Genomic DNA, 55,495 nt, shown 5'->3' with positions numbered 1-55,495 from the left:
AGCCCTTTTTCTTTGTGGGTTTGCGCTTTGCCTGCGCAGCGGCTGCAGTCGCACTTTGTTCGCCAAAGGTGTTAAGGGGCTTGAGTTTTGAGGAGCTAAAGGCAGGTATCGCGATCGGTGTTTGTATATTTCTAGGATATAGTCTACAGACATTGGGATTGCAGACGATTCCCAGTAGTAAATCGGCTTTTTTGACTGCGCTCTATGTGCCATTGGTGCCTTTGTTGCAATGGTTGTTTTTAAAGCGACGTCCGACTCGGCTGCATGCCTTGGGCATTATGCTTGCGTTTATGGGTTTAGCTTGTCTTGCTGGCCCTGATGGTTTGGAAGGTACGCTACTTGGGCGAGGGGAGTTATTCACGATTTTAGGTGCGCTCGCTATCGCCGCTGAAATTATTTTAATTAGTTGCTATGCCGGTAAAATTAATTTAATTCGTGTCACGGTGCTGCAGTTGTTGGTTACCTCAATCATTGCTTTTACTGTGTCCGCCGGGGTGGGTGAGCAGGTGCCTGATTTTTCGTGGGGCTTGATGGCGATTGTATTATTGATGGGCTTTGCTAGTGCAGTGATACAAACGACCATGAATTGGGCGCAAAAGCATGTTTCAGCCACTCGGGCAACCTTGATTTATGCTGCTGAGCCGGTATGGGGTGGGGTTTTCGGTAGACTCTATGGTGAACGTCTACCGTTTTTGTCCATTATCGGTGCCGGCTTGATCGTGCTTGGCGTGATTGTGAGTGAATTGCGTTTGAATGGTTTGAAACGCAAGGCTAAGCGTGGCGGTAGAGGCTTACGCTAATTACTCACCATACTGCGCCCAAGGCACGGCTACTTTGACCTCACCGAACTCGGCAAAGTGTAGAAAGTTCTGAATTGATAGTTCACGCATGGCGTTGCGCGTCTCTACCGTCGCACTGGCTACGTGCGGAGTGATCACTACATTGTCTAAGGCAAAGAGGGCCTCTGGTACCTGCGGCTCATTAACAAAAACATCCAGCCCAGCGCCAGCGATGGTTTTGTTTTGTAATGCCTTGACTAAGGCGGCTTCATCAACTACCGCACCGCGCGCAATATTAATTAAATAGGATTGTGGTCCGAGCGCTTCTAATACTTGCTGATTGACAATTTTCTCAGTCTCAGCAGTGGCTGGGGTGGCGACGATTAAATAATCGACAGCTTTAGCGAGTTCAATGGGCGAGGCGATATAGTGATAGTCCTCGGCCAGATCTTGGCGAGGGTTGCGATTATGATAATAAATCTGCATGCGGAAACCCTTGGCGCGCGCTGCGATTTCTAAACCAATGCGACCCATGCCTAAAATACCTAGGCGCTTGCCCGTCACGCTGACGCCTAGCGGATAGGGACCGTCACTCAGCCAGCGACCTGCGCGCACATAGCGATCGGATACGCTAACTTGACGAGCCACATCTAGCATCAGGGCCATGGCTAAATCAGCCACACAGTCATTTAAGACATCGGGCGTGTAGCCGAGGCGGATTTGGCGACGGCGGATATAGTCTTCATCATAGGGATCGTAACCGACACCGAAGCTACTAATGACCTGTAAATTAGGCAGCGCCTCAAGAAATTCGAGGCTCAATGGCTTAGTGGCCGAGCCGTACAGTGCCGTGACCCGTGCTAAGGTCTCAGGGCTTAGCGTAGAAGCCTCATCTAAATTTTTAATCTCGATAATCTCATAGTGCGCATTGAGCCTTGCTTTATCCTCGGCTGCGATATTTAATAAACTTAATAAAATCGGCTTCACGTGAAAAACTCCTGCTTAATTCTCTGGCTGCTTGATGGTGAATTTAAGAAATTTACAAGCGGTGCGAATAGGATAAGATAGCAGATATAAGCTCACAAAGGGAAGTCCCATGCGATACCACTCGGGGAAATCATTTAAAAGCCACGAGGCTTCTTGGTGTAGTCGTGGGTGCCATCTTTCAATCAGTTTACTGTTATTGAGGCCGAATTTAAAGCAGGCTTGGGTGCGATTGACACCCTGATGCCAAGCTGTGTGTTGACTCATCCATTGGTTGAATATATCAAAGTGCAGCTGCGCCCCGATAAAACGCTCTGCAAGCGCATAAAAGAATTGCTGATTCTCCTCCTGGCTAAGATACATCAGCACACCCTCAATGATAAAAAGAAAATCACCCTGTGGATAGTGTGCCAGTAACTCGTCCATCCATGCTGTTTCCAATAAACTGGCACGGATAAGCTGCTCATTAGGTCCAGGTGGTAATAGCTGGCGTCTAAAGTCAATCACCTCCGGCAAGTCTAATTGAATAAATACTGCTTTATCAGCGATGGGGCCTAGTCGTTGTTTACGTGTATCCAGACCACAACCGATAATCACCACGATTGGTTGTGCATGGCTTTCAATAAACTCATGGCTGATCGTATCAAAATGCTTGCTGCGTATTGCGACACCTACCGCTGTGGTGCTGATATTGTCAAAAATTGAAAAATCATAATCAATCTGCGCCACTAATTTGAGGGCAAATTCATCATAAAGAATAGGGTGAGTCTGCTGTGACTCAAGGGCACGAGCGTATAAGGTGAGCATGATAGTATCTGCGACCCTATTTTTTAAATTAAAAAGTACCTTTGTCATTGCGCCTCCTTATGCCATGTGGCTCTATGTGCACTGCGGATGACTGTACTTTGCTCGATTGATGTTGTTATTTAAAGAGAAAGCTAGCGGAGAAATCATTTGGGTGATTGCTGCTTAGTCATGTATTTTTTTTGATTATAGCAAAACCGCTTGAGCTAAAGTTGCTTTGAAAGTCATTTTCCACCTTAATTAAGCTAAGGCTAAATTCGTGATTGGGACTGAGATTGATTATTAAATAGCTTAGATGGTGCTGAAATAAAATCAGCTACAATGTTCAAAATTGACGCGGTGCGATGAATCAATCGGGCTGAGAGATAGATTTTTTAAGGAAGCTAGGTTTATGGTGGCTAAAGTAAGTGCCAGTGAAAGAAGTTGGGTGGCGAATAAATCCACCTTTGTCAGTGTCTTAGTAAATATACTGCTGACGATACTGCAAATAATCTTCGGTTTAATCACCTCTTCATATTCTTTGATTGCAGATGCTTTGCATAGCTTATCCGATCTTGTGTCGGATGTCGTGGTATTAGTCGCAAACCGCTTTGCTAAGCAAAAGCCAAATGCTAAGCACCCATTCGGACATTTTCGCTTTGAAACCATTGCCGTGCTGATCATTGCGGTACTGCTATTTGTGGTTGGGGCGCAGATTATTATGACCAGTGTGGAGCGAATGCAAAGTGGGGTGGTGCTCGAAATTAATGCGGGTCTTGCTTTTTTTATTGCTTTGGTGGCTATTGTAGCTAAGGAGCTTTTATACCGTTATATGGCACACGAAGCAAAGCGGGTTGAATCAGCCATGCTGATGGCTAATGCGCTACACGCCCGTTCGGATTCCATTTCATCATTGGTTGTAGCCATTGGTCTAGCGGCGCATTTTTTCGGTATTATGCATGCGGATTTGGTGGCGTCGCTAATTGTCGGCTCAATGATTGCTATTATGGGACTGAGAATGGGCTGGAGTGCCTTAATGGACTTGGCCGACCGTTCCGTGGATAAGGAGACCTTGGATAAGATTAGCAATGCGATTCGTGAAACGCCCGGTGTGGTTGATTTTCATGATCTTAAAACGCGTAAAGCAGGGGATTTTATCCTTGTTGAGCTGCATCTTGATTTGCCAGGGACAATGACCATTGCCGAGGGGCATGATATTTCTGATAGGATTGAGGCACGGATTAAAAACGAGGTGCCTTTGGTAATGAGTGTGTTGACACACTTTGACCCAATACATTTTCCTGAGCCGGCAGCACCTGCAATGGCTAAAGAAACGGGCACGTATTAAGACCTTTGCGTCTTCTCAAGAGCGAAGCTGGGAAGTGGTTTTTTTGTGAACTAGCCATATGACTTCCCTAAGCTTGCAATATGTGCTACAGTTATGCACTTATTCAAGTCTGCTAAGCCTTGTGAGTGATTTGGTTTTACGTTTAAAGCAATCACTTGCTGCTTAAAAAGTGTTTGAGTTTTTATCGCTGTTTTTATGAATGTTGTTAAAACGCACATTTAAACAATAAAAATTAAAAATTCTTTAAAAAAGACTTGCAATATCTGTTTAATAGTTGCATAATACTATTTTACTTAGTTCAGTTCCCCCATAGCTCAGTCGGTAGAGCGACGGACTGTTAATCCGCAGGTCACTGGTTCAAGTCCAGTTGGGGGAGCCAAAGATTTTATAAATAAAACAATGAGTTATGACGGGCTCACTGTTTTAAGATACTAGCTTTAAATTAGCACTATGTCGTAAATATGACGTAGTGCTTTTTTTGTGCTCGCCGCTAGAAACGTTACCAGCGTACTCCGCTAAATGACTTGTTGCTAAGTGGGCGTACTTCATTACCATTTCTAAAGTTTCCCATCCACCAAGCTCTTTAAGAACCATTAGCGGCGTTCCCGCTTGAGCATGCCAGCTTGCCCATGTATGCCGCAAATCGTGAAACGTAAATGAATCGATATTTGCTTTACGTAAAGCTGCATTAAAAATGCGCCGGTCTATGTCATTCGATGGAACATCATTAACACGACCAAAGCAATACTCTTTATGAATGCCTTTCCTATGTAAAAGAACTTTCATTGCTACTTGGTTAAGAGGTATTGATCTGGCGTATTCTGATTTAGTATCAGGTGCTTCAATCCAAGCTGTTGCTCTATTTAAATCTACGTTTGACCAGCGTAAATTTAAAACTTCACTCGCTCGGCATCCGGTATATAAAGCAAACTCAGATATAGCGTGCATCCATGGATTGTGTATACAGTCGAGTAGCCGATTTGCTTCAGATGCTGTTATCCATCTAATATTTCTCTTACGCTCTTTAAAGTTTTTCGTGCGTAATCTACTATCAACCCAGCCTAGTTCATACGCTACGTTGTAGATTCGGCGTATTGTCGCAATATAGCGATTCTTTGTTGCGTTGCTAGTTACGCATTTCTTACCGTAGCGGTCGAAATGTGTCGGTAGATTGTCTAGTATCTCTGCTTGTGTTAAAGAACAAATAGTGCGACCTCCGAAAACATCGCGCCAGTACTTTACATGCCTGAGTTTCGTTGCGTAATCTGCTTGTTCTGCTGATAATTCAAGCATTTTGACCGCAGCTTGTTCAAACGTGTACTTCTGTTTAACACCTAAGCGCTCAATTTCCCACAATTCGTTTTTAAGTTTGTCGTGGTACTCTTGCGCCTTGGCTTTATCTGTCGTACCAGTAGAGCGTCTAATTCGTTTGCCGCTTGGCGTTGTGACATCAACGTACCAGTATTCAGATCCTTTTTGTTTGTAGATTGACATAATGATTGCTCCTGTTCGTCACTTGCCAACCTCATACACGTCATATTATGCTGTATCTTATAGAGGTTGTCGATATTTTCGCGTTTGATGCGCCAATGTCCTTTTTTTGTCGGATTGATTTGATAAGCTTTTAGTTTGTGTCTGTTGTCGTAAATAGTTCTATAACTAAAGCCGGTAATTTCGGCGACTTCTTTGATTGTTAAGTCACGTTCCATTTATCCCTCCGTCGTTATTCCCATCGCATGACCGTGCTTGGCAGCGGACTCACTAGAACCATAAGCAAAGCCCATCTCAAGCCAGTAAATGTCATCCGCATCGCCAGTCCACGGCTTGAGATTGTAGTAATCGATATGCATTGGGTCAGGGTAATAGTAATTAGTGCCAATCTCCGGAGCTTCGGTCAGGCATTCGTCAAGCTCCACGCCGTTACAGTAGCGCGGCTTTGGTTTGATGCGGTAATCTGACTTAATTACAAACGGCTTCCACTCACCATCGCTGTTTTTGTACTCGATATCCTCATCGGTACCAAGTAGCAACATAAGATATGAGCGAGGGTCATTTATTACCTCTGGCTTGTCCTGTAATTTCCCATCGTAGAACCACTTTTCTGGCAGTTTATCCTCATCAAAAAGATCTTCATATTCTCCTGCTTTTAGGCTTACTCTCTCTTCGTTATACTCCAAATCTTGAGACAAATACAGAAATGGGTAAAACATATCTGTTGCTTGGTTGTCTCCGCTACACCAAGTGTATCCATGCTTAAATACAAATTCCTGAATTGCCTCTGAGTGTTCAGGATTTTCAACTTTAATTTTGAATGGTTTTAACATTTTTCCTACTCCTCTTTATGCATGACTGAAGGGGGTTCTGGTAATGGTTGCCAATGGGATACATCATGCAAGTACCCTCCTAAACCAAAAGGATTTAGCACTTTAACAAGAAATAAAGGTCTGCCAGTATCTGGATCATTTATATAGTTGCTTTTTAGGGTTGACACCATTATTCTTTGACTGTCATATTTTGTAGTCGGGTTGTATGTTAAAACCAGCTCTCCAAACTCAGGAAGCCTGTCCTTTACGCTTATCCATTTAGTCATTCCTCAATCTCCGGAATGGGCATCCAGTGCGTAGCCTCATACAAATTGCCGTCTACTCGTTTGAAAAGAGGGTTACCAGTTTTTGTGTAATTAATGTAGGCTTCCTGTAAGTAAGCAAGCCAATATTTCCTATATTCATAAGGACTATGAACAAGCACGATCGTATCGAACTTTGGCAACTCATCCTTAACGCTAATCCAACCGCTAGCATCTTGCTTTACCTCTATTGTGTTTTCTAAATTCTTTTTGAAATCATTCATAAATTGAATGGCTCTATCATCTAGAAATGATTCTTTAAAATTGATTTTTGATAAAAAATGTGTCCATTCTTCGTATAAGTTGCTCACTCTAATATTTTTACTCAACTCTCAATCTCCGGAATGGGTAGCCAATGTGTCGGGTTTTCAATATCAAAGCCGTGATGATCAATCCAATCACCGCCAACAAAACAACCCACATGACAATCGCCGGATTCTGTGTAAACAATAACGTCATCAGACCATGGATTACGCTCTCCCATAGCCTCTGGCAACCGCTCATCAACGCTAATCGGCACGAGTTGAGCGCAAGCCTCACGCTCCTGCTTGATAAGCTCAATCAGCTCTTCTTTGGAAAAGTCCTCTAGTTTTCTGATGTTCATGTTTAGCTCCTATGTTCAGGGTACTCATCATAAAAAGCATCTTCTGGCCATTTGCCATCGTCAAAGCTTTCACGCCATGCGTCCTCGTCACTGACGTTTTCTCCGTGTTTACTGGCTAGTGATAACAAAATGCTATACCAGCTATCGAAATCTAAATCCATCATTTATTTCTCCTAAATAAGTAAAAATAGGCTATCTGGCTAGCCCTTGCTGAATCACTATTCAAGCGCCGTTATCCACAAAGGAGGAGGATACGATTGTGTGTTTTATGTTAGCGACATGAATGTCGGTAACATGGTGTTTAGTACCTAACGTTATGACGAGACCAGTTAAACGCTTCTTTAAGCACTTTTAATCGGCTGTCGTTCTCGTAAGCCCATGACTTACGCAAACTTTTGTAGTTATGAATGATGTTCATGATAAATTTCATATTGAGCCCCGAAAATTAAAACGGCATATCGCTTTCTAGCTCATCAACCGAGCTGGCTGTTGCTCTACCTTTAGCCTGTGCGTAGCTGTTAGTAGCAGTCTCACCTTTGGTTTGGCTTCCCCAGTTGTTAGACTGCTGATTATCATCACGCCCACCTAGCATTTGCAGTTTCTCGCCGATAACCTTGGTTACGTAACGGTCAATGCCGTCACGATCGGTATACTTCTCTGTTTTAATGCGTCCCTCGATGTAAACAAGAGAGCCTTTAGCTAAATACTGATTACAAACCTCAGCCAAGCGGTCAAAGAACGTAACTTTAAACCACTCAGTCTCCTTACCTTGCTTTGATTTATAGGTTGTCGCTACGCTAAAGTTTGATACTGACATGCCCGATTGGGTAGTGCGTTCCTCTGGGTCAGCGCCTAAGCGACCAATAATTAAGATTTTGTTTAAATTAGCCATGTTTCGTCTTCCTCACGCGAGTGGGGGTGTTTCCCACATTATTTCGCTCCCTAAGCATTGAGTCTGCAATCAAGTACGCCGTTTTGGATAGGTCAGAGGCATAACTATAATCGTCCTTTGCGATAATGCCCTGCATCGCTTTGGCTGCAAAATAATCACGTAGCGTCATGCCATCTTGTTCGCTCGCTAAGATCTGATGGTCACCTGCGGCTCCCTGTGAAACGCTTAATGGTCGTGGGAACGCCTGTCCTCCTGTGGGTCTCTTAACTTTCTCGCTCATATCAGTTCCTTGTGTAAATTTATGTGTAATTTGACTCTCACAAAAAAGCCCCTGAGTAGGGGCTATTGTTTGATTATTCGCTTTCGACCATCTCGGCATCTTCTGCTCTGATACGCGCCAAAGCGTTTTGATACGCTTTTTTAATCTCAGGCGCTAACTCATCGGTAGCAAACTCTTTGCACTCGTCATACAGAGGCTTTAACTGCTCTGCAGTCTCTACGCTGTCCAGTTTGATGATAAGTAGCTCGGCCGGCGATGGCTTACTATCTGCCGGTGCTTGCTGTTCTTTGGCTTGTGACTTAGGCTCTTGCTTAGTCTTATTCAAGTGTGCTAGTACTCTTTCACGCACTGATTTGGTTTCTTTTTCTGCGACCTCCTCAACCTCGCCCATATCTTTCTCTGGCGGCATGTCGCGGACTTCTTCAGTCGTACGCAAACCTTTAAGTACGTCAGGAAACATGTCACGTAGCGCATAGCCTCTGGCACGCATTTGCAGCATGCGCTTAGGGTATTGAGTCCAAGGGCCTTGTTTGCCCAAGAGTCCGGCTTTCTTTGCATCTTCCATACTAAATGTCGCAACATACTCATGAATTGAGCCATCTGCACTGCGGCGCTTGACTGTGCAAACAGCGGTCAGATCGTCCGCCTCACCGACATACTCTTCTTTGATGCTCACAAACTCGGGGGCGTTTTTAACAAGTGCCAACATCGCATCACCCCAAATTGACGGTCTGCCGTTAATCGTTGCAATGTTCTGCATTGCCTGCATTGGCGCTAAACCTAGCTCAGCACCCCATTGAATAGCGACAAGAATGTTGCCAGGGTTGCGCTGATAGTCTTTCGGCACGATAGTAGACTGTGCCAAGATTTCTGCTAATTGCATAGCTTCGCCTAAATTGGTGGGCGTTAATCCACCAGTCGTAATTTGTAGTTCCATGTTTCCTCTCCTAGTTAGATGCGTAATATGCGCGCTCCTGTGCGCACGGTTTGATAGTGTTTAATGTGTTCAGCGTCAGGCGCTAAGCTTTCATAAGCCGATTTCCAATCGGTGACGATACTGTCTTTATTACTCTTATACGTGCCAAGTTTCTCAGCACCGTGCATGATGATCTCGCCGTCTTGCAGGGCAGGGATTAGCTTGTCTCGCAGCTCTTTTTCTTCCTCTTCCAAAGAATTCTTTAAAAGTCGAATTTCTTTTAAGGAGTTAATTAAGTCGAGTTCATCACTTGTTACTTGGATTTCAGCTCCGTTACTCTTAGCCCATTTAAGCTTTGCTTCATACTCATTAGTAGGCTCTGGTGGCATATCGGCTACGATGTGCTTTTGCCACCACTCAACAGCTTGACTCACCAAGTCATCAAAGACAGTTTTGTCAAAACCAACTGTAAATACTTTTTGGCGTTGACCGCCGAAAAGCACAGCGATATCAGCGACTGGTAACTGTGTGATACCCATGTACCACATCACTTGTAGCCAGTAATTTGTCGGCACAACCTCTGAGCCCTCATCGCCCCAGTCATCGCTATTCATCGCGAATGCGTTAGCGGTTTTGACCTCTAAAACCTTGTTAGCGCCTTTTACTCGCTCACCGTCAAAGCGCGCTCGTGCACCATCGTCCAGTACGACACGGTCAACGTTTGCGACAATGCAATCATGCTTAGGGTGCGTCATCTGCTGATTGATGCGCTGAATCTTTACGCCTTGTTGCTCTGCGTAGTCTTTGGCGATAACGTCTTCCAAGATGGTTCCCCATTTCATGCGCTCTTCTTGCTCGGGCGTTAGGTTTTCTTCTAAACGACCGGTCTTATCTAAATACAGCCCAAATGAACTTTTCCACGGATTAAGGCCGAGTAGGGCGCTGATGTCGCTACCCCCGATACCTTTACGTCTTTGTGCTAAAAACTCCTCTCTATTCATAATAAACTCCAAAGAACCAAAGCAAACCACCAGACAACCGGAAATAGCACCATGCTCACGCACCCGATAATTTCCCAAATTAATTCTGATCTACTCATATCTACACCCAGTCAAAATCCATTTCTAGCACTGCCTCGGCATCACTAATATCGATCCAAAGCGCTTTAAATTCGGGACTGTCCACTTCTAATGTGTCCAGCTTTTCGCACGCTGTTTCGTACTCAATAAGCAGATCGTGCCTAGCCTCTTGGTACTCGCAATCATCAGCTCTACAGTGGTGACAACTAGGGCTGTCACCAGTGCCGTAGTAGTCACGGACTAGTGTTGAGTGTTCGCACTCAGCGCATGATGACGGCGCGAAATTTAGGATACTGATTAACTTGTTCATGTTCTTTCCTCTCTCTTATTCACTACACGTGAGCTGACTCTCAAAGATCCCTTACTATCCTTTTTCTGTTACCAGACAAGAATCAGCTCACGTCTAACGTTTTTCGTTAGCACAAGCAAAGTCGGGTTTTAATGCGTTCTCCTAGTTTCGGGCATTAAAAAAGCCCTGAAAGTAGGGCTTGTTGGTGTGTTCCATTTTGGAATTGAACTTAGGTGAGAGATTGCTCGGCTATAATCACTATGCCAAGGCTACTAACCTTGGTTGCGGTCTAGTAAACCGCTAAAGGTGACTAAAGCTGCTAAGGCGTTCGTGAGGCGAACCACCGAAGCGCTTAGAAGCCGACAAGGCTAGTTACCTCGACAGGCTAGGCCTGTGAGCAATGACGAACCTTGTGCGGAGAAAGGACTCTAGAGGCTTATCCGCAAGCGCCAGCAAGGGCGCTATACAAATACACAACGGATTAATGTCCGTGCCGGCATGGACTTTTTTCGGATGCTTACTGCGATGAAAAAGACCCATGTAAAGGTGAACGTTAATATTGATATCGCAAAGATTGTTTACGCAATCGCGATATTGATTCTCGTTGTGACCTACTAGAATCAGGCGGGGTGCCTAGAACACTCCGCCTTTTTCTACGCCGCAATCTCTCACCTAAGTTCAATCAACACCTTTAAACGCTCTCCAAGAAAACGCTTAAAGCTATTTGCTACGCTGTTCCCAGATACTGGCACGTAGCAGCTTAAGTACTCCGGTTCCAAGCTAACTCCCGTTTCCTGCTCCGATTCTTCCTTGTTAGAGGCGTCGTCCTCGGCTCCATCTTTATACCGAGATGTTCGGTTTGCTAAAGCATTTTCGCTTTTGTTGTATTAACTTTAGCAAGAGATAAAGCATAAGTCAAGCATATGCGAAAGTTGATTATGTAATAATGTGTAACGTTGATTTTTGATTAATAGGCTTATTTGTGAAAAAAGGTTTTTTTAGAATAGTTTTTGTTTTAAGCTTTATTTTTGCTATTGCTGGCGGTTTTTTGATATATGAACCCGTTTCAAATATTCATTACAAAATTCAAATGCATAAAAAAGGGGGCGAAATTTTTAATCTTGTAGAGGACTATAAGAAACAACGTGAGCCAAGTCAGAATAGTCGAGACCCTAACGCGTCAGGAGACGAGTGGCGTGATGTTGTCTTAAAAAAGATAAGGGAAAAAGGGTATAGTGATGAAGCCATCTATTTTTATTTGTATGGCCACAATGATCTTAAGGCGAAAATTGAAAGCTTAGCAAAAGCTGACGTGGGATCTAGCTATTATGCAAAGAAAAAAGAGGTTTTTAATTATTTTGGTATAAAGGAACCTGGCAAGGGTGACTATTATTATGACGGCGCTAAAGACATAAGTTATTCGGAAGCGTTGTTTTATATTTTCTCGTTTATTATTGTTCCGGTCGCCTTGCTGTGGATAATGTTTTATACGATCGTATGGATTGCAGCAGGATTTAGGAAAAGCAGTTAGGCGACGCCAAACCTTGTCAATAATCCAATAATATGTAAAGGAAACACTTATGAAAAAACTAATCGCTGCATTTATGCTTTGTTTGGTCACACTATCTGTTATCTCGCCGGCACATGCCCACAGTGGACGCACTGATAGAAACGGCTGTCATAATGACAACAAGAATGGGGGAAGGCATTGTCATTAGGGGTGTAAACAGCCTCGGAAAGCTGTTAGTTCGTAAATTGTTAAATTTCTAGATTTAAAAATTCATAGAAGCCTTTAAATAAGAGTAATTTACCCTTACTTTTGATGCGTTTTATCTCAAAGTATATTTGTTCGCAATATAGGTTTCTTATTAATTGAGGTTTTAGGGTATGAGTGAGCAACGTATATTTCATCTTTATCGATATCAGATTAATCCGAATCAGCGCATTCAAGAGAAGTTACCTTTAGAGGAAGGTCAACACACTGTTGATGAGGTCATTGCTCGAAAGAACGAGTACTTCATGGAAGCATTTAATTATCTTGCTCATCAAGCCACTCTAGGTGAGATTGATGGCACGCAAGATAAATATAGGTTAAAAAAAATATATCCTAAAGATGAATTTAATAAGCAAAACTCATTCTTTATTTTCTGGCTAGCAAAACCAAAGTCGATTAAAATAGATACAGAGGATTTTACGACGCAAAGAGATGTTACTTGGCCACGGAGTTATGTCTTAATTTGGAATGATCCCGAAAAGCAACTTATCGCAGTAGAGCATCGAACTCAAGTAGCAGCATCTACCACAACCCTTATTAATGAGCTTGAAAAAAGGTTAAATGAGATTTTGCGTCAGCATAATCTAAATACACATATAAATCCTATTTTTAACCAAGAGAGCTTTTGGAGTTTAGTTGAAGATAAAAAAGTTGAAAAGATTGAGTTTCACTTAGTGACTCCGAACATGGCAAATATTTCACATTCTTTAAGTGAAGACCTAAAGAAACTTGCCAAAAGAACTAATGCTTCTACTTCTAACCTAGGACTGTCAGCTGAAAGTTTTCAAGAGTTAAATATTTCGAAAGATAATCCACAATTAAAAGATATGGTTGATTACAGCAGTAAAGGGGGTGGCTATATTAAAATGAAAGTCAAAGGGTTGAGAAGGACGATTGATACCAAAAATAACGTTACTTCAGTTGCGCTTGATGATTTGACAATTATTGGAAACGACATTGAAGCAGTTCAAGAGACACTAGATAAGTTTTTATGAGCATCGTAAATAATCTTTTAAAATCTATGGCAATTGCAACAATGTTGTATTTTGTCCAATGTTTGCTAGGTTTAGATTACCTAGGTGATTTTTTGCGCTCAAATCTAGTTACTATTTTAATCACTGTTTTGGCTATCAATACGGCTACTATGGCGGTTATTTTAGCTAAAATGTTTGAAATAAGCCGTGAGCATAATACGGCTGTAGATCAAGCTTTTAAGAATACTAAAAAGGAGCTCTTACTCTCAATTAGAGAGCAAATAGGTGCTGTAATCGCGGCCATGATGTTATCGATGCTTACATCTGAGAAACTCCCGTTTGTCCACTTTAGTACACATATCCATATAGGTTTAGAGATTTTATTAATCAGCGTTTTTATTTATGGGCTTTATCTTTTGTATGACACTGCCAAGTCAGTATTAAGCTTTTACGATTAAGTTTTGAGTTAATGATAGCTAGCTCATAACCATAGTATTTTTGTATAGATTTATTAGGTAGGAGCTATCGATAAAAAACCGTTGGGCGGGTCGACATAAGACAAGTTAAGCTGTTTGACGAAGCCCTTTTGTCGGAATTTTAAGCTCATTACTAAAGAATAATATTTCGTCGCCAAGTTTTTTTTCTTGAGCTGTATAAGTAAGTATATGGTTTTGTGTTCGATAGCCTTGGTAAATCTTTCTAATTTCTGGGGCATTATCATAAGACACTAGCCAAGGATATTTAATATTATCTAAGGTTTTTTTTATATCAATATGATCTTGATGGTTATAAAAGTTTCGATATAGCCCTTGACCCTTTTCATAATAAGGAGGGTCTAGATAAATAAGCGAGTTTTTAGACGGAAGAATATCCTCACAACGCTGTAATAGATCCTTTGCGTCTTCTGAATACACATGAATTCTGTCTTTAAATAGCTTTATTCTTTCAAAACGGGGGATAAGGCTTATTTTATTAAAGCGAGCATCTAATTTCCAACTCCCTGCTTGGGCTTTGCCACCAATAACACCGCCTTTTAAGATGCCTGAACGATTACAACGATTCATGAAGAAAGTGGCGAAACCTTTTTCTAGGGTGTCGTTATTATCAACGTCCTCCATGATGGCTTTGTAGTGATACCAGTTATCCATTGTGATATCCACTTCACGAATTTTAGCTATTAAGTCGTCTGTATATTGAACGCTAGCTTTCCAGAAAGCAGCTATTGCTGGGTCCAAATCATTAATATGGATATCTGATACAGTTCCATTAAATAGCAACTCTAACGCAACCCCGGCACCACCAGCATATACTTCTAGGTAGTGTCCGCCACGAAGCCCATTGGTCTTAATTAAAGACTCAATGAAGGGGGTGAACTTACCTTTGCCGCCAGGGTAACGAAGAGGGGTGTAAAATCTGCTCATGTTTGGATTTTAGTGTATTTAATTTCGTTTGGCCAGAGCTAGTTAAAATAATTTTGTTCGATAAAAGTTTTTGTGAAGCCTTTAGAAGATGTGAGTACATACTCCATGGCTTCTTGCATATTATTAATGTATGTTTCAGAAAGATTTGGCTTCGTTTTCAAGTAATAAAGGAATGGATTATATTGTCCATTTATATTGATGAGTTTTTTTATTTCAACATGATTATAAAAATCTTTAAATTTTCTTCTTAACTTACCTTGTTTTTGCTGGTTTGAGCTAGAAGTGTTATTGTTTTGATAGTTGATTATTTTTTGGTTAAATTCCTCTTCGCTTAAGTGTCCAACAATGTCTAATGTGTTGCTAATTTCTTGGGCGGCCCTTGAAAAAATGGCTTTGGTTGTTCCCTTAGGGTTTTCTCGCCAATAATCATCACCTTCATCTAAGTTATTTAAAATCAAGTAAAGGAGTTGATCGGGCGCTAATTGAGTAGGTAAAAAAAGAAAATTCTTGAATTTTTTTCCACCTCTTTGATCACCATCTAAAACAATTACAGATTCATTATAGAAGGTTGGTATTTTTTTTGAAGCAAGATCCTTGTAGTTGGAGCATCCTAGTGAAATTCCTTGCATTATCCTTATATGTTTATTTAGTTTGGATCTGTAGAGAATTTTTTTATGGAAATCAATAGCCTCTTGATCTTCAAAATAAAAATCAATTTTAGGAATATTTAGTGCGCTAGAATCGTTTGCTGTTTTTACGAATAAGTCACATTCAATTTGATTCCAATTCCAATCTGTTTTAATTTCAATGTCGCCGTAAGAGTCGGTTAAATAAAGAGTACTATTAACTTTGCCAAGCTTAAGTACATTGTTTATCATGATCGGTGAGTGGCTTGTCATTACAACTTGAAGATTATACTTAGTAGCATATTCATTTAAAACTTTAATAAACTCTTCCTGCGCGCCTGGATATAAGCCAGCATCAGCTTCATCTATCAACAGAGTACCGCCGTGGTAATCCATGTACTCTTCTTTTAGTTTTTTAAAAGAAAGCAATGCTAAAACTATTTGTCCTACATTGTCCTCACCGGCTGAAACTGAGTCTTGGTCATATTCATCGCCGTGTGCTACAGTTGAGAAAATAGAACCCTTTGTAGGAGTTACCTTCTTAGCAGGTCTGTGCATTTTTAGAAGAATTCTATTAGTTAAGAAGCGGAACTCTTTATTGTTTTCTTCCTGTTCTAGATATTCAAAAACAGCTTCATTGTATTGCTTTCTTAATGCTATAGGCATTAACCGACCAAGCCCGAGATGTATCACTGGATGTGTGAAGTTTCTGCTAAATAAAATCTTTCCATTTTCATCCAATTGCCTGACTATCGGCCTAGAGTTTTTCCTATCTGAACTATCACTTAACTCCAGTCTTGCTTTTACTGTTTTGTTTTGATAAGCATCAAAAACTTCAAAATTAAGATTCATCGACCCAGGCTTATCCGTTTTAGGAGAGAATCGAAAGTGATCTGAGAAAACCGATTTAAATTGTTTACCAGAAATTGTAGTGTAAGAAAGTTCTTCGTTTTTTTTATAATCTTTTTCAAAATTGAAGACTTGAGCTATTATTCCTAAAATCGTTGATTTAGCGGTACTATTTTTTCCGCAAATCAATGTAATTCTATCTGCTAATTTTATCTCTAGATTTTTTAATCGTCTAAATTTTTCTATATTGATAGTAGTTATTTTTGTTGCCATAATAATCACCTAGATACTTTTTACATAACATAAATTTTCGTTACATAATCCACAAACAAAAGAGCTTTACGGCTCGGTTTTTTATACTTCTCAAATATCTTTTAGGTTCAATTACATCGAATGTATAAATTGCGATGCACAATCATTACTGATTGCTGAACGACAAGACCTTGGTAGGCGTTTACGTGGCCATAACCGCTTGAAGTGGGTGTTGCTTTACCATCTTTGCCTAGTATTACGTAACCTTTATCTCCGCAAACTTCACTGGCTTTTTTATAACAGAGTGTTGGACTAATAGCAGCGCCACTACAATCAATAGCAATCATTTCTTTGCCATCGGGGGCGTACATTTTAGTAGCAGAAGCACAGCCATATAAAAAAAATGCCGACAAAACGGCAGGCATAAGTTTAAGTAAGTTCAATGTTATGTCTCCTCATTTAATACTTCCTCAACGACCACCACGCCCTGACGCGGCCGCAGATGTTTAGGTCGTGAACTTCCTTATAAGAAACTTCAATAGGCTTGTAAACGTCACGATTATCACTCACAATCAGTAGCTTGCCGTCTGGTTGAGCCACTAGCCGCTTAGTGAGTAGCACATCATTAAAGTTAATGACATAAATACCTTCGGCTTCGAACGCTTTGGCTGTCACATCAACAAAGAGAATGTCGCCATCTAGGATGGTTGGGGCCATGCTGTCACCGACGTTGTTAATAATTTTTATGCGATCTTGAGCATTACGGCCAAGAGCGCTAATAGCCCAATCCTCCAATACATCGAGCTTGTGCAATACGGGCATCTCATAATCAACACTTCGACCCTTGCCGGCAGAGGATTCGACTTCTAAATAATCCAGTCGGATGTAACCAGCAGGCGCCAATGATGATTCTGGGCTATCCGCAATCGGGAAGCTTACGCTAGGCGTGTCTAGTGACATTGGCGTTAAATTTAGCGCATCTTCAATCTTGCGAGCTGATCTCTCGCTCATATTTCTAGCATATGGACTATCAGAGTCAGCAAGCCATTGCCCGATTTGCGAAAGTGATATCCCAGTCCGCTCACTAAAAACAGTCTGAGAACCACCGCATTGCCGGTCAATTAAGTCGCGCAGATTCTTGTTTCTAATTTCTCTAATGTCATTCATATTCGCATTTTATCCTTTGCTAATTTCGCATAAGCTTGTATTTTGCTAAAACAAATGCTAAAATCAAGGTGTTTTAAACGGAGGTTATATGCGAAATACAGAACTAACAAAACTCAAACAATACGCAAGCGAGCGTCCGGGTTTTATGACTCAACTGTCTGAACACCTTTCAATTTCACCTAGCTACCTATCACAAATGGTCTCTGGCCTTCGTGCAATGAGGCCAGCTTATGCCACCGCAGTAGAAGAGTTTACGGGTGGGGCTGTGTCTCGAATCGACTGTCGACCTAAAGACGGTTTCGATATCTGGCCAGAGCTTAAAAAAGATAGTTCTAATCAAGAGTCCAAAGAGACCGTTTAGCACAACAAAAGCCACATCTTTTTTTAGCTTCTTTTGTAGTGGAAAGTAGAGGAAACAATCATGTCAGTAGTTGCACAACAACAGCTAACGCTAGATTTCACGCCGGGATTGACTGAGCGACACGAGACTATGCTTGATTGTGTACGTGAGTGCGCTCTTACGCATCGAAACCCGCTTAAAACTATCGCGGCTGATATGGACTTAAGTCCAACCGAGCTATCACGCAAGATATCTACCAACCCAGAAGACCCAAGACGATTTAGTCTTTGCGATCTTGAACGATTTATCGCTGCTACTGGCGACACTAGACCTATTTATTGGTTGATAGAAAAGTTTTTGCAAGACGGTGAAGCAAAGCAAAAACAAGCAATCGCAGCGCTAGCTAATGCGATGCCGGAAATATTAGCCCTATTCAAACAAGCATCAGGGCAGTAGAGCTATGACTAGTAATTTAGGTAGGCCAGTTTCTTTTTACCCATCATTAGCCAGGGTTTTTGATGATATCAGTACAGCATTATTGATTTGCCAGTTTATGTATTGGCGAAAGAAAGTGGGTGGTCGTGAAATTTACAAAACACAAGAAGAAATAGAAGTCGAAACTGGAATAAAAGCTGGTGCGCAACGAAGAATTTTTAAGAATTTACAAAAAGATGGTTTTGTGCAAATCGTCAAAAAAGGCATGCCCGCGAAGAATTATTACAAGTGGAATTGGGAACAAATAGATAGCTTTATAAATGAGTTTTTATGCGCTGAAAAATCAGGTAACACAGCGAATAAAAAAGAAGTAGAAAAAGAAGAAAAAGACGCCCATCAGTCCTGCCGAAACGATAGCACCAGTCCTACCGAATCAGTAGAACAAGACGTATCGAAACAGCAGAACAAGACGTATCGAAACAGTACCACTAGTTCTATCGAATCAACAGCACTTGTGCTACCGAATCAACAGCACCCTTGCTACCGAAACGGTAGGACTACGTCAGAGATTACACAAGAGATTACTACAGAGACTACCACACATAAGCAACCCGACATCGCACAGCCCATTGCAAAAAAAGATGATCGAAGTGATGTAGTTGATGATGTTGAAAAATCATTCAATAAATTTTGGGCTGCTGGAATGGTGAAAATCAATAAAAAAACATCATTCGCGAGATACAAGACAAGGCTCAAAGAATCGGGCATGAAGCCTAATGACTTTGCTGAAATGCTGACAAACGACGTTCAAGCGAGAATCAAAGCAGAGCAGCTAGGTTTTGACAAAATGCACCCAACTACCTACTTGAACGGCAATCGGTGGGATGACGAAATCGTATCAAACAAGAAGACAGTTTTTGACCCATTGGAGCATATGCGCAACCAAAACAGAAATAGAGACAACCGCAACGAGATTAGTGAAAACAGCGAATCAGTTTTAGACATACAAGCGAGGGTAATTCAATGACCGACCAAAACATGACATTAGTTAACTGGTTAGAACCACTCAAAGGAAAAGATATTAGCCCAATCATGCTGCTTTACAAGCGTTTAGATGGTTTGTATCCAAGCAAATGGCGCGCTAGCTTTCCAGATGCAGAGGCTATTGATAACTGGCAGGAGGCATGGGCTGAATCATTCGTAGAGGATAGCATCACGCCGCAAATGATTAAACGAGGGCTTGAGAACTGCCGAGACATGTACGACTGGCCACCAAGCTTGCCACAGTTTTTAAAAGCGTGCCGTGAGCCAAGCAAGCACGAATCAAGGCACCAAGACAGTAAGCCGCAGCTTACGCACGAATACATCCCTTGCGCACCCGAAGAAGCCGCGGTACATATCGCGAACATCAGGGCCCTCATTGAAAAAAATGGCGGAATCTTAAAAAACGTAACTGAGGAGCTGAGCAGTGGCACGCATTGAGCTAACGTTACCGTACCCCGTTTCAGCAAATCGCTATTGGCGCACAGCAGTCGTTAATGGTCGTGTGCGAACCTACCGCAGCAAAGATGCGAATGACTATCGACATGCGGCCCAATGGATTGCAAAAGAAAAACGAGTAAAACCACATGATGGTGATTATAAAATCATCTTGAGAGTTCACCCTAGGCTCACAGCGAGCAAAACAGCAAGTAAGGTATGTGTAGACCTAGATAACGCATTGAAAGTCGCTCTAGACGCTCTAGAGGGCGTTTTGTATCACAACGATAATCAGGTTAAGAAATTAAGTGTTAGTTATGGTCAGCCTGTCATTGGTGGAGCGTTAACCGTTATCGCGGAGAGGCTGGGGGCAGAATGAGCTATGTCAATGCGCGACTGGAGCAGTGGGCGGAGTATGTCACAAAAAGACATTTAGTCCCCATCGGCACAAAAAAACTAAGCTGCGACACCGTCAAGTTTTATAAACAAGAGGTAGAAGCAGAGCGTTTAACGTGGGTAAAGCGGACACATCGAGCCGTGCTGTCACTGGAGCCTGAGCTAAGAGACGTAGTCCAATTACGCTATCTTTTTGCGTGGAAGCTTCAAGCGATATGCGAATACTACGGCGTAGTTGAAAGCACGGTGAGTAGGCGCCTTGAAAAGGCTAGATACTTAATTGCTGATTATTTTGAAGAAGAGCGAGCAGAGGTGTAATTTGAACGGAAGCTTTACAACAAAGACGCAATACGCTAATATTCGGGTAGGTGCTCAAAACACCATCTCGAAGCGGAATCCGCACCCGTCAGTCTAGCGGTTTTTTTACGTCCATAGAATTTAAGCCTATGGCCGGGTGTGCGGCTAATAAAAGACCTGAAAGGGAAATATGCCCGCCGTCTTCGAGCGGTTTTGAGCACCTGGCCGCCTTCTCAAAAGAGGCATTTACTCAAAAAATCTCGAAGGAGTCCATTATGGATGCTCAAAATTTATCTATTTTTCAATTCAACCAATCACCTATTCGAATCGAAATCTTAAATAACGAACCTTTATTTTGTTTGACAGATGTTGCTAGCGTACTTGAGATTTCAAACGCAAACCCCAGTAGATTTAAGCTTTCAGAAGCTGGTGTACATAAAATGTATATCAGATCAAGCGGTCAGAAAAGAGAGCTAGTTTTCATAAACGAACCTAATCTCTACCGTGTTATTTTCCGTTCAAATAAACCACAAGCGATCAATTTTCAGAATTGGGTTTTTGATGAGGTCCTTCCCCAAATCCGCAAGACGGGAAAATACGAAACGCCAAGCGACCGCATGACAGACGAGCAGGTCGGTTACATTTACAACAGCGTGATGAGAATTTGCGGTGAGACGGGACAAACTTATCAAGCGCTCTTCGGAATGCTAAAGCGCGAGTTCCAAGTCGCTAGCTATAAACACATCAAAGCCGTGGACTTTCCGCACGCTTGCGAGGTGCTAGGCGTCCCTGTGCCTGTTTTTACATCCAGAGCACAACAGGCAATTGAGCATCAGGAACATTACGGTTACTTAAATGAGATCGACGCTTGGAATACGATCAATTTGTGGTTTCGGCTTAAAAATCTGTCAGAGTTTATGCAAGACCACATGTTGCCAGTGTTGAAGAAGTTAGATTCTGGTCTATGTGGTAGAGCTTACTCGTTGACTCATGATCCTATTATGACCCTGACGTTAACTGAAGATTGTTTATTGGATTTATCAAAACAGTTTCAGCAGTTAGATAACAAAGGAATGGATTGGAACGAAAGAGTCAGTAATATTAAGAACTGCACATTCAAGCGCTTGACTTGACGCAAGTTTTTACCTAAAATTGTCTAAAATGTGGAGTAAGTGCGGATAAGGCATTTGTTCCATGGCAATTTAACCCACCTAAACGGTGGGTTTTTACGTTTATAGCCTCGTTGATTGCTCAGCGGGGCTTTTTTGTTGGAGAAACAAACATGGCCAAGGGCAACGCTAAGGCCGCGCCGGCGGCTAAAAGATTAACGCTAAAGCAAGAATCTTTCTGTCTTGCGTACATCGAGACCGGTAACGCAAGTGAAGCTTACCGTATGAGCTATAGCGCAGAAAAGATGACGGCCGCAAGTGTGAGTGTTGCTGCAAGCAGACTTTTAGATAACGCTAAGATCGCGCTAAGGATTGCTGAGCTAAAAGCAGAGCACGCTAAGCGCCATGAGATCACTGTTGACGACTTAATCGCAGAGCTTGAGGAAGCGCGACAACTAGCAATTGATACATCACAATCTGGCTCAGCCGTGACAGCAACGATGGGCAAAGCCAAGCTGTTGGGCCTAGATAAGCAACTGGTCGAACACAGCGGTGAAGTCGACGTGAGCTTAAAAATCAACGTTGAGTTTGAGTAATCGGCGATGGAAATTGATATTAAGTTTCCACGCAAGTTTCAGTCGCTCTTTAAGCCGCAACGTTACAAGATTTACCACGGCGGCCGAGGCTCGGGGAAGTCGTGGAGTATTGCAAGAGCGCTACTGCTGCTAGCCGCTCAAAAGCCGCTTAGGGTGCTTTGCACTCGGGAGGTGCAAAAGTCGATCAAAGATTCAGTTCATCGGTTGCTTAGCGACCAGATCCAAGCGATGGGACTAGGTCAGTTTTACGAAGTGTTGGACACGGAAATTAGGGGGCGTAATGGCTCCCTTTTTTTATTCGCGGGCTTAGCAAGCCATACGGTCGAATCGATTAAGTCTTACGAGGCAGTGGACATAGTTTGGGTGGAAGAGGCGCAGACGGTTAGTAAAAAGTCGTGGGATATCTTAATACCGACAATCCGCGCGCCTGATTCTGAAATCTGGGTCACGTTTAACCCAGAGCTTGAGACGGACGAGACGTATCAGCGCTTTGTTGTTAATCCGCCGGCTAATGCGTTTGTTGTTGAAGTTAACTACTACGACAACCCGTGGTTTCCAGATGTGCTGGAGCAGGAGCGATTGGAGGCTAAGCGCACGAGACCTGCGCATGAGTATGCGTGGATTTGGGAAGGCAAGACCTTGCCAGCTGCGGAGGGTGCTATTTATCACAATGAAATAACTGAGTTACAAGCCAGCGGTCGATTTACGCACGTGCCGGCAAGCAGTACGCTTAAAACGCACACGGTGTGGGACCTTGGCTGGAACGACAAGATGACAATTATTTTGGCTCAGCGTTCTGCGTCAGCGATTTACATCGTGGACTACATCGAGGACAGCCACCGCACGGTATCTAGCTACGTTAAGCAGCTGAATGACATGGCCCACAACTGGGGCATCGACTTTTTGCCGCACGATGGAGCGCATAAAAATCTACAGACCGGAAAGAGCACGCAAGAGGTGCTAGATGAGCTTGGAAGAAGCACGCAGATTGTGCCTAATATGCGCATTGAGGAGGGCATTTCAGCCGCACGTGAGGTGTTTCCAAGGGTTTATATCGATAAGCGAGCAGAGCGCCTTGTTGATTGTTTGAAAAACTACCGGCGCGAAATCAACCGCAGGACTAATGAGCCAGGCGCACCACGGCATGACGAATATTCACATGGTGCAGATGCGTTTAGATACTTAGCCCTAGTCGCTGACCAGATGAGCAATGAAACATGGGGCGGCAAATTGGAATATCCGGAATACAACTATGCTTAAAGAATATACAGATGATGAGTTGCTAGCTATCACGCAGCGCGAGATCGAAAAAGCCACAGGCGGCGAGATGTTGCGCATAAGCGAAGAGCGAGAAAAGGCGCTGTATTACTATGACGGTGAAGCCAAGGGTGATCTTGCGCCACACGGCAACCCAGGTGCGTCTACATTCGTATCTAGCGATGTGTCGGATACAGTAGAGTGGATGTTGCCTAGCTTGATGAAAATATTTACGGCTGGCGATGACGCAGTAGAGTTTGCGCCACAAAACGAGGAAGATGGCGAAGCAGCGCAACAAGCGACTGCTTACGTTAATTACATTTTCTACCGTAAAAACCCAGGCTGGCTAGTGCTTTATACGTGGTTTAAAGACGCACTGTTACAGAAGAACGGATTTTTGAAGGTGTATTGGGATAACACACCAGAAGAGAGCATTCAGCAGTACGTTGGCGTTGATGAAGCCGGTATTGGCCTGTTAATTGAAGATGGCGCGGAAATTATAGGCGTTGAGCAAGTGGGCGAAGCACCTAGTTTAGACGTTGATGAGCAAGGTCAGCCGTTGCAGAATGTGGCGCTTTATAACGTAACCGCACGATTTGTTAAATCTAAAGGACAAGTACGGATTGATAATGTACCACCAGAGGAGTTTTTAATCGACCCTTCGGCGCGCAGCATTGATGATGCGGTTTTTGTTGGCCATCGTGTTGAGCGCACAATGAGCGAGCTACGAGATGCTGGCTACGATAACTTAGACAACATCGCAGACGATATTTTAGACGTATTCGATAACGAAGCGGTAACACGTGATGATGGATTTTTAATTGAGCACGACGAAAACGTAGAAAAGCGAGTAAAGCTTACGGAGTGCTATTTAAAAATCGACATGGACGGTACAGGCGTTGCTAAATGGCGCAAGATTGTACGTGCCGGCAATGCGATTTTAGAAAACGTAGAAGTCGACGCGCCTCCATTTGTCACGATTACACCAATTCCGGTGCCACATAAGTTTTTTGGGCTGTCGGTTGCTGACCAAGCGATGGCGATTCAGCGGGTTAAAACCAGTATTTGGCGCTCTAACTTAGAGGGCTTATATCGCACCATTAACGAGCGCACTTATGCGGTACAGGGCAATGTCAATATGGACGACTTGCTTACTAATCGTCCGGGTGGCGTTGTGCGAGTTAAGCACCCGAGCGATGTTGGCCCGTTACAAACGGGCAGACCTGATTTGGGGTCTGGTTTGGCCATGTTGGAGCAAGTCACAACTGCCGGTGAGAACCGTACTGGTTGGACACGATACAGCCAAGGCGTGGGGGCGGATAGTCTCAATAAGACAGCTACCGGTATCAATATCATTACTAACAAGTCAGAAATGCGTGTAGAGCTCATAGCAAGGGTCTTTGCTGAAACTGGCGTTAAAGACCTGTTTAGAGCGATTTTAAAGCTGGTGAGCATGTATCAAGACCGCGCAGAAGTCATTAAGCTAACGAACAAGTGGGTCACGATTGACCCGAGAGAGTGGCACAACCAGTTTGATTTTGTCATTAACGTTGGTCTAGGGTCAGGCAACCGTGACCAAGTCGCAGGCCAGTTAATGCAAATTTTAGAACTGCAAACGCAAGGTATGCAGTTAGGTCTTGCTGACCCGCAGAAGATTTATCACACAGGAGCTAAGTTGCTTGAAAATATGGGCTTTAAAAACCCTGAGAGCTTCTTTATTGACCCAAGTCAGCAGCAACCAGAGCAACAGGAGCAAGAGCAACCTGACCCTGAGCTGATTAAAGCGCAGACCGAAGCACAGATTAAGATGCAAGAAATGGAGCTTAAACGCTGGCAAGCTGAGCAAGACATTATCTTAAAGCGTGAGCGATTGATAGCTGAGATGAACCTAAAACGTCAAGAAATGGCGCTTAAGATGGGCGCCGCAGTCGAGCAAGACTTGTATCACCAATACGACCAACAGAACACAGGATTTATTGCAGATGACGGAACTAACGCCGGAGCAGGAAACGCTACTCAACAAGGAATTGACGAGGGGCAACCAAGCCCAGTTGATACTGAACAACCCTTTATGGTCGGAGACGTTCCAGTACATAACGGAGACGTACACCCAGCAATGGACGAACAGTACGGACAATAACGAGAGAGAACAAATATGGCAGAGCTTAAACCAATTAAACGAAGTTCAAAGACAGCTAGTAAGCGTGCTACAAACAGGCAAGATGGCGGAGCAGCAGCTAAGCCATTGGCAGAAGCTAAAGAGCAGCCTAAGGCGTGGGAAGAGGTAGCGCAGCTTGCCAATATTTACGAGCTAAACAACACAGATAGACGTGTAGTTGTCGTGTTCGCAGAGAGTGACGATGCGCCGGCTATTTATCGTGGCATTCACAGCAATGCTCGGGTATCACAAGGCAAGCCCGCATTGCTACTTGATAACGGCGAGACGCACGAGCTTTAAGCACATGTTTTATAACGGCCCCTTAATTGGGGTTTTTTTATTGGAGATCCGAAAATGGACTTAGACAACATCACCCAAAACGAGGGCATGGAGTCAGCAGAAGATGGCTTTGTATCGATACTGCAAGACGATGAACACGAACACGCCGATGATTACGCAGAGGATGCGCAGGACTTTGACGATGAGCTTAGCGCAGAGGATGGCGAAGAAGGCGAAGATGCGGACACCGAAGAAAGTGAAGAAGAGGAACTCTTTACGGTAAAAATAGACGGTGTAGAAAAGCAGGTCACGAAGTCGGAACTATTAGCCGGCTATCAAAAGACCGCAAGCAGCACCGAGCGCTTTACGCAAGCTACACAGTTACAAGCGCAAGCGCAACAAGCAATGCAACAGGCGATGGCGGAGCGTGAGCAAGCTATCAACGTCTTGCAACAGTACGAGACACGCTTAGAAGCGTTTATTGCTCAAGCACCAGACCCAAGCTTGATTGATACTAACCCTGGCGAATATTTACGTCAGCAAGCCGCGTACCAGAATTTGCAGCAGCAGTATCAGCAAGCACAACAGCAGCGTATGCAGCTCATGCAAGCGCAAGAGCAAGACATGTATCAACAACAAGCGGCGGTGCTTGAGGAAGAGTCTCAAAAGCTGGTTACGGAGATTCCGGCGTGGAAAGACGAGAAGACTGCCACAAAAGAAAAGAGTGAAATCAAAGATTATTTAAAAGGGCTTGGCTATACCGATGATGCGCTAGCACGAGTCCAAGACCATCGCGAAGTTTTATTAGTTCGCAAGGCAATGCTTTATGACCGCCTCACCGAGCAAGGCAGGACGGGCAAAGCAAAAGCACAGAACAAGCCACCCCGAGTAGAGCGACCGGGCGCAAGACGTGCTAATCAAAAAGGCGCAAAGGCGTATGACAGCTTAAAACGCACAGGAAGCGTTAACGCAGCTGCCGCAGTCTTTGCAGGCATGATTCAAGACGATTAAGCATAAGGAAAATTTAAAATGACAACATTTACCACACACCAAGCGGTAGTGAACCGCGAAGATTTGAGCGATGTAATTTATCGCATTTCACCAACTGATACTCCGTTTTTGTCGGCAATTGGTCGCTCCAAAGCAACTAATACGCTGCACGAGTGGACGACTGACGAGCTAGCAACGCCAGGCAAAAACGCAACCGTTGAGGGCGCACCGACCGCTACCGACACTGTCAATCCGGGTGTGCGTTGTACTAACCGTATTCAGTATTCACGTAAGGCACCGAGTATCTCAACGACTCAACAGGCTGCACGTTCAGCCGGCAATCTCTATCGCATGGCGACTCAGATGGCTAAAAAGTCGGCTGAGTTAAAGCTAGACATGGAATACGCATTACTTAACAACAAGACAGCGGTTGATGGTGATGGTTCAAGCACGCCGTCTGAGTTACGTGGTCTTGATGGTTGGATTGCGACTAACGTTAGCTTAGGCAATAGCGGCGTAGCGCCTGACCCTTACAACAACGTAGCTGCGGTTGATGGTACCGAGCGTGAGTTTACCGAAGATTTGCTTATTGACGTATTGCAGAAGTGCTACCAAGAGGGCGGTAAGCCTAATTTAATCTTGTTAGCGCCGCCGCAAAAACAAAAGTTTAGCACTTTTGGTGGTCGAGCTAATACGACGATTACTGACGCTGCAAGCGCTAAAACACTCATTAATGCGGTGGATATCTATGTGTCCGACTATGGTCGATTAAAGGTGGTACCAAGCCGCATTGTTGATACGAAAACCGCTTACGTGTTGGAGACTGAGAAGTTTAGTACTGCTTACTTGCAACCGTTCCAGCAGAAAGACCTTGCGTATACGGGCGGTGCGATTTCCAAAGAAATCACTGTACAGTATACGTTGCGAGTTGGAAATGAGAAATCAAGCGGTGTTATCCGTGACCTAGCGGCTTAACTTTAATCGGAGGAGCGCTCAGCAATGGGCGCTCTTTAGCTATGAGAACAAAGTTACATGACGGCGGCGGCGACATTGTTATCGTTGAGCGTGCGCAAGACGTAGGCGATATTCTGCGAGAGGCGAAAGCTAAGAGCAATGAGGGGCTACACGGCAGCAATGAGTTAAAGCACGCTATGACGATTCCTAACGTGATTTTAGAAGCTTACTGTAACAATAACGGCATCACGTTTAATGAGCTGATGAATAACGATGAACACATTAAGCGGATATTAAACGACCCCGCACTGAGTCATTTTAGAGTGTGGAAAGGTAGGGTTTAATGCCTGGGCTTTTAGATGATTTTAAATTGTCTGATGTTGGCGGTGGCTTATCAAGAACGGCTGTGATTGAGCCGTTAGGCTTTCCGGTGGATGCGGTAACTTATGGCTTAAATAGAGCGATTGATGGGATTAACTTCGCTAATCAATCCTTTGATTTGTTCAATGGTGAGTTGCCAAGCTTAGGACGTCCGGTATTAGGCTCTGATTGGATTGCTGACCAATTCCGCAAAGTTGGGTGGCAGGATAATCTGGGAAGCTCGGGTGATATTATCGGAGGCTTGTCCAGCTTGGCTTTACCTTTCGGTGCAACAAAAGCGAAAAGTCTGTTTGGCTTCTCTAAAGACTTGTTTGAACGCTATCAAAGGCGCAGTAATTTAAGTTCTAAAGATATTAAAAACATACGAAAAGGGCTACTTGATATAAGTAATGGTGAGAACAATAAATATGTTCGACTTAAAGACGCCATGACTCCACAGCAATTTGATTCTCTTGTGACACAAAGAAAAGCGATGGATGCATCTTATCCGTTTAAAAACAACTTTATCATAGATTTAGACCATATTTATGACGCTAGGGTGTTACGTGATGGTTACAACATCGATGATGTGATGAAACAGGTTAAAAGTGCAACCAGTCGTAAGTCAGAGGTATTTGTTGATCCTGCTAGGAAACAAAACAACCTAATAAATCCTTACGGACGTGATGATGGGTATGGGAATGTGGTTAAGGATCGAATAGGTATTGATTTAAGAGGTGTTCCGCAATATCGGACGGTAATTCCTAAGGGTGACACAGTCATGCCGACTAAAAAACGAAAGCCCCGCTAATGCAGGGCTCCCCACCTAGATCAAGGTCACGTCCCCAAATGACGCCCTCGCCTTACCATAGGTTAACTAAAGTTTAATTCTTTATTAGAGAAAAGTAAAGCTTATGAACTACACAGAGTTACAAGAAACCGTAGCTGACTGGTTACATCGTTCTGATTTAAATGGTGTGCTGCCGATCTTTATTAAGCTGGCCGAGTCTCGTATCAATCGGGATTTGAGAACAGAAGAAATGGTTAAGTCAGTTACTGGCAGTATGACTGACAGCACAATCACACTACCTGACGACTTTAGGCAAGTTAAGAGCGTATTGGTAAACGACAAACCAGTGGTTTACGTGTCTAGTTTAGAAAGTAAACGTCATGACGTGGCTGGCGATGCGTATTTTTACACGATTGTTGGCAATCAGATAAATATCTATCCGAAGTCCAGCAGTGCTGACTATGAGCTAGTCTATTACGCAAGTGTTGAGCCATTAAGCAATAATAAGCCAACTAACTGGTTATTAGCCAAGTACCCAGACGTGTACTTATACGCTGTACTCCTTGAGTCAGCACCTTACATTAAGGACAACGAGGCAGCCGAAGTATGGGCAGTAGCCTACAGTAATGCAATTAGAACTGTTGGTGAGCAGGACCTTGTCGCTAAACACGGTGATGCAGGGCTAGTAATACGAGGAAACTAACATGATGATGCTTAAGGGTTTTGCACCTGATTTGCCAGAATCGGCAGAGGGTGTCATGACGGAGTGTATTAATTTAGTTCCGACTGAAATAGGTTTTAAATCAGCTCAAAAGCTTGTGCCGGCAAGCGTTAATAACAAAGTGTCTGACACTAAAGTAATTGGTGCCGCATTAGTAACACGTCTAGATAATATTAATCGATTTTATGCCGGCACTGGTACGCAGATGTTTGAACTTAAGGGCAATGAGTGGGTAGACCAAACGCGGGATAGCGGGGCGTACACGGGTGGCGCTGAAAATAGATGGCGCTTTGTTCAGTTCGGCAATGATACTGTAGCGGCCAATCAATTAGATGTGATCCAGTATTCACGCAATGGTAAGTTTGAAGATATTCCCGGTGCTCCAAAAGCACGCATTATTGAGGCTGTGGCAGGCTTTGTTATGGCGTTTGGCATTGTTGATGAGGTCGAGGGCGATATGCCGGATATGTGGTGGTGTAGTGCACTATACAACCATTTAGATTGGAAACCTGATGTTGCAAAGAACAGCGCTAACGGTAGATTAATTGATAGCCCAGGAGAGATACGGGCAGCCAAGAAGCTAGGTAATAGCATTGTTGCTTACAAAGAAAAATCAATGTATTTAGGTCATTTTGTTGGTCCACCCGTAGTTTGGCAGTGGCAGCAGATACCGGGTGAAATTGGCGCTGTAAGTCATGAGTCGGTAGTTAGTATTGATACGGCACATTTATTTATTGGCTCTGATGACTTTTGGGTGTTTGACGGCTCACGGCCAGTAAGCATTGGCGCACCCATTCGCAATTGGTTTTTTGAAAATGCAAGCCCGCAGCATTTACATCAGTCACAGGGTTATTACGACCGTAAAAACGGTCTAGTTTACTGGCACTTTGCAAACAAAAATAGTGACGGCAGATTAAATGACTGCCTCGTCTATAACGTCAAAACGCACGCATGGGGGCGTATCTTACGCACTATCAATACGGTTGCCGAACATAAATCTAGCGGCGTGACTTATGACCAGTTAGGTGACTTATACGCAACATTTGATGATTTTGACAAGATTTCTTACAAGAGCCCAAGGTGGTTTAGTGATGGTTCATCAATGGCGATTATTGATCAACACAACTGTTTAATGTTAGCGGACGGGGGCGGTGAGAACTCAAGTTTTACAACCGGCATTATCGGTAGTGACTCGTATTATTCGACAATTAAGCGAGTTCGGCCTCATTTTATTTTATACCCGAAGAGTGGCGTCATGCGAACAAGGCACGGCTCAACCGCAGGCTCACCGCTTAAGGACGGCTCAACCGCAGGCTCACCGCTTAAGGACGGCTCAACCGCGGGCTCACCGCTTAAGGACGGCAAGTTTGATGTGTTAAAAAGTGCACGGTGGCACAAACTTCAGTTTTATTTTACTGGCGATGTCGAGATTTCGGCGCTAGATATAGACTTAGCAAGGAATGGCTACAGATGACGGATAAACTTAATTTACAACAGTTAGACAATGATCCACGGTTGCCCATGCGTGGTTCAATTGATTTTGAGCGTGTGCTATACGTGCGTCTGTATGAGTTGTTTAGAGCCATTGCGGGGGTCACGAATCAGAACGGCCAAGCGATAAGTGATGCAATCAGCAACGTTACTACGCAGCTGACCGAGGACATTAACCAAGCCATTGCGGGGGTCACGAATCAGAATGGAAGCAATTCCAACGGAAACTTTGTTAAATTTCCTGATGGCACGATGATTTGCTACGGTCAGTATATTCATTCTGGCAATGGTTGGCAGCCTGAAACGCCAGTGATTAATTTCCCTGCTAGTTTTATTGAGACTCCAATAGTAACAGCAACTAATATGACAGATAATACTGCTTGGTATCCTATTCCCTTACTTAGCAAAGGAAGCGTTACTAGAACAGGGTTCAAATTAAGAACAACATCACTAGTGACAACGACTTTTACATCAATCGATTGTCACTGGCAGGCAATTGGCAGATGGAAATAGGTGGTTATAAATGGATAGTAAATTGTATGCAAAATTTAAGCACGACTCACAAGAATGGCGAGAGATTAGAAATCGTAAGCTCATCGAATGGATAGGCGACCCTAATGCGGTCGCTTTTTTATTGGACATTTTTAATGTGGGCGAGATTTGGGATGACTTGATAGACGGTGATAAGCCGGTTACACATCATGATATTAGCGTAGCGTTTACAACCGCACTGATTAAGTTGCCGGCTAATCCGTTTTATCAGGCATACCAAGCCCAATTGAGCGGCTGCATGACAAGCGGCATACATGCATGGCTAGACGCTAACGAGTATGAGCGTGGCGACGACAACGACAAAGCATATGCGTATGTGCTGCGTGTATGGTACATGGAGCTAATTACGCTTGTGTGTGAACTGCTACATGGCTTTGATTACACGCGAGCAATCAGCATAGAAATTAGGCGTTTTTTTACGCACGAGACGTTAGACGAATATAAGGAGAAACTGTTATGAGTGGCGGTGGCGGTGGTGGCAAAACTCAAACAAGTATTACCAAGACAGAGCCTGCGGATCAGGTCAAGCCTTACTTGAACCCTTTTATGGGGCACGCGGCAGCAATTGCTATGAAGCCATACGAGGCGTATGGTGGTCAGCGTATTGCGGACTGGAATAAAGACCAGCTAGCAGGCTTTGATATGACTAGGCAGGTTGCTAACCAGTCTCAGGCAGCTAACAGCAAGAGCATTAACCACTTAAATAACGTTATGGGTGGGCAGTACCTTAACTATTCACCCGGCACGAATCAGTATCTTGGCCAAACATCGAATGTTGGCAGTAACCAGTATTTAGGCGCTCAAACTAACGTAGGCACTAATCAATACGCAGGGCAAAACGCTTATTTAAATGATGCAATCAAGTCAGCGCAAGACGATGTGACGCGTCAATTTAATAACAACGTGCAGAACAGTACTGATGCGGCGATGGCGCGGCAGGGTGCTTTTGGTGGCTCAGCATGGCGACAGGCTCAAGCGGCAAACCAAGAGACGTTAAATAAACAGCATGCTGACATTAGTACTGGCATGCGCATGCAAGACTACGGTATGCAACAGCAGCTAGCGGAAGCCGATATTAATAGAAGATTGCAAGCTGAGCAGACAGATCTTGCACGTAACGCAGGCTTGTCGGAAGCTGACATTAATAGACGACTACAGGCGCAGCAGACAGATCTTGCACGTAACGCAGGCTTAGACCAAGAGCGGTTAAATATGGCTAACAGCAATTACCAAGCAGAGCGACAGCGACAGTTACAAGCAGCGCAGCTAATCCCTGGCATGAGCCAAGCAGGGTACCAAAACGCACAAGCATTGCTTGGTATTGGTGACGCTCAACAAGGTATGACTCAAGACCATTTAAACCAAGCTTATGCGGACTGGTTAGAGCGGCAGAATTGGGATCAGCGAGGGCTTGACATCATGGGTAGCGCAATTGGCCAGACGATGGGCGCAGGCGGCACGACATCTAGCACAGGTCCTAATCCACACCAAAGAAACCGCACCGCAAGCGCATTAGGCGGCGCATTGAGTGGTGCGGCGATGGGAGCTAAGATGGGTGGCGTTGCTGGCATTCCTGGTAGTTTAATTGGTGGCGGGCTTGGTTTAATCGGAGGTTTATTATGATTAATTTTAATGGCTTAGATTTAAATAAGTTATTACAGCAAGGTGTACATACGAATGATTTTGGTGTGCCAAAAAGCGTAAGTGATAATCTTATGAATGCAGTTAAAGAGCCTAAGCACGATTGGCAGAAATACTTAGAGCTAATGCAAGAAGATAATAATTTACTCCCGCAGCAACAGCAGCCAATGCCCGTAATGCAGGCACCACAAGCACCACAGATACAGTCAGCACCGCATCAGTCAGGTGTGGGCTACCGTAAACCAACTTATATGCCAAAGGGGTTATTAGGATGAATAGTTATTACAACCGCAATCGATTGCCACAACCATGGGAACAGACCTATGGGCAACAAGGTGCTTACCCTCAGCAACCGATGTTTTATCCGCAGCAGCAAATAGGCATGGGTTCAGGCTTATTGGGTGGTTTTGGAGGCTATGCTAAGCGAGATAAGCATGCCACATTTGCTTCAGATGCTTACACGAATTACGTTAATAGTTTGTTGCAAAAGAATGCACCGCAATACGCACCGCAGCCGCAGACGCAAGGCTTATTTGGCTTTAGTCAGCAACCAAAGCGTCAAAGCTTTTTTGACCGTATAAATGATTACGGCGGTGGCGGAAATAATGGAGATGGTTCTTAAGGAAGAAGTCATGGCAGGATTATTGGATACATTACATGCAGACAATGACGAGGGCCGCCAATTACGAGGTGGCCTTTTAAATATGGGCATCGGCTTATTGTCGGGTTCAACCGGACATTATGGTCAATTTGCGCCGGCTTTAGCGCAAGGCTTTGCAGGCTTTCAGCAGGGGCAACAACAAGTCATTGATGACCGCTTTAAAAAGGCGCAAGCCGAGCAAATGCAAGCGTTACGTAATATGCAAATGCAGACAATGGCTAGGGCTCAGAATCAAGAGGACGAGGCACAGAACATTATTTCTAGTGGTATTGATCCGCAGACGGCTTCACGTCATGGAAACCCGATAGTGAGAGAGTATGGACAAAAAGAGCTGAACAGGATGCATCAGCAAGAGCAAAGCCGTACAACGCCTCTGATGCGCAACCTAATAGCCGCAGGATTGCAGCCCGGCACGCCTGAGTTCCAAGACGCAATGCTCAAAGGCACGCAAAGCGGGACGACCGTAAACGTGGGTGGTGACTCTGCCCCAGGTCTCGGTAAGCTGTCAACTGATTATGGTTATGTGTTTGACCCAACAACACGACAGCCTGTTATTGACCAAACGACTGGACTACCTCAAGCGGCGCCAATTCCGGGTTCGCCAGCAGCTCAGGCAATTAAAGAAGCTGAGGAGAAAGCGGCTCTAGCGCAAGCAAACGAAGCAAGAGCGGGAGGCACAGTGGTCCAAGACATTGGGCGCGCTCTTCAGGTATTAAACAATAGCAGTTCATGGGCTACAGGTAGAGGGGCGATGTTAAGCAAATTAGATCCAGAAAGTGATGCCTCAACATTGCAAGGCCTCTATGACTCAATTCTTGGTAATGTCGGTTTTGATTATCTTCAATCAATGCGTGAGGCTTCTCCAACGGGGGGTGCGCTTGGGGCTGTTAACTCGACAGAGTTGGCGTTCTTACAAGGCGTTCTGGGTCGTTTAGATATCACCAGTAGACGAGACATCCAAATAGATAACTTAAAGCGCATTAACAATATTTACTTAGACAAGATTCATGGAACTCCCGAACAGATTATGGCTGCTTACAACGCAGGAATAATAAACCCAAGAACTGGAAAGCCTTTGACGCTTGAAGATATTGCGCCATTAGTTAAGCGATATGAATTGTCGTTTGACGATTCTGGCGACCCAATTGATACAAAGAGTAGCAGTATAAAAACCGGCTCAAAAAACTCACTGGAAGAAGAGGCGCGCCGCAGAGGCTTGATTAAGTAACTAAGGTGTAAAGTATGAAAAATTTACCAGCAGATTTAGTGGCTATGCTGTCGGCTGAGGATAAGCGTTATGGTCGCCCTGATGGAACCTTGTTGTCTGTAATGCAACAAGAGATCGGTGGGCAAATGAGTAAGTATTTGTCTGACCCAACCGCATATCACTACCAACCAAACGCACAAGGTAAGCGCATTGCCCCGCACACGGGAAAAGTATCTACAGCTTTTGGGCCGTTTGGCATCTTAGAGTCAACAGCAAGAGATCCAGGGTACGGCGTCAAACCACTGCAAAATAAAAGTTTACCTGAGCAGATCCGCTTTGCGTCAGATTACTTGCAAGCCAGAAGCCGTCAGGCCGGCAGCTTAAAAGGTGGACTGGCAGGTTACGGTGAGGGCGCCAAATATGCTAATCAGGTAGCTAGTCGAGTAGGTGGGCAGCAAGCAAAGCCTAATGTGATTGAGCGTGTTGCTAATGCAGTTTTTCCAGCAGCGCATGCGGCAGAAACAGGCGGTGACGACCTTGACTTAACTAAGCTAAGTGATGAAGAGTTATTGGCAGCACTATATGACACTTATGAGGACGAGGAAGAAGAGGGGCCTAGCGACACCACTGATTTGTCCAAATTGAGTGATGAGGAGTTGATGGCAATGCTCAAAGCCGAGGGCTTGGCTGAGTCTCAAGAACAGCCGACTACACAACGGCACTCAAGGCTTGGTGAGTTTGGTCGGCAGGTAGGTCGGCAGGTTGGCTTGACAGGAAGGTACGCATTACAAGGCTTGTCGGCTCTGCCTGAAATGATGATAAACCCCTTTATCCAAGCAGCAGGTGGAAAGCCACTTAAAATGTCAGATGCATTAGATACGGTAGGGTATGTTAAGCCCGAGAGTGCAAGTGAGCGAATCTCTGAGGACGTTGTTGGTTTAATGGCTAGCACGGGTGGACTTGCTGGATTAGCAGGTAAAGCCTCTAATATGACATCAGGGGCAACGAAAGGTGTCATGGGCCTTTTGTCCGCCAATCCCGGCCAACAGATTGCTGGGGCGATTGGCTCTGGTTTGGCTGGTGGCACCGCTAGAGAGATGGGCTTTGGCCCTGTTGGTCAAACGGTGGCCGCTTTAGGTGGTGGGTTATTAGCAAGTAGCGCCACTCATCAGATAAGTAAGCCACCACGGCAAAAAATACGAAATGATGCGACTGAGGCGCTTAAAGAAAGGGCAAGTAGGCTATATAAATTAGCTGATGAGCGAGGAATAACAGCACAGCCAAGTGACACAAAAAATCTTCAGCAAGAAATTAGAGGCTTATTATCTGATAATGGCATAATCACATCAAAAGGAGTTCTAGATACTAGTTACGGCAAGGCAAGCGGTGCGGTTAAGTTGATTGATGACTTCGCAGGCGAATCGATGACGGTTAAGCAGATGCAAACAGTACGGAGACGACTTCAGGATGCAGCAGGCTCAATTGACCCACCAGAAAAACGTATCGGCACGATGATGTTAGCTAAGTTTGACGACTTTGTCGCGCCCTTTGCGCCTGAATTGTCTGAAGCGCGATCCATCTATCGGCGACACATGAAAGCGAGCGAATTAGAGCAACTACGAGAGTTGGCGGCGAATAAAGCACAATCGAACTATGTACAGTCAGGTATGGATAATGCGTTGCGTAAACAGTACCGGGGCTTGCTAGATAACATCGTTAAAAACAAGCCAAGTGCTCGCGGCTGGAGTAAGGAAGAACAAGACGCTATTAGAAGGGTTGTAGACGGAACGGTAACGATAAACGCCGCACGTAGAGTAGGTAAGCTTGCGCCAAAAGGTGTTGTTAGCTTAATTGGTGGCGCTGGCGTACCTTACATGATTGGCAACTCGATAGGCGGCCCTCAAATGGGGACGATTGCAATGGCAGGCTCTAGCGGATTAGGAATTTTGGGTGCTAACGCAGCTGACTTTCTAACGCTACGCAACGCACAGCTCGCAGAAGCAATCGCAAGAGGTGATTATTTGAGAGCATTACCTAATACGCCATATAACCCGATGGGTGCGATATGGGGTGCTAGCCTATTGGATCATGAGCAATAAGGAAAAAAAGAATGGTAGATTAGCAAGAAAACGGAAATAGCTAAAACACCGTGTGAAAATCCTTTTTGATATGAACTCATAACAACACTCCAATAAATTTATAAGCTTGCAGAGGCCTTAACATTACGCAATGCAAGATTGGTAGAGCAATTAGTAAGAGGTGCGCATATGCAACAGCCCGCGATGGCACGACCGCTATTAAATCCAATGCCAGCACTTATGGGGGCTTCGTTGCTTGATTAGAAATATTTAGAAATTAGATACATGGCAAAGCAAAAAATGGCAGTAGTCCATACGCCTCGAGAGAATCCTTTTTCGTAGGCCGCTTTTTGATAAATCAAATCTAATTCTCTATCTGCTCTTTTTCTATCCTCTTCATCATCATAGTACATAATTAACACCTCTTTTGACCACTCATAACCGAGTGGTTTTTTTATTTAAGGATTAAAAAATGATACCTGAAAGTATAGACGATTTATCAGAGATCGCAGTAAATAATACGCCACAGGGCGGCGATAATGTAGGCGGCACGCTTGACGATATTCTGCGTGCGCACGCTACAATCATGAAGCGTGACTTGGCGCTTAAGAAAGCTGAGACAGCGGCGGGTACCAGTTTTGCACCAACTGCTAATGTGCTTAGCGAGAACGTACAAGAGGCAATTGAAGAAGTTGCAGGCTTAGCTAAAAGATTAGATATTGGCGGCTACATGAAGGGCATGGTCGTGATGTGGTCTGGCGCAGTCGATAATATACCATCTGGATGGGCGCTCTGTAATGGCTCTAATGGGACGCCTGACTTACGTGGTCGATTTATTATTGGAGCTGGCGGTTCATATAACCCGGGCAATACTGGTAATGGTTCTATACCCTCCCACAGTCACGGTGCAGGTTCATTAGCGACATCTGGTGCCGGGGCTCACACTCATACAGGAACAGCAGCTAGTGCAGGAGGTCACTCACACTCAGCATCTACTAACTCAGCGGGAGCACACACTCACTCAGTGTCGGGGACAACTAATAGTGCGGGTGCACACTCGCACGAATATTTTTATACCAAATTTTCCGTACTTAATCGTTCATTTATATCAACCAAGTCTGATCGTTATGAGAGCACCAGGGAAAACACTTCAACAGCAGGTGCACATACACACTCGGTATCAGGTACCGCAGCAAGTGCCGGTGGACACTCACATACCGTCTCAGTTGCTTCTGGTGGCGCACATACTCATAATGTATCAGTCACATCAGCGGGAGCGCATACGCACACTATCAGCGGATCAACCGCAGCGGCTGGTAGCGGCAGTGAGGTCATAGCTAAATACTATGCACTTTGTTTTATTATGAAATTGTAGGCTCTCGAAAGAGGGCTTTTTTATTGGACTATTTAAAGGAGGCAGCTATGCCCCAAAGGAAGTATATGCGTATACGTGACTACGTGAATCAGATACCGGACGCGGCTGCAATTTCCACGGCTCAAACGACCACTATCGGCTCTGCTGCGGTGGGGTTTTTAAGTTGGTTGGGTAGCATTAATTGGGTTGGCTTAATTAGTGTGCTTGTTGCTGTAGCAGGATTGATAACAAATGTTTACTTTTCATGGAGAAAAAATAAGAGAGAGGAAGAGCTGCATCAGTTTACGTTAAAAATTAAAAGTGGATGTAGCGATGAAAAACCGTAACGGAATAGTAGCATTAGTTGTGTCAGGGGCGATTGCATTAGCATCGCCTTTTTTAATGTCATTTCTCGGCAAATGGGAGGGGGAGGGAGAGTATGTAGTTTATGCCGACAAGTTAGCTGGTGGATTGCCGACTGTGTGCAAAGGTATTACTAAATGGACCAGCCCTTATCCTGTGGTGGTTGGTGAGAGGTGGTCGAAAGAGAAGTGCGAAGAAGTAGAGACGCACGTCACTGTGCAAACACAGCTTAAGCTTGCTGAGTGCATCACAAATCAAGATATCACGCAGAACGTCTTTGATGCGTTAACTAGCCACGCCCACAATGTCGGCGTTAATAACACGTGTAACAGCCGTGCTGTGCGGCTCATTAATGCCGGTGACATCAGGGCAGGCTGTGATGCCATCGCACATAGTGCAACCGGTCGGCCGGTGTGGTCGTATGTTGGTACCACGTTTGTGCGTGGATTGTATAACCGTCGATTGGCAGAGAGGGCATTATGTTTAAAAGGTATGTAATGGGGGCTGGTGTTGCGGTGGTCGTGGGTACGCTAATTTACGTTTATGGCCAACTGCAATACAACGCAGGTAAAGCAGCGGCAAAAGAGGCGCAATATGTGGTTATGCTTGAGGACTATAAAACAGCCGCTGATGATTTATTAAAAGCGTCAAGCGTTGCGCAAACATCATTAATGCAAATCGGAGTACGACACGATGAGTTTAAAGAAAGCTACAAAAATCTTGCTGAGTTTGATTGTTATGCTGACGCTGAGCGCATGCAGCACATCTTCAAGCTATACACGCCCAACTTTACCCGGTAATTTGACGACTTGCACCGACCCACAGCCACCAACCGGCAATCATTTTGATGATGTGGCCGTAGCATTGGCGGACGCGGTTACTCGCTATTATGAGTGCAAGATTAAGCTAGATACGGTGGTTGGGCTGTGGAGCATGGATTAAAGATTGGATCGCTCATACGCATCTAAAGCAATCATGATGCGCTCTACATAAGAGTCACCTTCGATTTTTAAAAGACGCTCTTTAATATTATCAATATCATCTGATTTTCCTCTAACAGTTAGCGTGCTAAGCTTTCCTTCAGCAAGTTGTTTTCTAGTCCACTCGGCGGCGGTTGCTTTGCGCAGTTCTCTGCTGTGCAATGTTTGACTATTCGTGCTTCTTGCTTTTTTCATGCTTGATATCCTATTAGATTTGAAATACAATAATCTGAGTATTAGGGGTACTCAGTTAACCTTTCCCCCTGCTACTACGTTAGTTAAATAATTTGATTATGTGCACAATAATCTCAATTACTAAGCTAACTAACGTGAGTACTAGGATCAATTTATCCATTTATGTACTCCAGTTATACCCCTTAAGTACATTCGGTCTAAGGGTTTTACCGTGAGCGAGCCGCGACCTCGCTCATTGGTTTTATTATAAGACTTCTTATAATAGGAGTCAAGCAAATATTGTTGACGTCACGCTAAAATTAGTCTGTCTTAATTATGACGTAGTCTATGGCAAACGGCTTGCAAAGTAGGGTAATGTGCTGTATATTTATACAGTGAGTTTGATGTATGAGGTTTACAAGCTATTGATTAATAATGGTTTTTAGTTGTATATCTTTGCAGTATTCCTGACTGTTAATCCGCAGGTCACTGGTTCAAGTCCAGTTGGGGGAGCCACTAAATCCTAAGTAAATTATTTGATTAGCCGCTAAAGCGTTGACAGCTTTAAGCGGTTTTTTTGTGTCTACTTTTAATGTGGTATTCCTGTCTAAAACTCTAAACCTGTCGATGCCGATTAGGAGAAGTGGGGTGCCGTCAGTTAGTGTTATAGTTCAATAAAAAGAACGTTTGCTAATGTGTTATTCGACCTTGCCAGAGACGTACATCGTTATTGCTACAGCGAAGCACTCCCATATCAATGCTAGTGTGTTGCTTAGCTGTAGCATTTTCTCGAACGAAACGCATCGCCTAAAGACAGCGGACAGCCTATCCCGGCTTAAACAGGTTCAGGCACGATCTTGCTCTTAGAATAGCAATGTGCATAAATTTTGTATAGAAATACAAAGTATAAAATGCCAAAGCTAATAATGGATAGTATCGTCCACAAAATAATATAGCCAAGCATGCTATCTAAGCCAATATCACAAACCACTCGACCCACCCGATTGTCATTGGGATCATACACATAGGTTTTATTAATAATATAGCGCTGCATATAGTAGGGGAAGACAATCAGCGCCAATCCAAAGGTCACGATCGTCAGTAAAATCCAGATTAAAGCGTGACCTAATACATCTAGGGTGCCAAGCTCACATTTAAGGCGATAGTAGCCGAGCGGTAATGCGGTTTTGTTATAGCTTAGCGTTTCAACCAAGTCGTTATCCATAAGTATCCTCTCAAAAGGTGTATTATCAAAAGATCCTATATAAAAATAGAAATAGCTATTATATTAATAGTTTAATATTTAAATATTATGACATATACAACGATCTAAATATACTGTTTTTGTATATGCCTATGATCTAGTTAAGGACCTTAAGCGCGATGACTCAAAACAATGCTTTATCTTTTCGCAACTTACCCGCTAATTATTTCAAAGACACATATGGTCTCAGTTTGACGCATTCGGAGTTACTGGCGGCGACGCCTTATTTTGTTGGAGGTAGGGCACTGGATATCGGTTCGGGGCGTGGGCGTAATAGTCTATATTTGGCCCAGCATGGTTATCAGGTGGATGCCTTTGATGTGAATCCGCAGGCGATTCAAATTCTTGATACGATTATCGAACAAGAGGGCATTCAAAGTATTCGCACCTTTATCAAGGATCTTAATCAGGATCCGAGCATTGATGGACAGTATGATGTGTTGCTTTGTACCGTGGTGATGATGTTCTTAAAAGCGGCAACCATTCCGCAGCTGATCGAGCAGATGCAAGCAGCCACCAAAGCGGGCGGCTTGAATATTATCGTCTGCGCGATGGATACCGAAGCTTATCCGGCGAAGTCAGATTTCAGTTTCAGTTTTAAAGCGGGAGAGTTGCGTGATTACTATCAAGGCTGGGAGCTTCTGAAGTATAACGAGGACGTAGGCGAGTTACATCGACGCAATCCTGACGGTAGTTTTATAAAGCAGCAATTTGCCACCCTAATTGCCAAAAAGCCATTATAAAATAGCGCTATCTCGGTTTAGCGGATGTTTATGATGACACCATACAGTAAATTTTTAATTCCTATATTAGCGGCGCTAAGCTTAAGTGCTTGCGGTGATGCTAAGGACGATCCACAGCATCAATTGACGGTAATTCGTTTTAACTTTATTAATGCTTGTACCTTTTATGCGGGTAAGCGCAATGCTAATTTCTGTGGTTGTGCTTATGATGAGATGCTCAAGGAATTTGGTCAGGATAATGTCATTGCCTTGGGTGGGGTGGCAGATGAGTCGGAATTAAGTGATGCCGCTCAAATTGAAACGTATCGAGAGATGCAGCGCTTTATTAGCGGTACCACGGAGGGAGTCTGTAAGGATTTAATCGTAGCAACGCCGCAAACTGATCCGGAAGATAAGCCCTTTTTCCGTCGTCTTATTCCTGAAAAATAATTGACATTAAACTGTCATCACAGCGACCTAAGCTTGTCATCAAAGCTTTTTATACTGCTTCATCGATATCCACTTAACTCACACGTAGAGGACATGATGAAGTTAAAAACGATTAGCGCTTATGTTGCAAGCACTTTTTTTGCTTTAACTGCTGGTATGACAGCGCTACAGGCTGCTGAGCAATACCCAGCAAAACTAGCCGGTCATTTGATATTAGCCGGTGATACTAAAATTGACGTGCCAGAGGATGCGCCCAAGGATTTGCAGGTGAATGGTAAGTTCCATGAAAAGCATCGTGTTGAGGACTTGGGTGCGATTGAGGGTAAATCTAATGGTCGTCCCACTGGTGTGAGCTTTCCATTTAAAGGTCAAGCCATTCAAGGACATTCCGGTATTGTTAATAATGGTGATGGTACCTTTTGGTTGCTAACGGATAATGGCTTGGGTAATAAATTAAACTCGAGCGATAGTGCCTTATATTTTAATTTATATAAAATTGATTTTGAAAAGGATCAATGGGAGCATTTGGAGACGGTCTTTATTAAGGATCCACAAAAAAATATCCCATTCCGTATTACGCACGAAGACACGGAAGCGCGTTATTTAACGGGTGCTGATTTTGATCCTGAAAGCTTGCAGGTGGTTGGGGATAATTTTTGGGTGGGCGAGGAGTTTGGTCCATTCTTATTAAAATTAGACCGTCAAGGTAATGTACTTAAGGTGTTCGAAACTGAGGTGGATGGCAAGGTGGTGAAATCACCTGACTATCCTGGTATGACCTTACCAGGCAGTCCCGATGCCAAGTTACCGGAGTTTCAAGTGCGTCGTTCCAAAGGTTTTGAGGGGATGGCCTTATCTGCTGATGGTAAAAGCTTATATCCGCTATTAGAAGGGGTGCTGTGGGATAGCGAGAAAAAAGCCTTTGAGGAGGTGGACGGTAAACCGGTCTTACGCATGTTAGAGTTTAATTTAGCTGATGAGAAATACAGCGCTAAGTCATGGTTTTATCCATTAGAAGATGCCAAGCATTCAATTGGTGACTTTAATATGATCGATGAGCGTTACGGCTTGATTATCGAGCGCGATGATACAGAAGGGACTGCGAATAAAGCATGTAAAGAGGGCGATGATAAAACACGTTGTTTTGATAATGTGGCGAACTTCAAGCGTGTTTATAAGATTGAGCTTAGACCGGAAGAGCAGATGATCCGTAAGGTGGCTTATATTGATCTGATGGATACACAGGATCCGGACGGCAAATCTCAGTTTGAGCTGATTGATGGCAAGTTTCAGTTTCCTTTCTTTACCATTGAAAATGTCGATGTAGTCGGTGACCGCTATATCGTAGTCGGTAATGATAATAACTATCCTAAATCAAGCAGTCGTGAGCCTAATGTAGCTGACGATAATGAGTTGATTTTGTTGGATGTCAAGGAGTTTCTAGAGGCTAAATAAGCACCTGTGGGCGGTTGATTTTTTCCGATAATTTACAATTCAACACAGGTTCTTTTGCACGAAGCGATTATGATTTAGGTATGAAGCATAAGGTAGCTTATGCTTCTTCTAAATTATTTCACCTAAACAGGAGAATGTCTTATGTCTAAAAAAGGCTTTTGTGACCATATTGAGAAATTAACCGAGGAAAATGACTTATATCGTAAGGTGCTCTACACAGGCAAACATTTGCAGCTCGTATTAATGACCTTACAACCGGGCGAGGAGATCGGGGCTGAGGTGCATGAAACGCATGATCAGTTTTTCCGTTTCGAAGAGGGTAAGGGTAAGCTTGTTATTGATAATAATGAGTACGAGATCAAGGCTGATTTTGGTGCCATTGTACCCGCCGGTGCCAAGCACAATGTGATTAATACTGGTGATGAGCCCTTAAGACTATATACGATTTATGGTCCGCCAGAGCACCGTGATGGTGTGGTGGTTGATGTCAAAGCCAACGAAAAAGAAGAGCATTTCGACGGTAAGACCACCGAGTAGTTGTTTGGCTTTTCAGACTCATCCCCGAGTTGTTATTAGACAATTCGGGGATTTTTTATGCAGGATTAAATTTAGCTCAGACGCACTTAATCATGAAATCATTTGGCGCCCTCGGCTATAATCTAAATTTCCGGCTAGGCCCTTAGAGGGCGCATTATCGACATGTCTACAAAATACATATTCGTAACCGGCGGTGTGGTATCTTCTTTGGGCAAGGGGATCGCCGCTGCATCGCTTGGTGCTATTCTCGAATCACGTGGCCTTAAGGTCACGATGCTCAAATTAGATCCCTATATTAATGTTGACCCCGGGACCATGAGTCCACTGCAGCATGGTGAGGTTTTTGTGACTGAAGACGGTGCAGAAACCGACCTCGACTTGGGGCACTATGAGCGTTTCGTCTCTGCCAAGATGCATAAGCAGAATAACTTCACCACCGGCCAAATTTATGAGTCGGTGCTGCGTAAGGAGCGTCGTGGCGAGTACTTGGGCAAGACGGTTCAGGTGATTCCTCACATTACCAATGAAATTCAAGATTTTATTGTCCGCGGTGCGAAGCGCGCCTTTGATGGTGAAGCAGATATTGCCATTGTAGAGATTGGCGGAACCGTGGGTGATATCGAGTCCCTGCCGTTTTTGGAGGCTGCTCGTCAGATGAGTTTACGTTTGGGACGCCAGGGGGCGGCCTTTGTGCATTTGACCTTGGTACCATTTATCCCATCGGCGGGTGAGCTTAAGACGAAACCGACCCAGCATTCGGTACAAAAGATGCGCGAAATCGGTTTATATCCAAATGCTTTACTCTGTCGTGCTGATCGTCCAATTCCAGATGATGAACGGGGTAAGATTTCTTTATTTTCCAATGTTCCTTTTGATGCAGTGATTTCTGTTTGGGATGAGACCAGTATTTACAAAATCCCTTCCATGCTGCATCAACAAAAGTTGGATGAGATTTTATTAGATGCACTGGGCATTGATGCACCAGCCGCTGACCTCAGTAGCTGGGATAATCTTGTTTATGCCATGGAGCATCCTAAGCATCGGGTGACTATCGGGATGGTGGGTAAATACGTTGAGTTAACCGAATCGTATAAGTCGCTTAATGAGGCCTTGATGCATGCTGGGGTGCAGACGGATACTCAGGTTGTTATTGAGTACATTGATGCCACGGAGATTGAAGAGGGTAAGACTGAGTTACTTGAGCAGCTAGATGCGATTCTTGTGCCCGGTGGCTTCGGTAAGCGCGGCACCGAGGGTAAGATCAAAGCGATTCAATACGCTCGCGAAAATGGCGTTCCTTATCTTGGTATTTGTTTGGGTATGCAGTTAGCAACCATTGAATTCGCACGTCATGTGGCGGGCTTTAGTGGCGCCAATAGCACCGAGCTTGATCCTTCGACTGCCCATCCTGTGGTGGCTTTGATTACCGAGTGGCAGGACCGTGAGGGTCATGTCGAAAGACGTGATGCCAAGAGTGATTTAGGTGGTACCATGCGTAAGGGCTTGCAGTCTTGTCCGGTTAAGCCAGGCACCTTAGCTGCCGAGATTTACGGTGACACGGTGAATGAGCGCCATCGCCACCGCTATGAGGTTAATAATGTCTACGCCGAGCCGCTTGAAAAGGCCGGTTTGATCATCAGTGCGCGTACGCCTGAGGATAACTTACCTGAAATCATTGAGATAGCCGACCATCCGTGGTTCTTAGGCGTGCAGTTCCATCCTGAGTTTACCTCGAAGCCACGTACCGGTCATCCTTTGTTTACGAGTTATATCAAAGCTGCATTAGCGGCCAAGGGTGAAAAATGAATTTAGTAGGATATGAAGTGGGTTTAGATAAACCCTTCTTCTTAATTGCTGGTCCTTGCGTGATTGAATCGCGAGCCATGATCATGGATATCGCTGCCGAATTAAAGGCAATCACCGATGACTTGCAAATCCCATTTATTTTTAAAAGCTCATTTGATAAGGCAAATCGAAGCTCCAGCGCTTCATTCCGTGGCTTAGGTATGGCCGAGGGCCTGGATATTTTAGCGCAAGTGCGTGAGAGCCTGGGGGTACCGGTGTTAACCGATGTGCACGATCAATCTCAGGTGGCTGCGGTGGCGGAAGCGGTGGATGTGCTACAGACCCCAGCTTTTTTATGTCGTCAAACGGATTTTATTCGTGCCTGCGCGGCTACCTTAAAGCCGGTTAATATCAAAAAAGGGCAGTTTTTAGCGCCATTAGATATGCTACAAGTGGTCAATAAAGCACGTGAGGCTGCGCTTGATGCTGGCGGTGATGGTAAGAATATCTTAGTTTGCGAGCGAGGAGCTAGCTTCGGCTACAATAACTTGGTTTCCGATATGCGTTCGCTTGCCTTAATGCGCCAAACCGATTGTCCTGTTGTTTTTGATGCGACGCACTCGGTACAATTGCCGGGTGGGCAGGGCACTTCTTCTGGCGGTCAGCGTGAATTTGTGCCGGTCTTAGCTAGAGCAGCAGTGGCCGTAGGCATTAGCGGCTTATTTATGGAGACCCATCCAGACCCAGTGCATGCCTTATCCGATGGCCCTAATGCCGTACCACTTGGCAAAATGCGGGACTTACTGCAAACCCTCAAGATGTTAGATAAGACAGTGAAGTCACAGCCATTACTGGAAGATGATTTTGGCCTTTAATACGATTTAGCTAATTGCTTAGCTAGCAATGATTTTTTTATTTAAACAGGAAGATATCTCATGAGTGCAATTGTCGATATTATCGGTCGCGAAATTTTAGATTCTCGCGGCAATCCTACCGTTGAATGTGATGTATTACTAGAATCCGGTGCCATGGGTCGTGCTGCTGTTCCCTCCGGTGCTTCAACCGGTGCCCTGGAAGCGCATGAGTTGCGCGATGGCGATAAAAGTCGCTACTTGGGCAAGGGTGTGTTAAAAGCCGTTGAGTATATCAATACTGAAATCTCTGAGGTATTGCTAGGCTTAGATGCGCAGGAGCAAAGCTTTATTGATCGTACCTTAATTGATTTAGACGGCACTGAAAATAAGTCACGTTTAGGTGCCAATGCGATTTTAGCCGTTAGTATTGCTGTGGCTAAAGCGGCGGCTGAAGAGGCGGGCTTATCCTTGTATCGCTACTTTGGTGGCTCTGGCTTATTTAGCCTACCAGTACCCATGATGAATGTGATTAATGGTGGCGCACATGCCAATAATAACCTCGATATGCAGGAGTTCATGATTCTGCCGGTGGGTGCCGAGAGTTTTCGTGAAGCCCTCCGCATGGGGACCGAGGTATTTCATGCATTAAAAAGCTTGATTCATGATCAGGGCATGTCGACTGCTACAGGTGATGAGGGCGGCTTTGCGCCTAACGTTGAAAATCACGAAGCGGCGATTCAGTTAATTCTTCAAGCCATTGATAAGGCGGGTTATGAAGCAGGTTCACAAATCGCCATTGGTTTAGACTGCGCTAGTTCTGAGTTCTATCGTGACGGTAAATATCACTTAGCAGGTGAGGGTGATATTGCGCTTAGCTCTGAGGAATTCGCAAATTTACTTGCTTCTTGGTGTGATAAATATCCAATCATCACCATTGAAGATGGTATGGCTGAGGATGACTGGGAGGGTTGGAAAATCCTTACTGAAAAGCTGGGCGATAAGGTTCAGTTAGTGGGTGACGATTTATTTGTTACCAATACCAAAATCCTTAAAAAGGGCATCCAACAAGGTGTGGCGAATTCTATTCTGATTAAAATCAATCAGATTGGTACTTTAACTGAAACCTTTGAAGCCATTGAAATGGCTAAACGTGCGGGTTATACCGCCGTCATCTCGCACCGTTCGGGCGAGACCGAAGATGCCACCATCGCTGACCTAGCGGTAGGTAGCAATGCCATGCAAATTAAGACCGGTTCTTTATGCCGTTCGGATCGTATGGCGAAGTACAATCAACTCTTACGAATTGAAGAGGAATTAGCCGAAGTCGCTGTTTATCCTGGGATAGAGGCTTTTTATAATATTCGTAAGTAATTGCGCTGATTAATATACGATTTAAGCGATGAGACTGCTGCTTTTAGTCATTGTGCTGGCTTGTTTAGCAATACAGATTCCCCTGCGTTGGGGCGGCTTTGGCTATGCCCAGGTCAATGTATTAGAGCAGCAGTTGGAGGCGCAGCTACAGCATAATAAGGCCCTTGAAGCGCGCAACAATGCGATGCAAGCGGAAATTGATGATCTGCGAGGTGGTACCGAGGCGCTAGAAGAAAGAGCGCGAGTGCAATTAAATATGATTCTAGACAATGAGAATTTAGTACAGCTCTTGCCTGATAAAGATTCAGATGAGTGATGTCCTTGTTTAAATCCATGATATTAGTGACTGCTGAGGCAGTCATTTTTTTTGGAAATTTATAGTTAAAAGGCTTGAAAATTTAACTAGCTCCCTTATAATTCATAAAACTAATTGCTAATAGTTATCATTTACATGGAGAGTGTATGTTTAAGTTTTCTTCTGTTTTTGCCGCAGCCGTTTTAGGTGTAGCTTCTTTTAATGCCTTAGCTGCTGATGAGGTCAATATTTACACCACGCGCGAGCCGGGCTTGATCCAGCCATTACTCGACGAATTCACTAAAGAAACCGGGATTAAAGCAAATACGGTGTTTGTTAAAGACGGTTTAACCGAGCGCGTTAAGTCCGAGGGGGCCAATTCACCAGCAGATGTGTTGATGACAGTGGATATCGGTCGTTTATTAGACGTGGTGGATGCGGGTTTAACCCAGGCAATTGATTCGGCAGATTTAGAAGAGCACGTGCCTGCCGCCTTTAAGGATCCAAATAAGCATTGGTACGCTTTGTCCCTACGTGATCGCGTGGTTTATGTGGCTAAAGATTTAGATCTTAAGGAAATGAGCTATGAGGATTTGGCTGATCCTAAGTACAAGGGTAAGGTTTGCTCGCGCTCTGGTCAACACCCCTATAACACCAGCTTAATCGCTGCTAAAATCGCTCACGACGGCGTTGAAGCTGCTGAGGAGTGGCTCAAAGGCGTTAAAAATAACTTAGCTCGCAAGGCTGCTGGCGGTGATCGTGAGGGAGCACGCGATATTTTAGCCGGCATTTGTGATTTAGCAATTGGTAATGCCTATTACGTCGGTCGCATGAAAAATGCGGAGGCGGGTTCGGATCAGCATAAATGGGGTGAAGCCATCAATGTGATTCGTCCTACTTTCAAAAACTCTAAATCTAACGGTACCCATGCCAATATCACCGGTGCAGCGATTGCTAAGAATGCGCCTAACCATGATAATGCGATTAAATTATTGAATTTCCTGATTTCTGAAAAAGGTCAATCAATGTACGCCAAGAGTAATTATGAATACCCAGTGCGTGCGGGTGTTGAGTTGGATCCCGTGGTTGCAAGCTTCGGTCCATTGAAAATCGATGAAATTCATATTCTAGAAATTGCTAAACATCGTCAAGAAGCAAGTGAATTGGCTGACAAAGTTGGTTTTGATCAGTAATATTCATGTAAAATAGCTAGCTTGGAGAGTTTTACAAGTTCACATGTTTAGTCATCAAGCCAAGCTACAAAGGGTGCAAGGTTGGAGTATGGGTTCCATCCTTGCGCTTCTTTTTGTGCTTATTGTTTTTTTGCCAATTGCCGCTTTAGCTGTGCATGCGATAAGCTCCGGTGTGGATCACTGGGCTAATCTCTGGCGTTATGTGTTGCCGGCAGCCACTAAGAATACCCTGATTTTATTGGGCGGGGTAGCCTTGGTGGTCTCTATTGTGGGCACGACTACCTCATGGTTGGTCACTGCCTTTCATTTTCCCACAAGGAATATCCTCGTTTGGGCCTTATTGTTGCCGCTCAGTTTACCAGCCTATATTATGGCCTTTGCCTATGTGGATTTATTGCATCCTTTAGGGCCAATTCAAGGCTTTATACGTGACTTATTAGGTTATAGCTCACCGCGTCAATTCCGTCTTCCGGATGCGCGTTCGATGTGGGGTGGGATTTTGGTGATGAGTATGTCACTCTATCCCTATGTGTATTTTACGACGCGGGCGATGTTTATTAATCAGCCGGTTAATTTAATCGAGGCTGCCCGGGTGCTAGGTTGTAACCAGCGACAAGCTTTTTTTCGTTTGATTCTGCCATTGGCGCGACCGGCGATTGTGATCGGCGTGGTACTGGCTTTATTAGAAACCTTGAATGACATTGGCGCATCAGAATTTTTAGGCATTCAAACCCTGACGACATCGATTTTTAATACCTGGGTTGCTCGTTCTAATTTGGGTGGGGCAGCGCAAATTGCCTGTATTATGCTGTCGGTGGTGGTGTTGTTAATTTATATTGAGCGACAAGCGCGGCGGCGTCAACGCTATAGTAATGCGCAGCGTATGACGACTGTTAAACCACGTCAGATTAAGGGATGGCAAGCGATGGCTGCGATGCTGTATTGCTGGTTGCCGATTCTCATAGGCTTTGTTGCGCCGGTATGGTATTTGTCTTGGGAAGCTTATAAGCGCTTAGCCCAGGGGCAAGTGATTTCTGCGAATTTATGGAAGAGCGCATGGAATACGGTTTACGTATCCTTGGTGGCGACCGTGATCACGGTGCTAGTCGGCCTATTAATTGTGTGGGTGATGCGGGACCCTCGCTTTAAGTTTAAAAAGCTTTTTGCGCGTATCGGCAGTTTAGGCTATGCCATTCCTGGGACGGTCTTGGCTATCGGCTTATTAAGCCCGTATGCTTGGGCCGATTCAGCACTTGCAAGTGTGTTGACTAAGCTCTTTAGTTTGCCGCCACAGCTATATATTATGGGTGGGATTAGCGGTTTGGTGATTGCTTATATGGTACGTTTTTTGGCAATGACCATCGGTGCCTTAGAAGCTGGGTATGAGCGTATTCCACCCCAACTGGATACCGCTGCGCGTAATTTGGGTCGTAGTTATAGAGAGACCTTTTTGCTGGTGCATTTGCCGCTATTAAAGCCGGCCATTGGTACGGGTGCGGTATTGGTTTTTGTCGATACCATGAAGGAATTATCGATTACCTTATTGCTGCGCCCCATGAATTTTGAAACCTTAGCCACTTGGCTGTATGCCGAAGCGGCGCGTGGTACCTACGAAGAGGGTGTGATTGCTGCCTTATTAATTGTGGCAGTGGGATTGATTCCGGTGATTTTCCTAGCCCGCAGTCAAGAGAAGATTAAGTATTAAGATTAAGTATGAGTTTATTAAGCTTAGAAAGCGTTGATGTTGTTTATGCGAATGCAAATACCAGCAATCGTGTAGTGCATGACTTTAGTATGCGCTTGGAGCAGGGTGAGATAGTCTGTCTGCTTGGACCTTCCGGTTGTGGTAAAACCACGGTCTTACGAGCCATTGCCGGTTTTGAGCCAATTACTGCGGGTCGTATTTTATTAGATGAGCGCGTGTTATCGCTACCTGGGCGGTTATTGGCGCCGGAAGAACGTCATATCGGCATGATGTTTCAGGATTATGCGCTGTTTCCGCACCTTACGGTGGAAAGTAATATTCGTTTCGGTCTACATAAATGGGATAAAAAAGCCGCCAAGGCGCGCGTGGAAGAAATGCTTGAGTTGGTTGGTTTAAGCCAGTTTATCAAGCGCTATCCGCATGAGTTATCTGGTGGGCAGCAGCAGCGAGTGGCCTTGGCCCGGGCGATTGCGCCAAAACCAAGATTATTGCTATTAGATGAGGCTTTTTCTAATCTGGATGTGGACACCCGTGAGCGCTTAGCCATGGAGGTGCGCGATATTCTTAAGCAAAATAATCTCTCCGCCATTTTAGTCACGCACCATCAGTCCGAGGCTTTAGCCATGGGGGATCGCATTGCATGGATGCATTGCGGACAATTGAGCCGTTGGGTTGAAAATCAGCACAAGCAGGCGACGCTAGAGGATATACAGGCGCTAGGCGCAGCCTTACTGCATCCAGGGGCGCGCTATCCGGACTATTGCCCGGCGGGCTAGCTGCTAATTGAGGTGTGCCTGCTGCTCAAGTTCAAGCTCATAGAGCTTTTTGAGCGCAAATAAGCGTTCACGCTTAAGAAACTCGGGCACACTCAGTACTGGCTTGTCGACCTCCATCGCATCAATCGCAAAGAGCTCGAATAAATCCATCATCAGAGCCTTATGCTCGGGCCAGAGCATGCTCAGCAGTTGATCGGGACTGTATAAAAAGAGGCCTAGTTCGCGAATCTCCCGTCGGGCAAAGTCCCTTAGGTTCCAAGTAATAATGGAAATCATATGCTGCGGCGCTTTTTGTTGCATACATAGGCCGCAGGCAATGACATGATGATCCTTTTTATCACTGTAGCGCAAGTGCTTTTCATAGGCGTGCACCACGCCCATATTGGCCTCAGGGAATTGCTGCTGCATAAAATTCCACTCACGCTCGGCAAAATCCTCACTCACATCCCAGATCTTTGGGATATTGCGCCGCCACTCCTCGCCGATATACTCACCCCAGATTGGTGCAATGCATTGATGTTGGGCTAGACGCATCAACAGCTTTCTGACGGTGTTGGAAATGAGTACGCAGGTGTCAAGTACAACATAATGGGGCGTTGGTAAAGGGGTATACATACAATCTGTGTTTATCGTACCGTGGTAAAGACTAAAATTAGAGTCTGCAGTTTAGCAAATTCTTGTGAAAATCTCATGATAAGCCCTTGAAAAAACAGAAGCTCACCTTATCTACTAAGCATAGCAAGGGAGTCGACAGTTTGTGGCAAGTAAGACAAATAGGTCCTAGCTCCCGATAATTATTTTTGAAGGTGTATTCATTATGAGATTTGATAAATTAACTACTAAGTTTCAACAGGCTTTGGGTGATGCTCAAAGTCTTGCTGTACACCACGACAATGCGTATATCGAGCCAGTGCATGTGTTGATGGCTCTTATTTCCGATCCTGATAGCGGAGCCAGTAGTTTATTGGCCCGTGCTGGGGTACAAGTGAATCGTCTGCGCACTGCCTTGGATGCAGAAATTAGCCAGCTACCACAGGTAAGCGGCGATACGAATCTACAAATCAGTAGAGACTTAAATAATTTACTTAATCGCACGGATAAGGAGGCCTTAGACCGTGGCGATGAGTTTGTGGCAAGCGAGCTGTTTTTACTAGCCCTTGCTGACGATAAAGGACCTGCGGGTCGTGCGTTACAAGCCGCCGGTATGAATAAGGCAGCCTTAGCCAAAGCCATTGATGATGTGCGTGGCGGTGAAAATGTCACGGATGCTGAGGGCGAGTCCAATCGTGAAGCCTTGAAAAAGTATACTTTAGACTTAACTGAACGAGCCCGTCTAGGTAAACTCGATCCGGTGATTGGGCGTGATGATGAAATTCGTCGCGTTATCCAGATCCTCCAGCGTCGCAGCAAAAATAACCCGGTCTTAATTGGTGAGCCGGGTGTGGGTAAAACGGCCATTGTCGAGGGTTTAGCGCAGCGTATTGTGAATAATGAGGTACCAGAAAGTTTGCGTGGCAAGCGTGTCTTATCCTTGGATTTGGCGGCTTTATTAGCTGGCGCGAAGTTCCGTGGTGAGTTTGAGGAGCGCCTCAAAGCGGTGCTTAAGGAGCTAGCCCAAGACGATGGTCAAAATATCGTCTTTATTGATGAGTTGCACACCATGGTGGGTGCCGGTAAGGCAGAGGGTGCGATGGATGCGGGCAATATGCTAAAACCTGCATTAGCACGTGGTGAGTTACATTGTGTGGGTGCAACTACGCTAGATGAGTATCGTCAGTATATTGAAAAGGATGCGGCCTTAGAGCGCCGTTTCCAAAAGGTCTTGGTGGGTGAGCCCGATGTTGAGTCGACCATTGCGATTCTGCGCGGTCTAAAAGAGCGTTATGAAGTGCATCACGGGGTCTTAATTACTGACCCAGCGATTGTGGCGGCGGCTGAGCTTTCACATCGTTATATTTCCGACCGTTTCCTGCCGGACAAAGCCATTGACTTAATTGATGAGGCAGCGGCGCGCATCCGTATGGAAATCGACTCTAAACCAGAGGTGATGGATAAGCTTGATCGTCGCATCATTCAATTGAAGATCGAGCGTGAAGCAGTGCGCAAGGAAGAGGATGATGCCTCCAAACGCCGTCTAAAGCATATCGAAGATGAGTTAGAGCAACTGCAGCGTGAGTATAACGACTACGAAGAAGTATGGAAAGCTGAGAAAGCGGCGGTACAAGGTGCGCAGTCGATTAAAGAGGAAATTGAAAAAGCGCGTGCAGAAATGGCCGAATGCCAGCGTAATGGTGAGTTCGAGAAGTTGGCTGAAATTCAATACAGCTTACTACCTAAACTTGAACATCGCCTGAAAGAGGCTGAAGCAGTGGCATCAGAGGAAAAACCGCGCTTACTGCGGACTGAGGTTGGTTCCGAAGAAATTGCTGAGGTGGTATCACGTGCTACTGGTATTCCAGTCTCTAAAATGATGCAGGGTGAGCGTGCCAAGTTACTCAGCATGGAAGAGAAATTAGAGCAACGTGTGGTTGGTCAGAATGAAGCGGTTAATCTGATTGCCGATGCGATTCGTCGCTCTCGTTCTGGTTTATCCGATCCGAATCGCCCTTATGGTTCTTTCTTATTCCTAGGGCCTACCGGTGTGGGTAAAACCGAGCTCACGAAGAGCTTGGCCAATTTCTTATTTGACTCGGACGATCATATGATTCGTATCGATATGAGTGAGTTTATGGAAAAACACTCCGTGGCTCGTTTAATCGGTGCGCCTCCGGGCTATGTGGGCT

The 55,495-nt window shown here is 44.5% G+C and carries 66 protein-coding genes, 1 tRNA gene and 1 pseudogene (1 of these 68 only partly in view); 47 read left to right on the top strand and 21 right to left on the bottom strand.

The window, feature by feature from the left end; all coding sequences use genetic code 11:
• Positions 1 to 800, top strand: partial view of a DMT family transporter gene (locus HMPREF3144_RS06670; RefSeq protein WP_371441267.1) — the 3' portion only. Its footprint begins 118 nt before the window's first position; only the last 800 of its 918 coding nucleotides appear in the window; the start codon falls outside the window, past its left edge; it ends in the stop codon at positions 798 to 800.
• Here the strand turns inward: HMPREF3144_RS06670 and HMPREF3144_RS06665 are convergent, their stop codons facing one another.
• Both HMPREF3144_RS06665 and HMPREF3144_RS06660 read right to left on the bottom strand, forming a co-directional pair.
• The gene (locus tag HMPREF3144_RS06665) at positions 801 to 1,766 is read right to left on the bottom strand and encodes a 2-hydroxyacid dehydrogenase (protein ID WP_018026285.1); all 966 of its coding nucleotides are present in this window, start codon (positions 1,764 to 1,766) and stop codon (positions 801 to 803) included. It abuts the gene before it with no gap.
• A 15-nt stretch (positions 1,767 to 1,781) separates the two neighbouring features.
• A complete protein-coding gene (locus tag HMPREF3144_RS06660; RefSeq protein WP_070477076.1) occupies positions 1,782 to 2,618 on the bottom strand; it encodes a class I SAM-dependent methyltransferase in 837 nt (278 codons plus the stop codon).
• A gap of 340 nt (positions 2,619 to 2,958) precedes the next feature.
• On the opposite strand from HMPREF3144_RS06660, the gene HMPREF3144_RS06655 reads away from it, so the two are divergent.
• Positions 2,959 to 3,894: a cation diffusion facilitator family transporter gene (locus HMPREF3144_RS06655; protein ID WP_070477075.1), complete on the top strand. Its 936-nt coding sequence runs from the start codon at positions 2,959 to 2,961 to the stop codon at positions 3,892 to 3,894.
• A 303-nt stretch (positions 3,895 to 4,197) separates the two neighbouring features.
• A tRNA-Asn gene (locus HMPREF3144_RS06650) sits at positions 4,198 to 4,273 on the top strand.
• 44 nt (positions 4,274 to 4,317) lie between these two features.
• On the opposite strand, the gene HMPREF3144_RS06645 is transcribed toward HMPREF3144_RS06650, so the two are convergent.
• The 11 genes and pseudogenes from HMPREF3144_RS06645 to HMPREF3144_RS06605 form a co-directional block, all read right to left on the bottom strand.
• A complete protein-coding gene (locus HMPREF3144_RS06645; RefSeq protein ID WP_036560181.1) occupies positions 4,318 to 5,388 on the bottom strand; it encodes a tyrosine-type recombinase/integrase in 1,071 nt (356 codons plus the stop codon).
• 80 nt (positions 5,389 to 5,468) lie between these two features.
• Positions 5,469 to 5,603, bottom strand: a pseudogene (locus HMPREF3144_RS12030) (helix-turn-helix domain-containing protein); the annotation flags it as partial.
• Complete coding sequence (locus HMPREF3144_RS06640) at positions 5,604 to 6,218, bottom strand: hypothetical protein (RefSeq protein WP_036560184.1); 615 nt, start codon at positions 6,216 to 6,218, stop codon at positions 5,604 to 5,606.
• A 5-nt stretch (positions 6,219 to 6,223) separates the two neighbouring features.
• The gene (locus HMPREF3144_RS12025) at positions 6,224 to 6,484 is read right to left on the bottom strand and encodes a DUF551 domain-containing protein (protein ID WP_036560185.1); all 261 of its coding nucleotides are present in this window, start codon (positions 6,482 to 6,484) and stop codon (positions 6,224 to 6,226) included.
• Entirely contained in the window at positions 6,481 to 6,849 is a 369-nt protein-coding gene (locus tag HMPREF3144_RS06630; RefSeq protein ID WP_036560188.1) for a DUF551 domain-containing protein, read from the bottom strand. Before HMPREF3144_RS06630 ends, HMPREF3144_RS12025 begins: the two co-directional genes overlap by 4 nt.
• A complete protein-coding gene (locus HMPREF3144_RS06625; RefSeq protein ID WP_036560190.1) occupies positions 6,846 to 7,124 on the bottom strand; it encodes a DUF551 domain-containing protein in 279 nt (92 codons plus the stop codon). Before HMPREF3144_RS06625 ends, HMPREF3144_RS06630 begins: the two co-directional genes overlap by 4 nt.
• 2 nt (positions 7,125 to 7,126) lie before the next feature.
• Entirely contained in the window at positions 7,127 to 7,288 is a 162-nt protein-coding gene (locus HMPREF3144_RS11710; RefSeq protein ID WP_156099014.1) for a hypothetical protein, read from the bottom strand.
• 281 nt (positions 7,289 to 7,569) lie between these two features.
• A complete protein-coding gene (locus tag HMPREF3144_RS06620; RefSeq protein ID WP_070477073.1) occupies positions 7,570 to 8,016 on the bottom strand; it encodes a single-stranded DNA-binding protein in 447 nt (148 codons plus the stop codon).
• On the bottom strand, positions 8,009 to 8,296 hold the full coding sequence (locus HMPREF3144_RS06615) for a hypothetical protein (protein ID WP_052043723.1): 288 nt from the start codon (positions 8,294 to 8,296) through the stop codon (positions 8,009 to 8,011). Before HMPREF3144_RS06615 ends, HMPREF3144_RS06620 begins: the two co-directional genes overlap by 8 nt.
• 73 nt (positions 8,297 to 8,369) lie before the next feature.
• Positions 8,370 to 9,233: a recombinase RecT gene (locus tag HMPREF3144_RS06610; RefSeq protein ID WP_052043722.1), complete on the bottom strand. Its 864-nt coding sequence runs from the start codon at positions 9,231 to 9,233 to the stop codon at positions 8,370 to 8,372.
• A 14-nt stretch (positions 9,234 to 9,247) separates the two neighbouring features.
• Positions 9,248 to 10,291: a YqaJ viral recombinase family nuclease gene (locus tag HMPREF3144_RS06605; protein ID WP_141742745.1), complete on the bottom strand. Its 1,044-nt coding sequence runs from the start codon at positions 10,289 to 10,291 to the stop codon at positions 9,248 to 9,250.
• A 1,271-nt stretch (positions 10,292 to 11,562) separates the two neighbouring features.
• Between HMPREF3144_RS06605 and HMPREF3144_RS06595 the strand changes: the two genes are divergently transcribed.
• The 4 genes from HMPREF3144_RS06595 to HMPREF3144_RS06585 all read left to right on the top strand — a co-directional run bounded on the left by HMPREF3144_RS06595 (position 11,563) and on the right by HMPREF3144_RS06585 (position 13,786).
• Positions 11,563 to 12,111 (top strand): hypothetical protein, encoded by a 549-nt coding sequence (locus tag HMPREF3144_RS06595; RefSeq protein ID WP_070477067.1) that lies wholly within the window; start codon positions 11,563 to 11,565, stop codon positions 12,109 to 12,111.
• Positions 12,112 to 12,160: 49 nt separating this feature from the next.
• Entirely contained in the window at positions 12,161 to 12,298 is a 138-nt protein-coding gene (locus HMPREF3144_RS12020; protein WP_141742744.1) for a YHYH domain-containing protein, read from the top strand.
• A 169-nt stretch (positions 12,299 to 12,467) separates the two neighbouring features.
• On the top strand, positions 12,468 to 13,349 hold the full coding sequence (locus tag HMPREF3144_RS06590) for a hypothetical protein (RefSeq protein ID WP_070477063.1): 882 nt from the start codon (positions 12,468 to 12,470) through the stop codon (positions 13,347 to 13,349).
• On the top strand, positions 13,346 to 13,786 hold the full coding sequence (locus tag HMPREF3144_RS06585; RefSeq protein WP_070477061.1) for a hypothetical protein: 441 nt from the start codon (positions 13,346 to 13,348) through the stop codon (positions 13,784 to 13,786). Before HMPREF3144_RS06590 ends, HMPREF3144_RS06585 begins: the two co-directional genes overlap by 4 nt.
• A 105-nt stretch (positions 13,787 to 13,891) precedes the next feature.
• On the opposite strand, the gene HMPREF3144_RS06580 is transcribed toward HMPREF3144_RS06585, so the two are convergent.
• The 4 genes from HMPREF3144_RS06580 to HMPREF3144_RS06565 form a co-directional block, all read right to left on the bottom strand.
• A complete protein-coding gene (locus HMPREF3144_RS06580) occupies positions 13,892 to 14,749 on the bottom strand; it encodes a DNA adenine methylase (RefSeq protein ID WP_070477059.1) in 858 nt (285 codons plus the stop codon).
• 38 nt (positions 14,750 to 14,787) lie between these two features.
• Positions 14,788 to 16,497, bottom strand: a complete 1,710-nt coding sequence (locus HMPREF3144_RS06575) for an ATP-dependent nuclease (protein WP_070477057.1) — start codon at positions 16,495 to 16,497, stop codon at positions 14,788 to 14,790.
• 107 nt (positions 16,498 to 16,604) lie between these two features.
• Entirely contained in the window at positions 16,605 to 16,919 is a 315-nt protein-coding gene (locus tag HMPREF3144_RS06570) for a hypothetical protein (protein ID WP_141742743.1), read from the bottom strand.
• Between the two features lie 16 nt (positions 16,920 to 16,935).
• Complete coding sequence (locus HMPREF3144_RS06565; RefSeq protein WP_168163060.1) at positions 16,936 to 17,487, bottom strand: S24 family peptidase; 552 nt, start codon at positions 17,485 to 17,487, stop codon at positions 16,936 to 16,938.
• 244 nt (positions 17,488 to 17,731) lie between these two features.
• On the opposite strand from HMPREF3144_RS06565, the gene HMPREF3144_RS06560 reads away from it, so the two are divergent.
• The 24 genes from HMPREF3144_RS06560 (at position 17,732) to HMPREF3144_RS06445 (ending at position 37,455) form a co-directional block, all read left to right on the top strand.
• Positions 17,732 to 18,004 carry a transcriptional regulator gene (locus HMPREF3144_RS06560; protein WP_052043734.1) on the top strand — a complete coding sequence of 91 codons (273 nt, stop codon included), beginning with the start codon at positions 17,732 to 17,734 and terminating at the stop codon, positions 18,002 to 18,004.
• A 60-nt stretch (positions 18,005 to 18,064) separates the two neighbouring features.
• On the top strand, positions 18,065 to 18,439 hold the full coding sequence (locus tag HMPREF3144_RS06555) for a phage regulatory CII family protein (RefSeq protein ID WP_070477050.1): 375 nt from the start codon (positions 18,065 to 18,067) through the stop codon (positions 18,437 to 18,439).
• Positions 18,440 to 18,443: 4 nt separating this feature from the next.
• A complete protein-coding gene (locus HMPREF3144_RS06550) occupies positions 18,444 to 19,445 on the top strand; it encodes a hypothetical protein (protein WP_070477048.1) in 1,002 nt (333 codons plus the stop codon).
• Positions 19,442 to 19,900: a replication protein P gene (locus tag HMPREF3144_RS06545; protein WP_070477046.1), complete on the top strand. Its 459-nt coding sequence runs from the start codon at positions 19,442 to 19,444 to the stop codon at positions 19,898 to 19,900. Before HMPREF3144_RS06550 ends, HMPREF3144_RS06545 begins: the two co-directional genes overlap by 4 nt.
• Positions 19,887 to 20,276: a RusA family crossover junction endodeoxyribonuclease gene (locus tag HMPREF3144_RS06540; RefSeq protein ID WP_036561572.1), complete on the top strand. Its 390-nt coding sequence runs from the start codon at positions 19,887 to 19,889 to the stop codon at positions 20,274 to 20,276. Before HMPREF3144_RS06545 ends, HMPREF3144_RS06540 begins: the two co-directional genes overlap by 14 nt.
• Positions 20,273 to 20,611, top strand: coding sequence for a sigma factor-like helix-turn-helix DNA-binding protein (locus HMPREF3144_RS06535; protein WP_070477043.1), 339 nt, complete (start codon positions 20,273 to 20,275; stop codon positions 20,609 to 20,611). Before HMPREF3144_RS06540 ends, HMPREF3144_RS06535 begins: the two co-directional genes overlap by 4 nt.
• 254 nt (positions 20,612 to 20,865) lie before the next feature.
• Positions 20,866 to 21,723: a BRO-N domain-containing protein gene (locus HMPREF3144_RS11440; protein WP_083290412.1), complete on the top strand. Its 858-nt coding sequence runs from the start codon at positions 20,866 to 20,868 to the stop codon at positions 21,721 to 21,723.
• Between the two features lie 149 nt (positions 21,724 to 21,872).
• Positions 21,873 to 22,295, top strand: a complete 423-nt coding sequence (locus HMPREF3144_RS06525) for a terminase small subunit (protein ID WP_070477041.1) — start codon at positions 21,873 to 21,875, stop codon at positions 22,293 to 22,295.
• Between the two features lie 6 nt (positions 22,296 to 22,301).
• Positions 22,302 to 23,555, top strand: coding sequence for a PBSX family phage terminase large subunit (locus HMPREF3144_RS06520; protein ID WP_070477040.1), 1,254 nt, complete (start codon positions 22,302 to 22,304; stop codon positions 23,553 to 23,555).
• Positions 23,548 to 25,692, top strand: coding sequence for a portal protein (locus HMPREF3144_RS06515; protein ID WP_070477038.1), 2,145 nt, complete (start codon positions 23,548 to 23,550; stop codon positions 25,690 to 25,692). Before HMPREF3144_RS06520 ends, HMPREF3144_RS06515 begins: the two co-directional genes overlap by 8 nt.
• A 15-nt stretch (positions 25,693 to 25,707) precedes the next feature.
• Complete coding sequence (locus HMPREF3144_RS06510) at positions 25,708 to 26,010, top strand: hypothetical protein (protein ID WP_070477036.1); 303 nt, start codon at positions 25,708 to 25,710, stop codon at positions 26,008 to 26,010.
• 54 nt (positions 26,011 to 26,064) lie between these two features.
• The gene (locus HMPREF3144_RS06505; protein ID WP_070477034.1) at positions 26,065 to 27,000 is read left to right on the top strand and encodes a hypothetical protein; all 936 of its coding nucleotides are present in this window, start codon (positions 26,065 to 26,067) and stop codon (positions 26,998 to 27,000) included.
• Between the two features lie 18 nt (positions 27,001 to 27,018).
• Positions 27,019 to 27,954, top strand: a complete 936-nt coding sequence (locus HMPREF3144_RS06500; protein WP_070477032.1) for a DUF5309 domain-containing protein — start codon at positions 27,019 to 27,021, stop codon at positions 27,952 to 27,954.
• 41 nt (positions 27,955 to 27,995) lie between these two features.
• On the top strand, positions 27,996 to 28,277 hold the full coding sequence (locus HMPREF3144_RS06495; protein WP_070469680.1) for a hypothetical protein: 282 nt from the start codon (positions 27,996 to 27,998) through the stop codon (positions 28,275 to 28,277).
• On the top strand, positions 28,277 to 29,104 hold the full coding sequence (locus tag HMPREF3144_RS06490) for a hypothetical protein (RefSeq protein ID WP_036560968.1): 828 nt from the start codon (positions 28,277 to 28,279) through the stop codon (positions 29,102 to 29,104). Before HMPREF3144_RS06495 ends, HMPREF3144_RS06490 begins: the two co-directional genes overlap by 1 nt.
• 103 nt (positions 29,105 to 29,207) lie before the next feature.
• Positions 29,208 to 29,786, top strand: a complete 579-nt coding sequence (locus HMPREF3144_RS06485; RefSeq protein WP_070477030.1) for a phage adaptor protein — start codon at positions 29,208 to 29,210, stop codon at positions 29,784 to 29,786.
• Between the two features lies 1 nt (position 29,787).
• Positions 29,788 to 31,278, top strand: coding sequence for a hypothetical protein (locus tag HMPREF3144_RS06480; protein ID WP_070477028.1), 1,491 nt, complete (start codon positions 29,788 to 29,790; stop codon positions 31,276 to 31,278).
• The gene (locus HMPREF3144_RS06475) at positions 31,275 to 31,808 is read left to right on the top strand and encodes a hypothetical protein (protein WP_070477026.1); all 534 of its coding nucleotides are present in this window, start codon (positions 31,275 to 31,277) and stop codon (positions 31,806 to 31,808) included. Before HMPREF3144_RS06480 ends, HMPREF3144_RS06475 begins: the two co-directional genes overlap by 4 nt.
• A 10-nt stretch (positions 31,809 to 31,818) precedes the next feature.
• The gene (locus HMPREF3144_RS06470; protein ID WP_070477024.1) at positions 31,819 to 32,307 is read left to right on the top strand and encodes a hypothetical protein; all 489 of its coding nucleotides are present in this window, start codon (positions 31,819 to 31,821) and stop codon (positions 32,305 to 32,307) included.
• The gene (locus tag HMPREF3144_RS06465) at positions 32,304 to 33,470 is read left to right on the top strand and encodes a hypothetical protein (RefSeq protein WP_070477022.1); all 1,167 of its coding nucleotides are present in this window, start codon (positions 32,304 to 32,306) and stop codon (positions 33,468 to 33,470) included. Before HMPREF3144_RS06470 ends, HMPREF3144_RS06465 begins: the two co-directional genes overlap by 4 nt.
• Complete coding sequence (locus tag HMPREF3144_RS06460) at positions 33,467 to 33,763, top strand: hypothetical protein (protein WP_070477020.1); 297 nt, start codon at positions 33,467 to 33,469, stop codon at positions 33,761 to 33,763. The genes HMPREF3144_RS06465 and HMPREF3144_RS06460 overlap by 4 nt, the downstream gene beginning before the upstream one ends.
• Positions 33,760 to 34,110 carry a hypothetical protein gene (locus tag HMPREF3144_RS06455; protein ID WP_070477016.1) on the top strand — a complete coding sequence of 117 codons (351 nt, stop codon included), beginning with the start codon at positions 33,760 to 33,762 and terminating at the stop codon, positions 34,108 to 34,110. The genes HMPREF3144_RS06460 and HMPREF3144_RS06455 overlap by 4 nt, the downstream gene beginning before the upstream one ends.
• A 10-nt stretch (positions 34,111 to 34,120) precedes the next feature.
• Positions 34,121 to 35,377 (top strand): hypothetical protein, encoded by a 1,257-nt coding sequence (locus HMPREF3144_RS06450; RefSeq protein ID WP_141742742.1) that lies wholly within the window; start codon positions 34,121 to 34,123, stop codon positions 35,375 to 35,377.
• A 14-nt stretch (positions 35,378 to 35,391) separates the two neighbouring features.
• Entirely contained in the window at positions 35,392 to 37,455 is a 2,064-nt protein-coding gene (locus HMPREF3144_RS06445; protein ID WP_070477011.1) for a hypothetical protein, read from the top strand.
• Between the two features lie 239 nt (positions 37,456 to 37,694).
• On the opposite strand, the gene HMPREF3144_RS11705 is transcribed toward HMPREF3144_RS06445, so the two are convergent.
• Positions 37,695 to 37,847, bottom strand: a complete 153-nt coding sequence (locus HMPREF3144_RS11705) for a hypothetical protein (protein ID WP_156099031.1) — start codon at positions 37,845 to 37,847, stop codon at positions 37,695 to 37,697.
• Positions 37,848 to 37,906: 59 nt separating this feature from the next.
• On the opposite strand from HMPREF3144_RS11705, the gene HMPREF3144_RS06440 reads away from it, so the two are divergent.
• From HMPREF3144_RS06440 to HMPREF3144_RS06425, 4 genes are all read left to right on the top strand, one after another.
• Positions 37,907 to 38,809 (top strand): phage tail protein, encoded by a 903-nt coding sequence (locus tag HMPREF3144_RS06440; protein WP_070477009.1) that lies wholly within the window; start codon positions 37,907 to 37,909, stop codon positions 38,807 to 38,809.
• Positions 38,810 to 38,874: 65 nt separating this feature from the next.
• Positions 38,875 to 39,135: a phage holin family protein gene (locus tag HMPREF3144_RS06435; RefSeq protein WP_070469696.1), complete on the top strand. Its 261-nt coding sequence runs from the start codon at positions 38,875 to 38,877 to the stop codon at positions 39,133 to 39,135.
• Positions 39,122 to 39,649 carry a lysozyme gene (locus tag HMPREF3144_RS06430; RefSeq protein ID WP_070477007.1) on the top strand — a complete coding sequence of 176 codons (528 nt, stop codon included), beginning with the start codon at positions 39,122 to 39,124 and terminating at the stop codon, positions 39,647 to 39,649. Before HMPREF3144_RS06435 ends, HMPREF3144_RS06430 begins: the two co-directional genes overlap by 14 nt.
• Positions 39,631 to 39,951 carry a hypothetical protein gene (locus HMPREF3144_RS06425; protein WP_141742741.1) on the top strand — a complete coding sequence of 107 codons (321 nt, stop codon included), beginning with the start codon at positions 39,631 to 39,633 and terminating at the stop codon, positions 39,949 to 39,951. The genes HMPREF3144_RS06430 and HMPREF3144_RS06425 overlap by 19 nt, the downstream gene beginning before the upstream one ends.
• A gap of 138 nt (positions 39,952 to 40,089) precedes the next feature.
• Here HMPREF3144_RS06425 and HMPREF3144_RS06420 read toward each other — a convergent pair whose 3' ends face one another.
• Together HMPREF3144_RS06420 and HMPREF3144_RS06415 are read right to left on the bottom strand one after the other, a co-directional pair.
• A complete protein-coding gene (locus tag HMPREF3144_RS06420) occupies positions 40,090 to 40,326 on the bottom strand; it encodes a hypothetical protein (RefSeq protein ID WP_070477001.1) in 237 nt (78 codons plus the stop codon).
• Positions 40,327 to 41,140: 814 nt separating this feature from the next.
• Positions 41,141 to 41,530 carry a DUF6693 family protein gene (locus HMPREF3144_RS06415; protein WP_070476999.1) on the bottom strand — a complete coding sequence of 130 codons (390 nt, stop codon included), beginning with the start codon at positions 41,528 to 41,530 and terminating at the stop codon, positions 41,141 to 41,143.
• Between the two features lie 158 nt (positions 41,531 to 41,688).
• Between HMPREF3144_RS06415 and tehB the strand changes: the two genes are divergently transcribed.
• From tehB to HMPREF3144_RS06360, 11 genes are all read left to right on the top strand, one after another.
• Positions 41,689 to 42,312 (top strand): tellurite resistance methyltransferase TehB, encoded by a 624-nt coding sequence (gene tehB / locus HMPREF3144_RS06410; protein ID WP_070476995.1) that lies wholly within the window; start codon positions 41,689 to 41,691, stop codon positions 42,310 to 42,312.
• Between the two features lie 30 nt (positions 42,313 to 42,342).
• Positions 42,343 to 42,741 carry a hypothetical protein gene (locus tag HMPREF3144_RS06405; protein WP_070476992.1) on the top strand — a complete coding sequence of 133 codons (399 nt, stop codon included), beginning with the start codon at positions 42,343 to 42,345 and terminating at the stop codon, positions 42,739 to 42,741.
• Between the two features lie 96 nt (positions 42,742 to 42,837).
• A complete protein-coding gene (locus HMPREF3144_RS06400; protein ID WP_210394299.1) occupies positions 42,838 to 44,196 on the top strand; it encodes an esterase-like activity of phytase family protein in 1,359 nt (452 codons plus the stop codon).
• Between the two features lie 141 nt (positions 44,197 to 44,337).
• The gene (locus HMPREF3144_RS06395) at positions 44,338 to 44,733 is read left to right on the top strand and encodes a cupin domain-containing protein (RefSeq protein WP_070476989.1); all 396 of its coding nucleotides are present in this window, start codon (positions 44,338 to 44,340) and stop codon (positions 44,731 to 44,733) included.
• Between the two features lie 162 nt (positions 44,734 to 44,895).
• Entirely contained in the window at positions 44,896 to 46,539 is a 1,644-nt protein-coding gene (locus HMPREF3144_RS06390) for a CTP synthase (protein ID WP_070476988.1), read from the top strand.
• Positions 46,536 to 47,393 (top strand): 3-deoxy-8-phosphooctulonate synthase, encoded by an 858-nt coding sequence (kdsA, locus tag HMPREF3144_RS06385; protein WP_018026296.1) that lies wholly within the window; start codon positions 46,536 to 46,538, stop codon positions 47,391 to 47,393. The genes HMPREF3144_RS06390 and kdsA overlap by 4 nt, the downstream gene beginning before the upstream one ends.
• A gap of 60 nt (positions 47,394 to 47,453) precedes the next feature.
• Positions 47,454 to 48,743: a phosphopyruvate hydratase gene (eno, locus tag HMPREF3144_RS06380; RefSeq protein WP_036557257.1), complete on the top strand. Its 1,290-nt coding sequence runs from the start codon at positions 47,454 to 47,456 to the stop codon at positions 48,741 to 48,743.
• Between the two features lie 28 nt (positions 48,744 to 48,771).
• Positions 48,772 to 49,059, top strand: a complete 288-nt coding sequence (locus HMPREF3144_RS06375; RefSeq protein ID WP_018026298.1) for a septum formation initiator family protein — start codon at positions 48,772 to 48,774, stop codon at positions 49,057 to 49,059.
• 146 nt (positions 49,060 to 49,205) lie between these two features.
• Entirely contained in the window at positions 49,206 to 50,231 is a 1,026-nt protein-coding gene (locus HMPREF3144_RS06370) for an extracellular solute-binding protein (RefSeq protein WP_070476985.1), read from the top strand.
• Positions 50,232 to 50,274: 43 nt separating this feature from the next.
• Positions 50,275 to 51,936 (top strand): ABC transporter permease, encoded by a 1,662-nt coding sequence (locus HMPREF3144_RS06365; protein WP_048768393.1) that lies wholly within the window; start codon positions 50,275 to 50,277, stop codon positions 51,934 to 51,936.
• Between the two features lie 8 nt (positions 51,937 to 51,944).
• Positions 51,945 to 52,712, top strand: a complete 768-nt coding sequence (locus tag HMPREF3144_RS06360) for an ABC transporter ATP-binding protein (RefSeq protein ID WP_018026301.1) — start codon at positions 51,945 to 51,947, stop codon at positions 52,710 to 52,712.
• Positions 52,713 to 52,715: 3 nt separating this feature from the next.
• On the opposite strand, the gene HMPREF3144_RS06355 is transcribed toward HMPREF3144_RS06360, so the two are convergent.
• On the bottom strand, positions 52,716 to 53,327 hold the full coding sequence (locus tag HMPREF3144_RS06355) for a PIN domain-containing protein (protein WP_081941456.1): 612 nt from the start codon (positions 53,325 to 53,327) through the stop codon (positions 52,716 to 52,718).
• 202 nt (positions 53,328 to 53,529) lie between these two features.
• Here HMPREF3144_RS06355 and HMPREF3144_RS06350 point away from each other — a divergent pair.
• Positions 53,530 to 55,495: Clp protease N-terminal domain-containing protein (locus HMPREF3144_RS06350; RefSeq protein WP_246823916.1), on the top strand; the 1,966-nt coding region annotated here is incomplete at its 3' end.

Source organism: Oligella sp. HMSC05A10 (genome assembly GCF_001808335.1).
GTDB classification, from domain to species: domain Bacteria; phylum Pseudomonadota; class Gammaproteobacteria; order Burkholderiales; family Burkholderiaceae_B; genus Oligella; species Oligella urethralis.
This window is presented reverse-complemented; position numbering and strand designations above follow the sequence as displayed.

Coding starts and splice junctions, on each gene's coding strand:
- HMPREF3144_RS11440 (WP_083290412.1), top strand. CDS start 20,866: ATGGATGCTCAAAATTTATCTATTTTTCAATTCAACCAATCACCTATT.
- HMPREF3144_RS06525 (WP_070477041.1), top strand. CDS start 21,873: ATGGCCAAGGGCAACGCTAAGGCCGCGCCGGCGGCTAAAAGATTAACG.
- HMPREF3144_RS06505 (WP_070477034.1), top strand. CDS start 26,065: ATGGACTTAGACAACATCACCCAAAACGAGGGCATGGAGTCAGCAGAA.
- HMPREF3144_RS06470 (WP_070477024.1), top strand. CDS start 31,819: ATGGATAGTAAATTGTATGCAAAATTTAAGCACGACTCACAAGAATGG.
- HMPREF3144_RS06615 (WP_052043723.1), bottom strand. CDS start 8,296: ATGAGCGAGAAAGTTAAGAGACCCACAGGAGGACAGGCGTTCCCACGA.
- HMPREF3144_RS06420 (WP_070477001.1), bottom strand. CDS start 40,326: ATGAAAAAAGCAAGAAGCACGAATAGTCAAACATTGCACAGCAGAGAA.
- HMPREF3144_RS06520 (WP_070477040.1), top strand. CDS start 22,302: ATGGAAATTGATATTAAGTTTCCACGCAAGTTTCAGTCGCTCTTTAAG.
- HMPREF3144_RS06460 (WP_070477020.1), top strand. CDS start 33,467: ATGATTAATTTTAATGGCTTAGATTTAAATAAGTTATTACAGCAAGGT.
- HMPREF3144_RS06355 (WP_081941456.1), bottom strand. CDS start 53,327: ATGTATACCCCTTTACCAACGCCCCATTATGTTGTACTTGACACCTGC.
- HMPREF3144_RS06390 (WP_070476988.1), top strand. CDS start 44,896: ATGTCTACAAAATACATATTCGTAACCGGCGGTGTGGTATCTTCTTTG.
- HMPREF3144_RS06450 (WP_141742742.1), top strand. CDS start 34,121: ATGGCAGGATTATTGGATACATTACATGCAGACAATGACGAGGGCCGC.
- HMPREF3144_RS06400 (WP_210394299.1), top strand. CDS start 42,838: ATGAAGTTAAAAACGATTAGCGCTTATGTTGCAAGCACTTTTTTTGCT.
- eno (WP_036557257.1), top strand. CDS start 47,454: ATGAGTGCAATTGTCGATATTATCGGTCGCGAAATTTTAGATTCTCGC.
- HMPREF3144_RS06435 (WP_070469696.1), top strand. CDS start 38,875: ATGCGTATACGTGACTACGTGAATCAGATACCGGACGCGGCTGCAATT.
- HMPREF3144_RS06655 (WP_070477075.1), top strand. CDS start 2,959: ATGGTGGCTAAAGTAAGTGCCAGTGAAAGAAGTTGGGTGGCGAATAAA.
- tehB (WP_070476995.1), top strand. CDS start 41,689: ATGACTCAAAACAATGCTTTATCTTTTCGCAACTTACCCGCTAATTAT.
- HMPREF3144_RS06610 (WP_052043722.1), bottom strand. CDS start 9,233: ATGGAACTACAAATTACGACTGGTGGATTAACGCCCACCAATTTAGGC.
- HMPREF3144_RS06485 (WP_070477030.1), top strand. CDS start 29,208: ATGAACTACACAGAGTTACAAGAAACCGTAGCTGACTGGTTACATCGT.
- HMPREF3144_RS06660 (WP_070477076.1), bottom strand. CDS start 2,618: ATGACAAAGGTACTTTTTAATTTAAAAAATAGGGTCGCAGATACTATC.
- HMPREF3144_RS06475 (WP_070477026.1), top strand. CDS start 31,275: ATGACGGATAAACTTAATTTACAACAGTTAGACAATGATCCACGGTTG.
- HMPREF3144_RS06515 (WP_070477038.1), top strand. CDS start 23,548: ATGCTTAAAGAATATACAGATGATGAGTTGCTAGCTATCACGCAGCGC.
- HMPREF3144_RS06625 (WP_036560190.1), bottom strand. CDS start 7,124: ATGAACATCAGAAAACTAGAGGACTTTTCCAAAGAAGAGCTGATTGAG.
- HMPREF3144_RS12020 (WP_141742744.1), top strand. CDS start 12,161: ATGAAAAAACTAATCGCTGCATTTATGCTTTGTTTGGTCACACTATCT.
- HMPREF3144_RS06440 (WP_070477009.1), top strand. CDS start 37,907: ATGATACCTGAAAGTATAGACGATTTATCAGAGATCGCAGTAAATAAT.
- HMPREF3144_RS06490 (WP_036560968.1), top strand. CDS start 28,277: ATGCCTGGGCTTTTAGATGATTTTAAATTGTCTGATGTTGGCGGTGGC.
- HMPREF3144_RS06535 (WP_070477043.1), top strand. CDS start 20,273: ATGAGCTATGTCAATGCGCGACTGGAGCAGTGGGCGGAGTATGTCACA.
- HMPREF3144_RS06365 (WP_048768393.1), top strand. CDS start 50,275: ATGTTTAGTCATCAAGCCAAGCTACAAAGGGTGCAAGGTTGGAGTATG.
- HMPREF3144_RS06645 (WP_036560181.1), bottom strand. CDS start 5,388: ATGTCAATCTACAAACAAAAAGGATCTGAATACTGGTACGTTGATGTC.
- HMPREF3144_RS06375 (WP_018026298.1), top strand. CDS start 48,772: ATGAGACTGCTGCTTTTAGTCATTGTGCTGGCTTGTTTAGCAATACAG.
- HMPREF3144_RS06560 (WP_052043734.1), top strand. CDS start 17,732: ATGCGAAATACAGAACTAACAAAACTCAAACAATACGCAAGCGAGCGT.
- HMPREF3144_RS06445 (WP_070477011.1), top strand. CDS start 35,392: ATGAAAAATTTACCAGCAGATTTAGTGGCTATGCTGTCGGCTGAGGAT.
- HMPREF3144_RS06395 (WP_070476989.1), top strand. CDS start 44,338: ATGTCTAAAAAAGGCTTTTGTGACCATATTGAGAAATTAACCGAGGAA.
- HMPREF3144_RS06465 (WP_070477022.1), top strand. CDS start 32,304: ATGAGTGGCGGTGGCGGTGGTGGCAAAACTCAAACAAGTATTACCAAG.
- HMPREF3144_RS06370 (WP_070476985.1), top strand. CDS start 49,206: ATGTTTAAGTTTTCTTCTGTTTTTGCCGCAGCCGTTTTAGGTGTAGCT.
- HMPREF3144_RS06360 (WP_018026301.1), top strand. CDS start 51,945: ATGAGTTTATTAAGCTTAGAAAGCGTTGATGTTGTTTATGCGAATGCA.
- HMPREF3144_RS06580 (WP_070477059.1), bottom strand. CDS start 14,749: ATGAGCAGATTTTACACCCCTCTTCGTTACCCTGGCGGCAAAGGTAAG.
- HMPREF3144_RS06545 (WP_070477046.1), top strand. CDS start 19,442: ATGACCGACCAAAACATGACATTAGTTAACTGGTTAGAACCACTCAAA.
- HMPREF3144_RS06495 (WP_070469680.1), top strand. CDS start 27,996: ATGAGAACAAAGTTACATGACGGCGGCGGCGACATTGTTATCGTTGAG.
- HMPREF3144_RS06640 (WP_036560184.1), bottom strand. CDS start 6,218: ATGTTAAAACCATTCAAAATTAAAGTTGAAAATCCTGAACACTCAGAG.
- HMPREF3144_RS06405 (WP_070476992.1), top strand. CDS start 42,343: ATGATGACACCATACAGTAAATTTTTAATTCCTATATTAGCGGCGCTA.
- HMPREF3144_RS06590 (WP_070477063.1), top strand. CDS start 12,468: ATGAGTGAGCAACGTATATTTCATCTTTATCGATATCAGATTAATCCG.
- kdsA (WP_018026296.1), top strand. CDS start 46,536: ATGAATTTAGTAGGATATGAAGTGGGTTTAGATAAACCCTTCTTCTTA.
- HMPREF3144_RS06585 (WP_070477061.1), top strand. CDS start 13,346: ATGAGCATCGTAAATAATCTTTTAAAATCTATGGCAATTGCAACAATG.
- HMPREF3144_RS06510 (WP_070477036.1), top strand. CDS start 25,708: ATGGCAGAGCTTAAACCAATTAAACGAAGTTCAAAGACAGCTAGTAAG.
- HMPREF3144_RS06575 (WP_070477057.1), bottom strand. CDS start 16,497: ATGGCAACAAAAATAACTACTATCAATATAGAAAAATTTAGACGATTA.
- HMPREF3144_RS06430 (WP_070477007.1), top strand. CDS start 39,122: ATGAAAAACCGTAACGGAATAGTAGCATTAGTTGTGTCAGGGGCGATT.
- HMPREF3144_RS06500 (WP_070477032.1), top strand. CDS start 27,019: ATGACAACATTTACCACACACCAAGCGGTAGTGAACCGCGAAGATTTG.
- HMPREF3144_RS06425 (WP_141742741.1), top strand. CDS start 39,631: ATGTTTAAAAGGTATGTAATGGGGGCTGGTGTTGCGGTGGTCGTGGGT.
- HMPREF3144_RS06555 (WP_070477050.1), top strand. CDS start 18,065: ATGTCAGTAGTTGCACAACAACAGCTAACGCTAGATTTCACGCCGGGA.
- HMPREF3144_RS12025 (WP_036560185.1), bottom strand. CDS start 6,484: ATGACTAAATGGATAAGCGTAAAGGACAGGCTTCCTGAGTTTGGAGAG.
- HMPREF3144_RS06455 (WP_070477016.1), top strand. CDS start 33,760: ATGAATAGTTATTACAACCGCAATCGATTGCCACAACCATGGGAACAG.
- HMPREF3144_RS06550 (WP_070477048.1), top strand. CDS start 18,444: ATGACTAGTAATTTAGGTAGGCCAGTTTCTTTTTACCCATCATTAGCC.
- HMPREF3144_RS06415 (WP_070476999.1), bottom strand. CDS start 41,530: ATGGATAACGACTTGGTTGAAACGCTAAGCTATAACAAAACCGCATTA.
- HMPREF3144_RS06620 (WP_070477073.1), bottom strand. CDS start 8,016: ATGGCTAATTTAAACAAAATCTTAATTATTGGTCGCTTAGGCGCTGAC.
- HMPREF3144_RS11705 (WP_156099031.1), bottom strand. CDS start 37,847: ATGTACTATGATGATGAAGAGGATAGAAAAAGAGCAGATAGAGAATTA.
- HMPREF3144_RS06480 (WP_070477028.1), top strand. CDS start 29,788: ATGATGATGCTTAAGGGTTTTGCACCTGATTTGCCAGAATCGGCAGAG.
- HMPREF3144_RS11710 (WP_156099014.1), bottom strand. CDS start 7,288: ATGATGGATTTAGATTTCGATAGCTGGTATAGCATTTTGTTATCACTA.
- HMPREF3144_RS06565 (WP_168163060.1), bottom strand. CDS start 17,487: ATGAGCGAGAGATCAGCTCGCAAGATTGAAGATGCGCTAAATTTAACG.